This window comes from Paenibacillus sp. J22FR83, assembly GCF_059691955.1.
In genome coordinates, this window is the sequence record NZ_JCAUAM010000025.1 from 57,672 (window position 1) to 99,797 (window position 42,126).

Genomic DNA, 42,126 nt, shown 5'->3' on the forward strand with positions numbered 1-42,126 from the left:
AACACCGCAAATTACAGGTGTATCTGAAGATGTTAATGAAAGCTTTACACAGTTGTTCGTAGCGATGGCTGCTGCTATTTTCGTAGTCTACTTAATCATGGTGTTGGCGTTCGGGAATGCAAGTGCACCATTTGCGATTCTGTTCTCGCTTCCACTAGCCGTCATTGGCGGGCTCTTAGGTCTCGTCATTGCAAGAGAACCATTAACGGTAACTTCGATGATCGGGTTCCTCATGTTGATCGGTATCGTCGTCACGAATGCGATCGTATTGATCGACCGTGCACAACAACTGCGCGAAGAAGGCTATACCGTGCGTCATGCCCTGATTGAAGCAGGGAAAGTCAGACTTCGTCCGATTATTATGACAGCCGGGGCAACCATTATGGCGTTAGTGCCATTAGCACTGGGGATCTCTGCAGAAGGCGGATTGATCGGTAAAGGCCTAGGGGTTGTTGTTATTGGTGGATTGATTACTTCGACGCTATTGACGCTAGTCGTTGTACCTATTATTTACGAGTTGATCGAAAGTATGAAAAACCGCGTAAGCTCTATGTTTAATCGGAAAAAAGGCAAAGAAAAAATGACAACGAGTTCGTTAGAGGTATAAGGAGGCACATCGATGATTAACGAAGGTTCACGAAAAGGGCATAGCAAATATCGCTGGATGGGGGTCATCACGCTGTTAACCGCAGCGACAGTGTTGGCAACAGCCTGCTCTGCACCAGGAGGTAAGGATGCGGCAACGGTACAGTTAACGCCGAAACCGGTCAAAACGGAAGTAATTAAGCTTCAGAAAATAAGTAATCCGATTGAACAGGTGGCAGATGTTGTTGCCGGAACAACGCTTGATGTGATGGCGAAAGCGAGCGGTGAAGTTACCAATGTTCTGAAACAACGTGGCGAATATGTGACGAAAGGCGATGTGCTTTTCGTTATTGATAACAAAGATGCGCTATCGAATAAGCGCAAAAGCGAGCTGCAAGTGAAGAGTGCACAAGATTCCTTGCAACAAGCAAGAGATAATAAAGTGAATTCGCGGAAAGATTTGGCCGATAACGTGGCTCGCTCACAAACGGCTTTGAATAACGCGCAGCAAGATTACAACAAAATCAGAAATGATTTTGAAGCAGGCAGCGCGGTGCAACGCCAGGTGGATCAAGTTAAACAAGCATTGGATAATGCTCAAATGAGCTTGGATGCTGCACAAAGCAAGCTATCTGCTTTCGATAATACGGATTCCATCTCTTCAATTGAAACGCAAGCAGAGTCCGCACGTCTAAGCTTAGAGGATGCTACTCGTTCTTTGGAGTATTACGAAGTGAAAGCACCAGGCAACGGTATTCTAACTGATTTCAATGTCGTGGTTGGCCAAACAGCATCTGCTCAAGCAGGTAAAGTGGGTCAAATCCAGCAGATCGATCCGATCAAAATCAAAACAGAACTAGCAGAAACAAACTACCAACTTGTGAAAAACAAGAAGGAACTCGTGTACTATAACCCGAATACACCTGATAAGAAGGGCACAGCTAAGATCAGCTACCTAGCGCCAATTATGAGTGCTGCTACCAAAACGTATACGCTAGAATTGGAAGTTCCGAATCCAGATCGTACGATTCAACCTGGGGGCCGTTATCAAGTTCAATTGACAACGGAGACGGAAGAGAAAGTTGCTGTCGTGCCTACACTGAGTATCATCCGTGAAGAATCCGATACTTTCGTATTCGTGCAGCAGGGTGATCAATATACGAAACGCAAAGTGAAGCTTGGACGTATTAATGGCGAGTTCCAAGAAGTACTGGAAGGTGTTAAAGAAGGCGAGCAATTGGTCATCACTGGACAGAACACATTGAAAGACGGTCAAAAAGTGACAAGCCCATCCGCATCCGCTCAACCGACGGCATCACCAGCTGCCAAATAGCATCTTTGAAATTCATATTAAGGGAGAGTTATACATGAAAAAAAGACCATGGAAATCCAGTCTAACAGCCATTATGCTGGGAGCAATGATCGTTCAAGGAGGTACCGCAGCGTGGGCTGCGGAGCCTTCCACGCCAACTGTTGTCGCACCAACTGTGAATTATGGTTTAACGAAAGATATTCGTGCTGCTATCAAAAGCGTAGCTGAAACACCGACAGCGACGGGCTCACAGTTTGCTGTGACGGTTCGCTTGTACAATGGCGGCATAGCACAGAATCGCGTGCCGGAGCATGAGCTTCGCGTGCAGACATCTAGCGGAATCTCGTATACGCTGAAACCAAGTGCAAGCAATAAAGCCTCCTTGCAACCGAAGGAAATTGCAGAGCTTGTCTATTACGCATCCGTAGATTCCAAGGAAATCGGTAAGATTGAAGGGCTTTCGTTCGTGAATGTTGATTTATATGCGTATCCGAAGGTAGAGACTACGCTGCTTTCTATGCCAACGAATCAAGTATGGTATGGCGGTACGGGCAGTGCAGCATTGGAAAGCATCGCTAGTGCAGGGTGGGGGCAAGATTTCACGATTGCTGGTGTGAATTCAGGACTTACGTATAAGACGGTTGAATCTTCCATACAGAATACGGCTACAGGTCGTGTAGCGGTTGTGACAGTCCTTGTGAACAATCCAGGTGGGGGACGTGAAACGGTACCTGCTTTCCGCATTGATGCACAATCAGAGTCGAAGAATTATGAAGGTAAACGAACAGAAGTCGCGCCAGTTGCCTTGGCAGCTGGAGAAACAACGTATATCCACTACGCGATTCCCGTGGAAAGCGGTGTGACATTAACGAATTTGGTCGTGTTATCGACAGATACGTTTGTTCCGAAAGATGGCGGTCAACCAGCAGAATTGGCCACAGCTAAACTTGCGATCAATTGGCCAGTAGATGGGGCGAGTGCAGCCGCAGAATCCTATACGATCGGTACACCGATTTCGTTCAATGCACAAAGCAAAGTAATCGATAAGAGTACTGAAGTCTCCTTAATGGAACTGCATATGCATGAGAACCCAGGTGAAGGCTATAAGACGGCAGTTGCGAAATTCAAGTTAACGAACACAAGCACAACGCCAACGGCTACACCAGCATTCTTGACGGAGTTAACAAGCAAGCTAGGCGCTTCCTACCAAGGTGATCGTCAAACCAATGTGACTAGCATACTGAATCCTGGACTCAGTTATGTAGTCAGCTATTCCTACATTGTTCCACAATCCGAAGATAGTGAAAACTTTGCTCTTAAAATATTAGACGCACAGGCTGCTGCTCCGTATACGACGACGATTGCTGCGCTGCAAACGGATCTTCAGAAGGAAGAAGCAGACACACCACTTTCCTTATATCCGTTTGATTTGAAAATAAACGATATCTCAACTAGCATGCAAACGACTGCACAGTTGACCTACTCGTATAAGTTAAGAATGGATTTAAGCATTACACAGCAAGAGAATGTCGTTGTCGACAACAACTTCTCTAAATTAAGATTTGAAATTATTGATCCAGCAGGACGCCTCGTTGGTGCGAAGGATGCTTCTTTTGCAGGTCCTAACAAATTAGTGAGTGGTGTTCAAATGATGGATGTATCGAACTTCTCAACAGATCAATTCAGCTATCCGTTTACAATTCATGTGTACGAGATCATTGAAACACAGAACGGTACTGCTAAGCGGTTACTTAAAATTATTAAATAATCCTCCTCACAATAAAACAAGGGCAGTCTCTCAAGTAGAAGTTATTCTACAGAAGAGATTGCCCTTTTTTGCAAATGAAAAACCTATTTGTGCAGCCTTGCTTTCACAGATTTGGCATAATCCGATGGTGACATGCCGACGGTTTTCTTAAAATCTCTCGAAAAATAATGAATACTTGTATAGCCGAGTAAATTTGCAATTTCGGTTATGTTATAGGGACCTTCGCGCATGTAGGTTTTGGCTTGTTCGATTTTGAGGTATTTGAAGGTCTCCATAATGCCCATGCCCTGTTGGGATTGGAATAGCTCTTTCATTCGACTTTTACCAAGGTGAAAGGTTTGGCAGAGGTCATCGAGGGTAAAAGAATCGGCAAGATGATCACTCAGATATGTCATAATTTGAGCGACTAGCCCGACTGCAGCTTTTTCCTTTTGCAACGAGGATTGTTTCAATTTCTGAGCTTCCTGAACGTTTCCTCGAGCGTCTTGTTGACGGATAAGGGTGATCAGAAGGATTTCCAAATACGCTTTGATGAGTTGCTCGCTAGCAAATGATGCCGCTTCGTTTCTTTCTAGCAAATGAACGGAAGGTGAGTCAAATGGCGGGAGGAACGCGTGAAACCCCTCTTGCGTGATTAGCGAGAGTATATTGCGTTCGCGATCACCTAACGATACAACCTTATTAGCAAGCTGAGACATAGCCTCAGAATGGCAGGCGAAGGCAATGACAATGAGATTAGGCGGCTTATGATCATGTCTAACATGAACGGTATGGAATTCCTCAGGCTTGTGGAAGATCATATTCCCCTGCTGGAGGGTATGGATGACATCATCGGCGCGAACTTCGACTTCGCCCTTGTCCACGTAGAGAATTTCCCAGAAGTCGTGCTGTTCACCGTCAAATACAAAGCCTTTGGCATATTCAAAATAGTGAAAGGAAATGAGCGCTTCGATCGAAAGTGATTCCTGTAAATAAATCCTTGGGAAATCCATGATGTCCGTCCTCTCTTGGGGATTTTCTTCCCGAATATAGTCATTTTACCACAACCGATTTCGCTTAAGTGCAAATAATTCGGCTTTATAGATAAATCCAATGCGACACGACTCTTTTATAATAGAGGAAAGAAGCGGAGGAGATAACGATGAAAAAAGGGATTAATATTTGGTCATTTCCAGGCTCCATGAGCGTGAAAGATTGCATTACGACTGCGAAAAAAGCCGGATTCGACGGCATTGAGTTAGCTTTGAACGAAACAGGAGAACTTAGTCTGGAAAGCACGGAAAGTGAAGTTCGTGCGTATCGCCAGCATGCTGATGAAACAGGGATTGAGGTAAGCAGTTTAGCAACAGGCTTGTTCTGGTCCTATTCCTTGACAAGCAGCTCACCGCAAACGCGTCAAAAAGCGAAGGGCATTGTTAAGAAGCAGCTTGAGCATGCCGCGGCACTTGGTGTTGATACGATTCTAGTCGTACCTGGTGCGGTAGGTGTCGATTTCATCCCTGATTCTGAAGTGGTGCCATATGACCAAGCCTATGACTACTCCCTTGAAGCGATTCAGGAGCTCTCCAAGGTTGCTGAGTCGTTGAAAGTTTCGATTGGCATCGAAAATGTGTGGAACAAATTTTTATTATCACCGCTGGAAATGCGGGATTTCATTGATAAAGTCAATTCGCCGTATGTAGGCGCGTATTTCGATGTAGGGAATGTGATCTTCTCTGGCTATCCGGAGCACTGGATTTCAATTCTGAGCCATCGTATCAAAAAGGTACACTTCAAAGATTATCGCCGCGCAGCTGGCGGTTTACATGGGTTCGTTGACCTGCTTGCAGGCGATGTGAATTATCCAGAAGTGATGAAAGCGCTGCAAACCATCGGATATGAAGACTATGTGATCGCTGAGATGATCCCTGGCTATACGCATCACGGTGAGCAAATTGTTTACAACACTTCTGGTGCGATGGACGCTATTCTGGGGAGGAAATAATCATGTTAAGAATTGGACTTGTTGGGTTAGGTTTCATGGGAAGAACACATCTTGAGAATTATGTACGACTGGAAGCTGAAGGTGTTGAAATTAAAGTTGTCGCGTTATGTGATATTGATCCAGTCAAACTTGAAGGCAACGCAGTTGCTGGTAATATTGATACAGGTGATTCGGCCATCGATTTCAATCTCTATGCGAAGTATACAAGCGTGTCCGAGATGATTGAGAAAGAACAGTTGGATTACGTGGATCTCGCTCTTCCGACATACCTTCACCGTGATATTACGATAGAATGTCTTAATAAAGGTCTGCATGTTCTGTGTGAGAAGCCAATGGCATCTAACCCGCAAGAATGTGCTGACATGATTGAGGCTGCTGAAGCGAATGGTAAGCAGTTGATGATTGGTCAATGTTTGCGCTTTTGGCCGGCTTATGTGTACTTGAAAGAAGCTGTTGAGAAGGGAACTTACGGTAACGTAACCAGCGGCTATTTCTACCGCGGCGGCGCTACGCCGACTTGGGGACCGTGGCTTATCGATAAAGAGAAGAGCGGCGGCGCCTTACTCGACATGCATGTGCATGATATTGACATGGTGAATTGGCTGTTCGGTAAACCAGGATCCGTTTCCTGTTTAGCACGCAATGTCGTTCCAGGCAGCGGCTACGATGTCGTGTCTACGAATTATTTGTACGGGGATGGCAAAGTAATTAATGCACAGGCCGACTGGACGCTGGAAGGTGACTATGGCTTTGATATGCAGTACAGGGTTAATTTCGAGAAAGCGAACATCATTTTTAATGCGAACGGTTTGAAAGTTAACCTGAATGATGCGCCTGGATTCAGTCCAGAGCTATCGCCAGAAATGGGCTATTATCTAGAATTGAAATATTTCATTGAGACGCTTCTCGCAGGAGAATCGGTTACAACTGCAAGTCCAGCAAGTACTCGCGAAACGATTGAAATTGCTGTTGCGGAGATCGCATCTGCAGACCAAAACGGTGCTTGGGTAGAAGTGAAATAGTAAGCGAGATCTGCATGTAAACCTTGGGAATCGAATCTGATTTCTAAGGTTTTTTGCCATTGTATGAATTTGACGAAATCTCATTCGAAACGCTCCTCAAATCAGGCCCTTGTGATGGAACAAAAGCGGCGGATTAGGACTTATTTTTCCGCGTCCTAGTCCACCGCATCGATGCTATCCTAGCTGGTCTGCCTGCGCTTGAAGGGCATCCCACTTGTCGAGAAATTTCGAGGAGATTCGCCTTATTTTATGCTCCATCGAGAAGCGAATAGGCGAAAAGTCGCTGCGAGTTTGCTTAAACGATATTGACATGGATAGGGGCTGTTGTTCGACCCTTTTCCTTATTGCCGCAGCAATTTCCTTGCGCAGATGAGCATGTGCGTCCCCGATTTTGAACAATGCCATGAGGCTGAACGAAAAGTATTGAAAGTATAGCTCTTCATCGTCTGCGATAAATTCGGTAGAACCATTCATATTTCTTATTCCGGAAGAATCGGATAACAAGGCGATCAATTCAGGCACAATAACCGTATCCTTTAATTTACCAAGCAAATAGATCGCTGTATATCCTCTGGCATTATTATATTTGATGCTCGTTTTCGGCACGAAGGAATCGCGTTCCACGACCATAGCCCGCAGCACAGGAAGCGCTGCTTCATCCTGCATAAGGGCTAATGCAAAGGAACTGTGCTTGCGCAGATGTTCATTCTCCTGCTGATGCAGCCATTCGAGGAGCAGCGGCTTCATGGAGGAACCCTTTCTAATCGCGGACCAGATGGCTAGACCTGGCTTTTCACTGCTTAAGCCTTCCTGAATGTATACCGTTTCGTTCAACCAATGAATAATCGGATTCTTCTCATCCTCATAAGCGATTCGATCCTTCATTCCCACATGATTGCGCGGATTTAAGCATCCGGTAGATCTCAACAGATCCGCTAATTCATCATAAGGCACGTTCAAGAGATCTGTTCCATGCTGAATAGCCAGATAGGCAGCCATAGCCGCCGCTTCTCCGCATTTCTGCATATCCCGCTTCATCCGCACACAAGGGGCAAGATCATGGTCAAGCGCCAGGCACCGCCCTGCGACAATCAGGCCTTTCATCCCTTTGGGGATAAGTGCGCCGAGCGGGACCGGGACTGAGAAGTTTACGCCCCACATGCTGCCTGCCACGGTCCAATCCTGTTGAGTTTCGCTTTCGAACGCAACGTCCTTACTATGATTATCCAAATTAGCATAGGCGTAAAATAAGGGCTGATCGGTGAGGCGATTATGCAGGTAACCATCTAAGGTCAGATTGGACTCGCCTTCGATAAACCTTCCTTCGCGAATACCAAGCAGCGGTGCTAGGCGGAGAAACCGCTGCTGATCGTCGTATCGATCCTTCAAGTGCGTATGCAGAAGCGCAGAATCGACAATCGCCCGAGTTAAATCCTCTTCATCTGCCTGATCCACATAGCCGGAATCGGTATAAACAAAAGTAACTCTTTGCTTCTCCAAGGCGACGATGACATTAGAAAAAGGTTGGGATTGGCCGTCGCTCTCGCGTCCTTTGCGAGTCGGACAGCCGGCTATCGTGCATACCTCCGCATCGCCCGAGCTGTCGATAACGATACGGCTTCCAGCGGTATGAACGCCATCAGCGTCGATCCAGCGTATCCCTTTGACCGTCACCCCTTCCAGATAGACGCCAGTCACAGTCGCCTCATAGCATAATTCAATACCTGACTCCAGCGCCTTCTGTTCCATCACATATTTCTTCAATTCGCCGTTCACCGTCACCTGTGGTGTGTAAGAATCGCGTTCCAGTTCCAGAACTTGCTTATCAATTTCTTCGTAGAAGCCGCCCTTGGAACCGTAATAATAAGCAAGCACACCACCGGCCGTACCCACGCCCCCCATACAATTGAGTCGCTCGATACCCAGCACCTTCAACCCCATCTTCGCTGCTGTGATAGCAGCTATCGCCCCGGCAGTTCCAAGTCCTACAACAATAATGTCATATTCGTTATCAAATGAATGATTATGAGCAAGGGTTTCAATAACGGACCTATTTACAATCTCTGATAAGATCATTTGGGCTCACCTCCTACTTCGCATAGGATAGCCCTACTTCGAAGGCTTCCATGAAATTATCATAAGCGCAAGAGGGCAGCCAGCACGAGCCCATTGCCGCGACTTGAGCTCCCTTGTTTACCTTAATATCGAACGTATCGGCAACTGCCGCCAATTTCCATGGACGAAGCATCTTCGGCCTGTTCATCCAGAATTGATGTAATTTGTCACGAGCCACGATCCAATTGTCCTTGTTATCTACCTTGAATTGGAAATAAATCTCCGATGGAAATCCTCCTTGCACCATTTCGTAGCTTCGCCCGGAATCGCCTATCGATGCTGCCAGTGGAGGACCATCAAGAATAGCATTAATGCTTTTTGCAAGGATAGGGGGATTCCACAGATGAGATGAGCCGCAGGTTGAAGTCGTATCTATAATGTTTCGGACTTTCACCTTTTGCGAGCCTGAAGCGTTGTAAAGCATCACTTCATATCCGCCTTCTGTTGATCTTACTTCGGTGATTTCCGTCATCATGCGTATATTCAGATCATGCTTTCGAATGAATTGAAACAGAACCGGTGAAATACCGGGAAGGTGGACGGCGCCGTCCGCTTGCACAATATTGCGCCTGACAAGCTCGTCATATAACTCCTGTCCGATACCGGAAGTCGGTCTGTTGGCAAGCCCGTGTCCCGGACGATAGCTGTTAACATATTCATGACCAACCAGTGAGGATCTCTCAACAAGAATGGACTTTTTGCCTAAGCTGTATGCCATCCCTAGACCGGCAAAAGTGGCTCCATAAATCAATACAGGAGCATCAGAATGAAGGGCTGTCATGATTTCTCACTCCTAACTTGAAGAATTTCCCTCAGCTTTGCCGCCATTTGCTCACCCATGAGCATGTGGCCGTAATCGGAAGGGTGAAGCAAATCAAATGCAAGCGACGACATTTCCTTCATAATCTCGGAACCTTCAATTAGATAAAGCGAAGCGTGGTCCAATTCGGCGACGATTTCTCGCAGGATGTGGTTAAATTGTGATTCGTTCCTGCTAGCGGGATGATCCGTGAGCGAATAGGTCGCCGCATTTGGAAAGACGGTAATGACGACCACAGGCTTCTGAGGCTGCTTTTGAATCACGGTCTGGATTAAATAATATGCCCGTTCTTTGAAATGCTCAGGTGTAAAGAGCGTTCTCATATTGACTCCAAGCTCCAGCGTTGCAATATCCCAATCATTCCGATTTGCAATGTAATCCGCAGCTTCTTTCTCACATAGACACGAGCCACTCAAACCGAGATTAAGAACATCAACGCCAAGACGGCGTGCAGCCTGTTGGGCATAGCAGTTATAGTAATGGATTGCAGCACCTCCATGCGTGATCGACGAACCGTAGGCAAGCCATCTTAGCGCAGGCACTTCGTCCTGATGAGGAGGGCGGAAACTCCGCCCAAATGTATCCAACTCATGAAATACCGCTGTATAACGGCAGGTCATGATCCTCCATACTTGAGGCGAGAAGGATAAGGACGATTCTTCCGCCAACTTCCTGTTAGGGTTTTCTCTCTTCAACGACTCGGGCTCTTCTAATAAAAGCGTACGTCTGACGCCTGCCTGCAACCGGTGATTGGAGTGAAAGTAATCGCCTCTAAACACGATCAGATCGCCGTCTTCTTCCAGTGAGGAGATCGACAGCCTCACCGCCTCTGCTTCGGTGACGAAGCGAATTTCGCAACCGCTGGATTGTGTGGATACATGGGACCCTCTCGTGCTTAATCGATCTCGTACGTCTCTAGGATATCGATGTAGGCGCAGTCCAGGGGATAGTTCGTTTTCTTCCAATTCCACAACATTATGAAATTCAATTTGATTGTAGATCATCAAGTACTCCTTATGAGGGCTGCGTTATTTTTTTACGGAAAGCTCTTTGTAGATCTTATTGACTTCCTCAGTAATTTCTTTGCCACCCGATTTATTCCATGTGTCCACGAAACGGTCAAAACCTGCAGCTGTATCTACTTCTCCTGTAATAAACTTAATGAAATATTCCTGTTCGATATTGACCAAATCTGGATATTTGACAGCCGAAGGGATGATGAATTTCGCTTCATTGACGACGCGCTCTACACCTTGTGCCAACTGATCCCGCTGTGCAATCTCTTCTGCAGAGTAAGTAAACGGCTCGAATGCCTTCGATTTACGTGAAAGCAGGCCATAGTAATTGCCGAATCCCATATTGATCCGCTTCTTACTGTCCTTGAAATCTTCTTTAATGACAGGTTTTCCGTTCTCCATCGTGTATTGAACCCCATCTTCCCCAAATTGGGACATCAGGTAGCTATCTTTATCGGAGTAGAAGGAATTAAGAATTTCATAAATTTTTTCTTTCTTAGCAGCATTCTTGCCTGCATCAACGCTCATGCCTATATAATTGCCGGTTAAGCCCCACATGGCTAATTTGCCGGCTCCATATGGACCTTCAAGCGCTTTGCCGACCATAAGGTTAATCCCATTTTTTTTGGCTAATTGCCCGATTTTGCCGTTTTCTCTGAAGTTGCTCCAGTTTTCGGTTGAAATGCCCACGCGTTTGTTCTCAAAGTCATTTCGTTTGCCGTCATTCGTGATGAATTCCGGGTCGAGGACGCCATCTTTAAACCATTTATTTAACAGCTTGAACGATTCGCGGGCACCTTCTGTCGTTATCCCATAGACCAGATTGCCGGATTTATCTTTGGACCATGATTTGGGATGTACATGATGGGCGCCGAACACGTATTGAAAGGAGTCCGCAGCCCCAGTCTTCCCGTAACCAGTCAAGCCATAGGTATCTTTCTTACCATTGCCGTCAGGATCATTATTGCGGAATTTGTACAGGACATCTTCCAGTTCCTTCAATGTTTTGGGGGGCTGGCTATATCCAACGGCCTTGAGCCAATCCCCGTTATAGAACGGATGAAGGGGAAGTACACCCTCAAGGTTGGTAATCGGAATTCCGTAGCTTTTGCTGTTAATGAGGCCATCATTCCACGCACTCGGCTGATTCTTGTCGATAAACTCAGCAAGTGATGGCATTTTCTTCTTGATTTCATCGATGGGTAGTTCAGCCAATAGCCCTTGCTGGGAATATGTGCTTATATCAGCCGTCCCCCAAAGCAACCACATATCGGGAAGCTCGTTCGTGGCTAATCGCAAATTGAGCTGGTCTTTCCAGTTCTGCCGGTCAATACGCATATTTTTGATCTTGACATTGAATTTCTTTTCGATCCAGTTCTGTACTAAGGAACCGTCTTGCTCGGGAAAGTCAAAGCTAAGCCAGCTTATTTCCATAGGTTTCTGTACCTGGGGGGATGGATTTCCGCTTTGCCCCGGTGTTACTTCCGTCTTGCTGCAACCGCTCAATACAACAGATACGGCGAGTAAGGATGCGATTGTCATTTTCAATCCTAAATGTTTCATGGTGAAGCCTCCCTTTTAGTCGTTTATCGAATAACGCTATGAAGCCATGGCGTTCAATTTACCGCCTAAGTTGCAGAAGATGCGTTAGGCATCACTCCCTTCAATAATTAAGGGCATCATCCCTTCAATGAACCGATCATAATGCCTTTGACAAAATACTTCTGAATAAATGGATACACAATCAGTATGGGGATTGTGGCTATCATAAGTACGGCAGCCTTGACCGACTCGGAGACAACCTCGTCCTCGGAGGCCTGCGCCATCAATTCCCGCATTTGCATATCATCATTCTCCACAATGAGGCGGCGAAGCAGGATTTGCAGCACAATCTTGGATTGATCCTGGATATAGATAAGTGCATGGAACCATTCGTTCCAATGATATACAGCCATCCATAGCCCAATTGTAGCCAGAATCGGTTTGGAGATCGGCACAACAATTCGCCCTAGGATCTGAATATCGTTTGCACCGTCAATTTTGGCAGAATCCTCTAATTCCTGCGGCAGCTCCATAAAAAAATTGCGCATAATGATCATATAAAAGGTGTTGATGAGACCGGGAATAATCAGAGCCCAACGAGTATCGTAGAGTCCTATGCTCTTAATGAGCAAAAACGTTGGAATCAAACCTCCGCTGAAAAACATCGTCAATACAATCAACATCGTATAAAAGTAGCGGTGGGGCAGGTATTTCTTCGACAGTGCATACGCGCCAAGTGTCATAACGACTAAGGACAAGAAGGTCCCCACAACCGTTCGGAATAAGGTATTGAAATAACCGATCCAGATTCCGTTGGTTTGGAAGGATTGCTTATAGGCGGACATGCTGAAATGTTTAGGGAACAAATGAATACCTGGACGCAGCGCTTCTTGAGGTGTACTTAAAGAAACGGATAGTACGTGAACGAACGGATACAAAACACTAATGCATAGCCCAACAATGAAAGTCATCGCTGCAATCTGGAACAAGATTTCTCCTCGGCTCATTCTACTTAACATGCTCATAAAATCCCTTCCTGTCCTATTCGTTTGATGGCATAATTGGTCAGCATGACCAGGATAAACGCGACCACATTCTTGAACAGTCCCACGGCTGCGGTTAAGCTGTACTGCAGTTGTGTAAGACCAGCACGGTACACGTAAGTGTCCAGGATATCGGCAACACTGTAAGTGTTAGGACTATAAAGATTCAGAACCTGATCAAATCCCGCATTTAAGATGTTGCCGACCCGGAAGATGAACATGATGCAAATCACAGAAAGAATGCTTGGCAGCGTAATATGAAGCGTTTGCTTCCAACGTGAAGCACCGTCCATCACAGCGGCTTCATACATGGAGGGATCGATGCCTGAGAGTGCAGCCAGATAAATAATAGTGCCCCAGCCAATTTCCTTCCATATCGAGGAGACAACTAGCGTAAATCGAAAATAGGCAGGATCCCCAAGGAAATAAACAGGGTCAATTCCAAAAAATTGAAGCAACCCGCTCACAACGCCTGTACTCGGAGACAAAATCGTAATGAGTAAGCCACCTAATATGACCCACGATAGAAAATGGGGCAGATAGCTGATCGTTTGTGTAATTCGTTTGAAGGCATTGATGCGGATTTCATTAAATAGCAGAGCGAGCACAATCGGCGCCGGAAAACCAAACACGATATGATAGAAGCTGAGAATAACGGTATTTTTCATGACTCGCGGAAAGTCCTGCGATGCTGTGAATAAATAATGGAAATGCTTCAAACCGACCCATGAGCTTCCCCAAATGCCTTCTCGAATTCGGAAATCCTTAAATGCAATTTGCACCCCGTAGAGTGGTCCGTACTCAAAAATCAAATAATACACTAAAGCGGGTACAAGCATAAGAAACAAATACTTGCACTTAACATAGTCCTTCCAGATCGAAGAACGGAACGTAATCGTTTTCATAATGTTCTCTCCTTGTATTCGATGTGATAGCCACATCATAATTGCGATCTTGGCAGGCTTCAATGTTAACATCTGAAACGAGACTGAAAAATATGAAACAGTCAGAAAAAAAACGTTGTACTGCCGGCTTTTTACCGGAAACAACGTTTTAGTAACTTGTATGAATTTGTCCTTAACCTGAATGAACCACACTTTTGTTAATGGGGGGCATGCTGCGGTATTGCATCGGGGTTACACCGGTATACTGTTTGAACTTGGTTCCGAAATACCCGGGACTCCGATAACCCGATTGTTCGGCCACATCTGAAATCGACAAGCGATCGTCTGCCAGAAGCTCTTTGGCTTTCTCTATTCTGATCTTCGTTAAATAATCGGCAATGGTCTGCGAATACTGCTCTTTGAAAACCTTGCAAATAAATTGCTTGGAATAAGATGTGACATTTGCTAATTCGTCCAAGGAAATGTCGTGATGAAGATTTTCCTCGATATAGGACTTCAAGGTATGGGCCAATACGGAATGCAATGATTCAGGTCGGTACTGTAACCGAACCGCCAACTCCAGACTAAGCGCTTCCAGGGACTGAAGTGTAGCCGCAAATGTTTCTTTTTTATGACTGTTCATCAGTTCGTTCGGACTCTTGAAGGCGTAGTCACCGGTCATGGCTTCCAGCATGATCTTGGTCAAACACAACGTAAGCTGGTTCAGGTAGAGCTCAATTCCCTGGATCGAATAGCTTTCTGCTTGCATCCGAGTATGAATGTCGGCAAAGTAGTGTTGGATCTGCTCGCGAGTTCCTCCGTGGATCAGATTCTCGAATATCTCCCCAGGCATTAAATCCAATAGGACGGAGCTTCTTGTCCTGATTTCCTGATAGATTACGATACTCTGTTCGCCAAGTAGAAATTTATACTGTGCTGCTTCCTGAGCCTCCGTGAATGAGACGATTAATTGCTCAGCCTCCTCCACGATACAACCGATACCGGCAGAGAATTTGAGTTCCTCCCCGATCTTGAGGCGGAGGGTATTCAGCTCGTTACGGATCTCGGCCACCCGTGACACTTCATCGGTTTCTTCCGTATCATCTAACTGATACACGATCGCGATGTGTTCTTTGCCCCATGGGATTGAGATGAGAGACAATCTTTGCTGCTTCTGTTCCAGCTTCTCTTTCAGCTCATCCCTGCGATGAGGCTCGATAGGTGTGAGGAGAGCGGCAGCGAATGCACCCTTCTCAGGAAAGGGGAACTGCTTCTCATCAACGGATAACGTACCACTCAGCATATCCTGCAGATGCTTATCCCGGACATGTCGATGCAATTGATTGATGCGGTACGTCAGGAGCTGAATCGGCTTATCCAGTCTTAGGGACAGTAAGTAAGACAATAACAGACCAATGATCAGAATGCTTGCAATGACGAGCCATATTTCTTTTTTCAACGTTTGCGTCAATAACAAATAGGAGGTAACCGGACGAATGCTTGCGTAAGACCACCCCAATTGAGACCTTTCGGTGGGGAGTACGGATAGCATGGTGCCATTGCGATAAGGGACAGTAGTTACTTGACTTTGCAAGAGAGGCGCGATAATTTGGTTATCTTCGATAATCGGGCCTTTACCTGTCAGATCGGAGGTTAACATCCCCGTATCTGTAAACAGGTAGATTTGCTCCTCGGAGTGGCGCAGCATGTTCCGCACATTGTTCATCAGTTCTTCAGCATTAACATCCACAATCATATAGCCTTTGACATTGGAGCCAACAGATTTATAAGGCAAGGTATAGATATATGACAGAACCTTATGTTCTGATCCTTCGGCACTCACTTGATCGCGAACAAACCATTTATGGGGCTCAATCGTTTGTAAATGATCGATTAATGGACCGTTCGGAGAACGCTGCGGATCTGCATAAAAGTAATTCGTATCTACAATGAACCCCGATCTGTCAAACACAATCGTTACGTTGTCCAGTCCGGGTTGAGTAATTGACAGCGTTTTCAAATCATGAACTAAACGAGTTGCACGGAAATAATTCCCGTCGATAGGGTGATCCAGGAAGAAATGAACCTCCTCCATACTGGATTCTCGAATCGTTGTCATCGCTTTATCCAGTAATGCGTTATGATAACGCTCCAGGTAATTGTCTTCCACATAGGATTTAACGCGCTCAAGCTCATATAAGCTTTCCTTGGATATTTCCTTGGCAAGCAGGTCATTGGTACGTTTCGTAAAATAACCACCGAATAAACTGATAATAACGACAGTTAATGCAAGGTAAGATAGTATAAGTTTACGCAAATAACCACTAGGTTTTTTAAATAATATCCACATCTGCGTTCCCCCTTTCTGCTATGAGTTGCGATATTCCTGCATCATAACTAAATTTACTAGCAAAGTAAAGCGGTTCCACATAGCCTTCTTCACTGCCAATTCCGGTGTGGGGGCTGCGATGAGACGGGCATTCTCGTCATCATTCTGGGTTCTTTCAGTTTCGAAAGATTCATAATTTAAACATCAGATTCAAATAGTGAGATTGTTGCCCTGAAATAAAACGCTTACCCTTAAAGAGGATGAAGCCTTCTGGTATTGGGCAGATCCAAGCCAATTGCGAAAGGGTGCGAATATGATGAAGAGAAGAAGGATTAACAAGAATTTCATTACTATTCTGTTAGTGTGTATGTTGCTTACCATGAGTTCCTTACCAGCCCAGCTAGGAGGGATTCCCCATGCTTACGCGGACAGCCTTCCGTCGAATCTGGTTTCGAACAGTGGGTTTGAAGACGATTTAAACACAGACGGCCAGCCGGATAACTGGGTGCTCTCTAACGGAGGAATGGTTGGGGCAAGCGTTACACTTGATACTTATTATGCAGTTGAGGGAAATAAGAGCGCCAAAGTTACTTTTACAGCAAATTCACTGGCAGAAACTCACTATACACAATTGCTGAGTGACCCCATACTTGTTAAAAAATATACCGCTTATACGTTTTCCTTCCAAACAGGGTTCAGCGGAGCTTTATCTGCCGTTAATGCAAGGGTCGTCTGGTACGATGAAAGTGGAGCTTACATAGCCGGCAACGACTTGATCGTGTGGAATCAGACTGTGAATTACAACAGTTCCGCCTTCAGCGGCTGGAAGTATAAAGCGGCAGGCACGCCCAACTCCCCTGTTAATGCAACGACAGCACGCATTCAGCTGCGTTTTGAAAGTGCCGCATCCGATAGCGGAATCATCTATTTGGATGATGTTAATTTGGTCGAAGGCAATGAGGAGCGGCTCGGAAATATATTGCCGAATGCGGATTTCGAACGGGATGCATCCGGGGATACCGTGCCGGATAATTGGACCGTGACCAAAACCATCGGCAGCGCCACCGCCGCATTGTCTCAAGAACAGGTACTTGAAGGGAATAAGAGCTTGAAATTCAATATTCCGTCCGGGACAAAAGCTTTGAATTCCTACGTAAAGATTAAATCTGCTTATCTCAAATCAATACAAGAATCGGAGACCTACCTGTATCGGGCTTATTTTAACTACTTGGGCTCGAATATGAATAACGAAGTCGATATAAGGGTCCTTTGGTACAATCCGGCCGATCTGGTTAATCCGCTTCGGACAGACCATATTTATCAGTCGACCCTCGTATACAATGATCCTGTGAACTACGCTGGATGGAAGATGTTCGAGAGTAGTCTGACTCCGCCTGCTTCGGCTGATAGAGCCATTTTCGAGATAGCCGTCACTTCCAAAAGCACAACCGCCGCCGGAACGTTCTATGTGGATAACATGTACTTCGGTAAGAACAAACTCCTGAATCCGTCATTTGAATACGAGGATGTAGTTGATAATGCGACTATGGCCAATATGCCCGACGGCAAGATAGACGGTTGGGAGTATGCTGATCTGGATCAGAACTCGGCGTCGCTGACGGTTGATACAACTTATGCCAAGGATGGAAAATCCAGCGGGAAGCTGTCCATTCCGGCTGGCTCTCCGGCCACAGATCAGGCATATGCGGAGCTGAAAAGCGGCAAACGGCCGATCGATAGCTCCCAAACCATGTTGGCCAAGCTATCCTTTAATCTGAGAGGCAAACTTCATCGCATACAAAGTCAAATCCTTTTCTTTGACACTGCCGGCACGCAGATTGCAGCCAAGGACATATGGGACGAAACGATCCTTTACGACTCGGCGGTGTTGAGCGGCTGGTTCAATAAAAATCTGACGGTGTCCCCCCCTGCAAACGCAACAGCAGCGCAGATTGCCATTCGTGTTTATACGCCATCGAGCTTATCTAATGAGGGAGCGGTTTATGTAGATAATGCTTATTTAGGCAAAAATGAAACCTATTCTCTCATCGCCAACAACAGTGTGGAAGATATTCTGGATCCGATGTGGATCAGGACAATGAACAGCGAGCAATACTGGAAGCTGAAACATAATGTCAACAACACAGCTGGGAATTTCGGGATATCTCGGGAAACCAGTGAACTTATGGTTTGGTATAAACAGACGGCAGGGACATACAACGAAGTACTCTACCAGCGGGAATTCAATTTGGATGTGCAGGGTATTTACAATCGGGTCATTATCGACACCAGCGGCGCCGGCGGCAAGGAAATCATTATGAGGGTGAATTACATCGATACGAGTGGGATGCCGGAGACAGTCGAAAGCATAAGAGAAATTCCGGATGGCAAATATAAGGAAGTTCCGCTGGATTTGGTGAATCCGAAGATGCTGACGAGCATTGAACTGGGTATACGAGATCGAGCGGGAGCCGTGGAAATCCATGACGAAATTGCCGGCGCGAACTTTCATTGGATTATGCTTAAGAAACCGGGCACGGAGCCAAAACCGAACCATAGCCAAACCCCGATGAAGAATACCGTTGACGACCTATTGACGACAGGTATTCCTCATGGTCTTCTTTTCGCTCGATCAGATATTGCAAACCTAAGGAATAGAATTAAGACAGGTTCAGACAAAGATATATTCGATCAGGTGCAGAAGCAAGCCGACGCATATCTCAGCTATGTGCCGGAGAACGACATCGATGGGTATTTACCTCCGTCTGACACTGCCAAAGGCAATTATTCACGTGATGGCAACGATATACCGCTGGGTTGGCCGGATAAAATCACCAAGCTGTCCTACGCTTATGTGATGACAGGCAATCTGGCCTATGCCGATATGGCTCGCCGTATTCTGTTGACCATGGCCGATACGCCGGAGTGGACGCAAACCTTCATGTACCGCAGAACGGAAAAGCCGAACCCCGACGGGCGCTGGTCACCGTTCAATGAAGCGCAGGCGGTTGTCGCAGCTAGTCTTGGCTACGACTGGATTTATAATACACTGACAGATGAAGAAAGAACGCTCATTCGCAACGCTATCCGGGACAAAGGAGTCAAATATCTGGATGCGTTCGTGAACACGCAAACGTTCTGGCAAACCAATAATCAAGGGCTTGACTTCAACGGAGCTCTCGCCGTGGGCGCGATTGTCATTAACGACACCGCAAAGATTGCCAAAGCCAAGACCAACCTGGAGACTGTTATCAATAACTATTATAAGCCTGACGGGGATACCGATGAAGGTATGAACTATTGGATTTATTCTACTTCTTCTGCTGTATTTGGCGCTGAGGTGTTGTCCCGCTACAATCCAAGCTGGACCTCTGGTCTAAAGACGGACGGATTGAAGCGCTCGATCGAGTTCGTACTTCATAATACGTCCATTGGTTCCAGTAAGCCGCTGGAAATGTTGAATTTTAATGACGGCAATACCCTGAATATGAATGCCAATCACATAGCCGATTATTATGCATCGCAACAGTTTCAGAATCCTTACGACAAGTGGGTGTGGCAAACTGGTACGAATGAGAATGAATTATTCGTCTCCGTATCCGGCAATCCTGTATTCAACCTGATTTTCTCCAACCAAACCGAGGCCTCATACCCGCAGTTGCCTCTGTATGTTAACTTTGATGGCAATACAGCGAAGGCTGGAACAGGTTACATGTTCATGAGAAGCGGCTGGGAGCAAGGCGACGATATTATGCTCGGATTTGCCGGAGGGCAATGGCCGGCTGGTCATTATCATCTCGACAGGAATTCATTCATTCTGGAAGGCTACGGCGCCAAGTTTATTCAGGATCGCGGCAGAACGCTATTTTCCGACCCTTCCTATGCGGATTACATCAGAACGGCAAGTCACAATACGATTTCCCTGAATGGCGAGGATCAAATATGGAAGAAATCAGGATCTGCGGCACAGGTCGAAAGGGAGTTCGCATCACCGCTCTTTGATTTCTATTCGAGCGAAGCCAAAGATGCCTACAACAACGGAACTGTGCAGAAAATGAGTTCTTTCAAGCGCAATATCATATATGCGAGGCCGGACATCTTCTTTATCGTAGATGAAGTTACCCCGACCGCAGCATCGACCATTCAATATAATCTGCATACACGTCAACCTCGTTCAGTGAATGGGAACATGATTACTTTCACTGATCCTGCAACGAATTCAAGTCTTGAGATGGGGATTGTACTTCCGGCTTCCGGCAGCTACTCGCTCATGCCCGAGCAGCAGATCAAGGGAGACTCCGGCAATACGAATCTATACGATTTTCAGATGTACACACCCACAGCCAAAATGAATGAGAAGTTCTTCACAGTCTACCGACCAAAGCGATCCGGAGAGCAAGGGATGACCATTAATCAGATCGATGCAGACGTTCGCGAGATCAACGTGCCTGGCGGCGCTTTTACTACTGCATATGGCAATACGATCACCACCCATGTGAATACGGATGCCAAATTCGCCCTGATGTACAAGAAGGAGACTGATAACTATGTATCTTCTGTCGGTCTCATGAAAGGATCTAGACTTACTTATAAAGGCGTGCAGTTGATATCTGCTAACGTTGTCAGTGATATATCAGTCGAGTGGAAGCCGGATCATACTATGAGTGGTAAGATCAAGACGGATGGTGCGGGGATTGTAACCCTCATTTCACCTTATGACGGAACGACGCAATATCAGTTTACTTTCACGGAGGCTGGGGAGCAAATCATCTCCAATACACTGAGAACTGTGAACGCCGGCAAGAAAAGCGAAACGTTGAAGATCGGCTTCACACGGCAAATATCACTGCAAGGAAGACTCTATGATGGAACTCCGTCAGATCTGAGTACTGCCTCGAAAACATTCACGAGCAGCAATGTGAACATTGCTACCGTCAGCAGCAGCGGATTGGTGACAGGCTTATCGGAAGGAACGGCGGAAATCACCGCTGAAGTGACCTTATCAGGCGTTACGCGGGTAGTTAGTGTGAAAGTGACTGTAACTCCACTTGTGATAGGGAATCTGATCGTTAACGGCGGGCTTGACACGAATAGCAATAATTGGGACATAGCTAACTATAATGCCGCAGCGATCTCCATGGATAACGTGACCTATCATGGGGGAACTGGGAGCCTGAAGTTATCCATCGCCAATGCATCAGGCGGAGCTTTTATGAACACCCACGTCACCAGTACAAGGTTCGATAGTAAGGAAAACGGGCTTTATGAGGCGAAGTTTTGGTACAAGATCGCTGCTGCGACGGTTGCGACGGCAACGAATGTGAACAGGCTCACAGGCAAAGTATTCTGGTATGACAAATACGGATATCGGATTGGCGGCCAGAACGATATCCTTATAGATCGAAATGCCACCGCTCCACAATCGACCGGATGGCTCCAGGCCCAAGCTAAGGTTGTCGCCCCGGCGGGAGCAGTAAGCGGCAAATTAACCGTGTTTCTGTGGACAGACATGAAGAATGCCATAGACTTGTGGCTGGATGATATGGAAATCACCTTCGTAGGTCAAGGGTTACTGGCTACGCAAAGTTTCGAAATAGACACCGATCAGAATGGATTAGCTAACAATTGGAGCGGCTTGTATACCAATGGCGCATATTCTAACGTAAGCTTCTCCAGAGACGATGTTGCTAAGGCAGATGGAGATTATAGTCAGAAATATACGTTCAGTGGAACGAATCTCGATAACACCATCGTATATTTGAACAGCGATATTTTTGCGATTAACCCGAACTCCAGCTACCGTTTTAGAGGACAGGAGCAGCACAGCGGCAAGCTGTATAAACAAGCAGCCTATGTCATTTGGTACAACGCCGGCAATCAGGAAGTTGGAACGCGCGTATTATTATACGAGGACAATGTGAGCTACAACTCGTCTACTCCTTCAGGCTGGGTTCAGAAGGAAGCTAACGCAATTGCCCCGCCGCAAGGCGTTGGAGCGGTGAAAGCCAGAATTCAGCTCAGAACCCTGACGAAGACAGGAGATAGCGGATCAGCCTGGTATGATGACATTTATTTCGGTGAGTAACTTACGAGTTGTATTAGGTAAGCATAGTACCATGAAAAAAAGTTAATTATTTTCATTTGACTGCAATCGCTTTCGTATTCTATGCTAATTGCATTTGCAATTACTAGAGGTGAAGACGAATGAAAGACATAGATTCAACAGCATCGTGGCAAAAACTCCGTCTATTCGCAGTCACTTGGCCGATTTTTATTGACTCAGTTTTACGTATGATGTTAGGTACTGCGGATGTCTTCATGTTGAGCCGAATTTCGGATGAAGTAACAGGAGCCGTGGGTTTGGCGAATGAAATCATCGTGTTCTGTATTCTGATGTTTGGTTTCGTAGGTATAGGGACGAGTGTGGCTGTTGCTCAGCATCTGGGGGCAGGCAAGGTGAAGGAAGCAAGTCGAATTTCAGCATTAGCCATTACGATTAATCTGATTTTCGGGATTCTGGTAAGTATTGCATTAGTTGTATTTGGTGAGCCGTTAATGCATGTGATGCACTTAGATCCTCAGCAAATTGCGATTGCCAAGAAGTATTTAACGATTATCTCTGCCTTTATATGGATTGAAGCATTGTCGTATGCGATATCATCCGTATTGCGTTCCAATGGTCAGACCCGAGACGTGATGTTCGTTACGTTGGGGGTTAATGTGATTCACATTGTGGGTAACAGTCTCCTGATTTTCGGGAATCTAGGATTTCCTGAGTGGGGAGTAACTGGGGCGGCTGTTTCAACGGTTGTAAGTCGGCTGCTAGGACTTATAGTTCTAGTTATTATCTTGTACCGTCGATTGCAAGTTCCTATTCTTCTTAAGCATTATGTGACCTTCAAGTCGAAAATTGTGAAGCAGATCCTTAGTATTGGATTGCCTTCCGCAGGGGAACATATTTCATGGCAGTCCCAATATTTAATGATTTTCAGCTTTATCAATATCATCGGAGCAACCGCATTAAGTGCCCACGTGTACGTAATGAATGTGACCAATTACTTCATGGCACTGGGTATGGCCATTGGCATGGGGACAGAAATTATTATTGGGCACATGGTAGGTGCTGGGGCTTTCCAAGCGGCTTATCATAAATTGATCCGAAGCTTGAAAATTACGTTTGTTCTGACATTCGTCATCGTGGGCGTTACGTCGATCTTCCGTAAAGAACTGCTCGGACTATTTACCGATAATACCGATATCATTGCTATGGGATCGACAATTCTATTGCTTTCTATCATTCTAGAACCAGGTAGAACATTTAACTTAGTTGTTATCAATTCATTACGTGCTGCTGGTGATGCTAGATTCCCAGTGATGATGGGCGTTGTCTCCATGTGGGGGATTGCTGTTCCATTAGCCTACTATCTCGGCATTCATCTTGAGATGGGCTTGCTCGGTGTATGGATTGCTTTTACAGTCGATGAGTGGGTGAGGGGTTTGTTGATGTATCTGCGTTGGAGAAGCCGTGTATGGCAAAGTAAATCATTGGTTAAACCAAGCGGAAGCGGCGAGGCATTGGCTCATTCGGCTTAATGGATATGAAAAAGCCTAGAACTCTTGATGAGAGAGTTCTAGGCTTCTTCTCGTATTATGAGAAAGATGACATGAGGGTTGTGGCTGGCGGCTGGTAATCATACTATATTCAATTTCTTGTAAAAGAATTGGATGTTTGCATGAAATCATAGAAAACGTGCTAGTGTACCCCTGTATAGATGTGGATTGCGTCTCTTAGGAACTCTGCCGTACCTGGCTGATTCACATCGTAATAGGCTTTGAATCGTTCATCATCCACATACATTTGGGCAAGACCTGCATGCGCTTCTTTACTGTACTCACTCCAATAGGACATGAGCCATTGTTTGTGCAAATCAGCTGCTTTTTGTGCTAATTCACTTGCGGGATCTCCTTGCTTGAAAGCTTCTGCTAAGGTTTGCGCAACTTCTTCCGCCAAGCGTGTCACCTCTTCGTGCTGCGCTTGCGTCATATTTTGTAGTTTCTGATTACTCTTATTGACTTTATCATCGCCGTATTTCTCGCGAATTTCTTTCCCATAGGTTTGCTCGTTTTCATCAATTAGCTTTTTTTTGAAACCTTCAAACTTCTCTGTATTCGACATGGTTAGTCTCCCTTCATTGGAAGCAATGGTTTGTTCGACATTGGCAATGAGGATATCCAATTGTCTTCGCTTGTCGAGAAGCTGTTCGCGATGGTCCATCAGTGCACGGGTTCCGTCATACGCAGGGGAAGACATAATGTCTTTGATTTGCTCCAGCGGAATGCCAAGCTCCCGATAAAATAAAATCTGCTGCAATCGATCCACCTCATGCTGCCCATAAATGCGATATCCTGAAGAGTTGATTCTTGCCGGCGTAAGAAGTGCAATCTCATCATAATAGCGAAGTGTACGGGTGCTGATGCCTGCCAACTTTCCCAAGTGCTGTACTGTGTATTCCATCCCATCACCTCCTGACACCTTTACTTTAAGGGTTTACGTAACGTGAATGTCAATACTTTTGTCGCATGTTAAAATAGAGCTATGTCATGACGATTTGAGCGTACAGCATGCCTTCCCTATCTGTCACTTCAAAGCATTGAAGCTTCGCATTCGGTACATTATGACACCGCCCTGTATGCACCTCGAAAGTCCAACCATGCAGCGGGCATTCAAGCTCGCCGTTCTCAAGTTCAACCCCATAACCTGCATGAGGGCAACGACTAGAAAGCAGTGAGTAGACACCATCGGTCTCAGTTAGGAAAAATCGGAAGCCATTTAATTCAACTTCACACGGATTGGCCGTAAACTGATCCTTAGAACCTAGGAGAATTTCATTCATAGGAGACACCTCTGTATAATAATTTTCTTTTGACAACATAATCTCATTATAATTCAAATTACACCAAAGTTCTCTATTTCACTGGTATTTAAAAGGAGCACGATCCATATGACTACAGTATCTCCATTAGCAGCAGCTTTTCGCAAAACTTCGTATATAGTAGGTGGGCACGGCCGGAAGAACATTCAAATTTTAAAAGATGCCTTAGACGATTTAGATGGCAAGCTTGAGAATGATATGTATGGAACTGGCGAAAGTATAGAGAATTTTCAGGCAGAAATGGCCGCGTATCTCGGCAAAGAAAAGGCTGTATTCTTCCCCAGCGGGACGATGGCACAGCAGATTGCCTTACGCATTTGGTGTGATGAGAAGGGAATTCGGAAGGTCGCGTATCATCCCTTAAGCCACTTGGAAATCCATGAAGAGGATGGATTGAAAGAGCTGCATCAGATTGAAACGGTTCTACTTGGCAAGAAGAATCGCTTGATTCGATTGGATGAGATTCTTGAGCTGAAGGAAGGAATCGCATGTCTCTTAATTGAGTTGCCGCAGCGTGAAATTGGTGGTGAATTACCACCGTTTGAGGAACTCGTTGCGATTTCGGCGCATTGTCGGGCGCAGGGGATCAAGCTGCATCTGGACGGGGCAAGGTTGTACGAAGTGCTGCCGTACTATCAGAAGTCAGCGGCAGAGCTGTGTGCGCTGTTTGATAGTGTGTATACCTCCTTCTACAAAGGGATCGGCGGTGTTGCCGGTGCGATTCTAGCTGGTGATGAGACGTTTATGGCGAAATCGAAGGTATGGAAAAGGCGGCATGGCGGCGATTTGATCTCTCTATATCCGTACTACCTCAGCGCAAGCTACTATTTCAAGCGCCGTGAGCCGAAAATGGGCCAATACTATGAAGAAGCCGTGGAGCTTGCTTCGTTATATAATCGCTGTCCTCTCGTAACTACCTTGCCGCGGGTTCCAGTGACGAATATGTTCCATGTTTATATCGCAATGCCCAAGGAGAAGCTTGAGCCGATTCTAATTGGCTTATATGCGGAGACGGATGTGGGCTTAATTCATTATCTGCGCGAATCTAGCGAAGGGGGCTGCTCGTTCGAAGTAAGTATTGGTGATGCATTCGCGCAAATTCCGAAGGACAAGCTGAGGCTGACGTTTGAGCAGTTGGCGACGATGCTGGAGTGAATATGTATATGTAAAAAAAAGGATCCTCATGCCTGCATTCAGGCTGTGAGGATCCTTTGCATATCGTCTCGCGGTAATAGGATGCTACACGTTAATTATGAACCAAATCCTTAAGTTCCTGAACGACATAAGCTTGACGGCCGTTCAAAGCTTCCACAAGATTCTTAGCTGCAAGCTCAGCCATATCATTACGCGTTCTTGAAGTCGCTGAACCGATATGAGGTAAGGTAACCACATTCGGCATGGCTAACAATGGGTTATCGGCAGGCGTTGGCTCGACGTCGAAGACATCCAAACCAGCTCCTCGAATTTTCCCTTGCTGAAGCGCTCTAATCAACGCTTGCTCGTCTACCGTTGCTCCCCGGGAAGCATTGATGAAGATAGCCGATGACTTCATCCGATTAAACTGCTCCTCACCTATCAGATGCTTCGTCTCTGGAGTTAAAGGTGTCATCACAACAATGTAGTCGGCTTCACTTAGCAACTCATCCAGCTCGCAGTAGCGGGCATTGAATCGCTCATCTACTTCTGGCTTGGGACCGCGGCTATGATAGAGGAGTTTCATATCGAAGCCAAACACAGCTCGCTGGGCAATCGCTTCGCCAATCCGTCCCATCCCGATAATGCCGAGCGTCGAATGATGAACATCCACTCCGAACAATTCCGTACCGCTCGTTCCCTTCTCCCATTTCCCTTGTTTCACATAAGCGTCCAGTTCTGCGATTCTGCGCCCTGCACTCAGCATGAGAGCGAGAACCAGATCGGCTACAGTGCCGTCCAAGACATAAGGAGTATGTGTACCAATAACACCATGAGATCGCATGGCATCTATATCAAAATGGTTATACCCGACGGAAGAGGTACTTGCTACACGCAGCTTCGGTGCGCAGCTTAACAGTTCCTTGTCAATTGTACCTCCCAAGATTCCTTCCGCTTCAGAGACTTTGTCCAAGATGACACTCCGAGGCATACTGCCTTCCTGATTCCAAAATTTACAATCTCCATGGAGATTCAAATAATCTTGAACGGATTCCGGTAATTTGTGGGTTACGAGTATTTTAGGCTTGGTCGACATGCGTATTCCTCCTTGGGTTTCCTAATGGCATATGAAGTGATGGGATCCTGTGACTGGCAGTCAAAGTAAATTATAAGTAGTCTGTTACATTATAGCTAAACTTATCGGATTAATATATTTAAATCTACTAGAGTACGAGATTCATTGCCCATTTGGGGCATGTAGGGGGGATCGTAAAGCAAATAACTGGATTTCCTGCATCTAAATTGCTCGCAAATGGGCTCTGTTTCAGAATAACTGGATTTTCTCCAGCTAATTCCCTCACATTTTAAGAATTTGGCTACTTTCGAAGAGATTAGCTGTATATTTTCCATTTATACGCGAGTAATCACATTTTTTGCTTGAAATAGCTGTACATTTTACAGTTAACGGTGCTCGCTATGCAGCCAAGCCAACTTGAACCCGCCGCACCAAGCTAACCACGTCAATTCCCATAGGAGCATGGGATAATTTTAATTCGCTAAGGTACCTATGATAAAATGGACATATTAACCTAGAGGAGCTGAAATTTGTGAACATTATTTTCCATGGACAAAGCTGCGTCGAGATTCAACTGAAGGAGCACACCTTGATTATCGACCCATTCTTAACGGGTAATCCGCAAGCAACGGTCAAAGCGAAAGACATCAAGGCCGATTATATCCTTGTTACTCATGGCCATGGGGATCATGTTGGGGACACGTTATCCATCGCGGAGCGCAATAATGCCACTGTAATTGCTCCTAATGATTTGGCTCGATATTTAGGATTCGAAGGGGCTAAGACGCACGGGATGGGAATCGGCGGGGCATTTCAGTTTCCTTTTGGTAAAGTAAAATTGACCCTAGCGTTTCACGATTCCTCGTATAATCCACCGGGTACCAAAGAGAATATCTATACAGGCATGGCGAGTGGATTCTTGCTTATGGTAGAGGGGAAAACCATCTATCATGCTGGGGATACGGGGTTATTCAAAGATATGAAGTTGATTGGCAAAATGAACGAGATTGATCTGGCTTTTCTGCCAATTGGGGATAACTTTACGATGGGACCGGAAGATGCCGTAATCGCTGCGAAATATGTGAAAGCGGAAACCGTTGTCCCGATGCACTATAATACATTCCCATTGATTGCACAAGATCCGGATGCCTTTGTTGCAAAATTGGAAGAAGAAGGAATTAGAGGCATCGTAATGTCACCGGGGCAACAAATTAAGCTGTAATCGAGTAGGTCCCCTACATCATAGATTCAACTTTCGGACTCCTTATTCAATTGACGCTCTTTCCAGAATAAGACGGTGAGCATCCGCTCTACCCATTCTTTATCTTCTGGCGTTAAAAGAATGCCATCGAACATCAGCTCATTTTCGCGAAGGAAACGTCGCAGGTTTACAGGATTGCTTTCAAACTGTTGGTTCGTTTGTGAGGACTCGAGATAGCCCGCAATATCCATTAGCTCCGAGTAAGATGTGTTAAGTCCTTCAGATAATTTCATCAGGACGTCGGGAGAAGGAATTCCGCGATTGCCATTCTCCAGTTGTGAGATGTATGCCGCGGAAACGCCTGAGCGATCAGCTAACTCGCGGATGGTGAAGCCTTTCATTTTGCGCATATCTCGTAATTTATCGTAAAAGTACATGTCTGTTCATCCTCACTTCGTAAAGTAAACATTAGTAAACGTTATAATACTATCAGTTTACTATAGTAATTACAATCATGGAGTTTCGAAACTTTAAATATCGATGCTCGCTCACTTGATTACTAATGTAAACTTTTATTGTTGCATTAGTGAATAAATGAGGTATACTTTTAGATAGGACGAAGTGAGGATGGGGGATTGACATTCAACGCTGATGCATATTCAAATTAAAGCGAAGACAGATGCATTCATTAAGGCAAGAGTTCTGAAAGGTTATTCGCAACGAGATTTAGCAAGGCACTCAGGTGTGAGCCATGCGTACATAAGTTTACTTGAACGTTCGATTAAATCAGTAGGTCCATCAACCGCGAAGCGATTAAGCGAAGTGTTAGAGATGGAGATAGAGGAGCTTTTTCATATCCATATTGCTTGATAATTGAAAGACCGATGTCCTCTTAAGTGGGGAGCATCGGTTTTTTTGTTTATGATGCTTTCTCGCCCTATATGACATATGTCATGCCCACTACATGATGTTTATGACTGCAACGAATTGAAAGCGATATCTATAATGAAGATAGGAAACAACAACTGATATTCGCTTACATGTCCTGCGCATCATATCGAGGAGGAACTAGAAGATGACACAATCCACACTAACTAACTTAAAAAAACAGGTTGCCCCTTATGAAGTATCCAATACGAGGGTTAGTATTAAGCAGCTAATTAACACATTAGGACCACTCTTGGTACTATGGGTAGTTGCGTATCTAAGCCTATCGATTTCCTTCTGGATCACGCTGCCGATTACGATCATCGCATCCGGTTTCGTCATACGAACTTTTATCATATTCCATGATTGTTGTCATCAATCGTTCTTCAAGAGTCGTAGGGCTAACGAAATTATCGGTACGATTACGGGTATTCTTACACTCTTTCCCTATCAACAATGGAAGAATAGTCATTCTATCCATCATGCAACGAGCAGTAACCTCGAGAAACGAGGCATAGGTGATATGTGGGTGCTTACCGTCGAGGAATATGCGGCAGCTTCTAGATGGGTTCGTATGGCTTATCGATTATATCGGAATCCCTTTATTATGTTCGGACTGGGTCCCGTCTTCTTATTTCTAATTACGAACCGCTTTAATACGAAAGGTGCAAGACGTAAAGAAAGAATCAGTACGTATTTGACGAATGTCTCCATTCTTGCGCTGTATGGGGGACTGATTTGGTTAGTGGGCTGGCAGTCCTTCGTTCTGATCCAAGCGCCAATTATGTTCGTAGCGGGTTTGTTAGGAATCTGGCTTTTTTATGTGCAGCATCAGTTTGAAGACTCTTACTTCGAGAATGAAGATGAGTGGAGCTATGTCAAAGCCGCGGTAGATGGAAGCTCCTATTATAAATTGCCGAAACTTCTGCAATGGATTACTGGCAACATTGGATTTCATCATGTTCATCATTTGAGTCCGAAAGTGCCCAATTATAATTTGGAGAAGGCGCATGATGCAACACCTCCGCTTCAGAAAGCAACAACCATTACGATCAGCACTAGCTTGAAATCGCTGCGATTTCGTCTGTGGGATGAGCGTAACAAAACGTTCGTCGGTTATAAAAATAGTAAACAGTTGCACCATAAGGAAGATAAGCATGATCCTGTGGCTAGCCAATTAAAAGTCAAACTCAGTAAATCGAGCTTACAAGGGCAATAAACACATCGTTACTTGTTTGTGCTAAAATATAAGTAAATCTATGTTGAGGAAAAAGAGGATAAGCGGACTATGCAAAAGTGGTATCAAATTTTTCACAAAAACACCGGTCTTAGTCCGTATGTGTGGGTTGTCTTCTATATCCTCCCTTTTTATTTCATAATTCGTTCTTCAACGACCTACCACATTGTATTAGGCATAATCATGATTATGGTTTTCTTTAGTTGTTATGTGCTGTCCTTTGTTTCCAAAGGTTGGATTGTCTACTTCTGGACTAGCGTACAGATTATTATTTCGATTATCATGTCTGTCGTATTCAGCTATGTGTATTTCTCTCTGTTCTTAGCTTTTTTTATTGGCACCATGAAAAGTAAGGCAGGATTTATTACGTTGTACTGTATTCATCTAGTAACGACGATTGTCACGATTAACTATGGGTTGGTAGCCCAGAATCCTATTTATTTTGACCAGTTGCCTTTTATCATCATTAGTGTAATTGCCGTTATTCTCATTCCAGTCACCACATTCAACCGAAATCGGAGTGAGCAGCTGCAGGGGCAACTAGAGGATGCGAATAAACGGATTTCCGAGTTGGTCAAGCTTGAAGAGCGTCAAAGAATTGCTCGCGATTTACATGATACATTGGGTCAGAAGCTCTCATTAATCGGTTTGAAGAGCGATTTGGCTGGGAAGTTAATTAGCAAGAATCCGGCGCAAGCACAAATCGAAATCAATGATGTTCGGCAGACAGCTAGAATAGCGTTAAAAGAAGTTCGCGAAATCGTCACGCAAATGCGCGGAACGAGACTGGTGGAAGAGATTTTCCGGATCAAACAGATACTGAACGCGGCAGAGATTGACCTCGTTCTTGAGGGTGATCCGAAGTTAACCAACACATCGTTAATCAATGAAAATGTGCTGAGCATGTGTTTGAAGGAATCGGTTACGAATATTATCAAACATAGCTCGGCAACGACGTGTTCGATCTCCATTGAACCCTCGCCAAGTGATCTCATCATTAAGGTCGGGGATAACGGGATTGGCATGTCGAAAGAATGTCTTGTGTTACTTGGCAATGGATTACGGGGCATGAAAGAGCGACTTGAGTTTGTAAATGGTTGTATGGAAATCGTCTCAGACAATGGAACCATCATTGTTATCAAAGTGCCGAATGCCATCATACCACCAGAACGGGAGGTGCAGCAATGATTCGAATTGTGATTGCCGAAGACCAACGCATGCTGCTCGGCGCACTTGCATCCCTACTTGATTTGGAAGAGGATATGCAGGTCGTTGGTAAAGCAAGCAATGGTGAGGATGCTGTGAAGTTAGTTAAACAGCATAAGCCAGATATTTGCGTCATGGATATCGAGATGCCGATCATGGACGGTTTGGATGCAGCAGAGGAACTGAAGGGTTTGGGTTGCAAAGTCATTATATTGACCACATTTGCTCGTTATGGGTATTTTGAAAGAGCTGTGAAAGCAGGGGCCAACGGATATTTGCTAAAAGACAGTCCTAGCGAGGAATTGGCAACCTCGATTCGGAGTGTCATGGCCGGCAGGCGAATCTATGCCTCGGAGTTGGTCGATGAGACATACAAGGAAGAAAATCCGTTGACCGAGAGGGAAAAGGAAGTGTTAAACCTCATCGCCGACGGCAAAAATACGAAAGAAATCGCGGATCACATGTTCATAACAAGAGGTACTGTTCGCAACTACATCTCCGTTATTCTCGATAAGCTCAATGTCAGTAACCGTATTGAGGCTATTATGCGTTTCAAAGAGAAGGGCTGGTTCAAATGACAGGCTTCCGAAAGGTGAAAAAGATACCCATAAACGGGACACTTTGATGAAAGGTGTCCAGTCTATGGGTATTTTGCAGTTATTTCACAGTTTTGTTATAAGCGCCAATTTTCTCTGTAATACTCTTAGCTGCATTATCCAGCGCCTCTTTTGGTGCTTTTTTACCAGTAAGAGCTTCTTCAATGGCTGTTTCGACGATTTGACGAGCTTCTGGGAAGACACCCATTACTGCACCTTGTGTTGCTGTGTTGGCTTTCGTTTTGTGCAATTGATCAATGGCTGTTTGGAATTGCGGGTATTTCGCAAGGTTTTCTTTGATAATGGTTTCGTCATACGCTTTTTTCGTAATTGGGAAGTAGCCCGTATTCACGTTCCACCACGCTTGTGTTTGAGGTGTCGTAAGGAATTTAATGAACTCCCAAGCGCCCTGTTGTTCAGCTTCTGTCTTGTTATTCAAGATATAAAGACTCGCACCACCAACGACAACGCCGCCTTCTTTGGCATCGGATGGCTTAGGAAGCGGGCCTGTACCTACTTGGAATTTACCTTCAGCGCCGCTTACAATACCGCGAAGTGAAGCTGTCGAATCCAATGTCATCGCGATTTGGCCAGCTAAGAAAGCTTTTTTGGTATCATCAGTTTTACGGCCAAGGTTTGCAGACGTTTTGTTGTCGACCATGTCTTTCCACCACGAGAGTGTTTTGACACCAGCTTCATTGTTGACCTGGGACTCTGTTGCAGATGCGGTACGACCATTCCCATTATTGAGGTATTCCACGCCTTGGTTAGCAAAGAATTGTTCCATAAACCAGCCGTAGATGGCAAAGGAAGAACCTGATTTCCCATCTTTGCTGAGAGCTTGTGAAGCTTTCGTGATTTCCTCATACGTAGTTGGTGGTTTCTCTGGGTCAAGTCCGGCAGCTTTGAACATATCTTTGTTGTAATACAAGATAGGGTTAGATGTATTGAATGGCATGGAATTTAGTTTGCCATCTACTTTATAATAATTTAGAATGTTTTCTTCCAGCTGAGAAAGATCGAATTTATCCGCATCAACGAATTTCTGAACAGGTGTAATGGCTTTGGAATCGATCATGAAGCGGGAGCCGATTTCGTACACTTGAATGAGGGAAGGGCCGCTTTTGGTATCCATGGATGCTTTCATTTTATTGATACTTTCATCATAGGTACCTTGGAAGACGGCTTCGACTTGAACATTCTTCTGCGAGCTATTGAAATCTGCTACTAATTTATCGACGGCTTTGCCTAGCTCTCCGCTCATCGAATGCCACCAGATCACTTTAACGGGTTCAGTTGGTTTCTTGACATCTGCCGCTGCCGTACTTGTTGCTGGTTTGGTTTCTGTCGTATTTCCTGAAGTTGTTGTTTCAGCTTTCCCACAAGCGCTTGTTAACAACACCATACATGCAGTCATAGCAAGGATGGAACTTCTTGTTTTCAATGATTTCATTTTCTATTTCTCTCCCTTATCTCTATTCTAAAATATATGGAAATCTGTTTCAGCGTGATAACTGGACAGAGTGGCCATCAACCCTTACTAACCTTTTACCGCACCTGCGGTAAGTCCGCGAACAAGCTGTTTTAAACCTAGGACGAGCAACAAGAGGGATGGCAGTATAACGATGCTTACACCTGCTAGAACCAAGTTCCATACGGTCAATTCTTCGAATTGCAGCATGGCGATACCAATTTGCACGGTCCTCATGGCCTCGCTATTCGTGATGAGCAGCGGCCATAGATACATGTTCCATGCATTCAAGAAGGCATAAACAGCTAGCGTTGCCAAGGCTGGGCGTCCAAGTGGAAGCACGATTCGAAGGAACATCCGAAAGTGACCGCATCCATCGATGCGTGCCGCTTCAAACAGCTCTCTGGGCAGCTGTAAGAAAAATTGCCGCAAGAGGAAGGTACCGAAGGCGGTCGCCAGAAATGGAACGGTTAGCCCCTGCATGCTATCGAGCCAGTCCCATTTTTTAACCGTCAGATAGTTGGGAATAATGGTGACCTCCCAGGGAATCATCATGGTAGCCATGAAGAGCGCAAAGATGAAGGCTTTGCCCATGAAGCGAATATTCGTAAAGGCATAGGCGGCCATGCTTGATGTAATCAGCTGTCCTGCGGTAATGACAATAGATACGAGTAGACTGTTGGTAATAAATTTGGTTATAGGTACAAGCTTGAAGACGGCAAGAATGCTACCGAGATACAAGCCGCTAGGCAAGAAGTGAGGCGGATAAGCGGACGCTTCCTCTGGTGTCATCAAGGCAGATGAGAACGTATAGAAAATGGGATAAAGCACTAGTGCGGCGCAGACGATCAATAAGATGTAGACGAAAGTTTGTTGCAAACGACTGGTCATTGATAGTGCACCTTCCTTTCAAACACTTTAAACTGGATGACCGTGAAAATAAGGATGATGGTGAATAGGACAAGGGCTTGCGCACTGCCTGTTCCGAACCGGAAGTTAATAAAAGCATCTTGATACAGGGAGTAGACTAGTACATCTGTAGAGTTGACGGGTCCCCCTTTGGTCAGAATATGAATTTGTCCAAAAGACTGGAAAGCGCCGATGATGGACACGATCGTAACGAAGAATACGGTAGGTGAAAGTAAGGGCAGAACGATTTGCACGAAAGTACGAACGGGACCAGATCCATCGATTTTGGCGCTATCATAGATTTCATCTGGAATGCCTTGTAAACCGCTCAACAGAACAATATAGGTGAAGCCGAGGTTCATCCAGACCGTCATCATGGAAACAGAAAGCAGTGCCCACCTGGGATCGGTCAGCCATGCCACAGGCTCTAAACCTACTATGTGGAGCAAATAATTCAACATGCCGACACTTGGGTGAAACAGCATCATCCAGATTACAGCGGAAGTTCCGACAGAAAGAACAACCGGCAGTGAGAAAATGAACTGAAAGATTCGCATACCTTTGAGCGGATTGTGCGTAAATGCGGCGAGAAGGAGTGCAATTACGATCACAGTAGGTACGGTTAGTAGCGTGAAAAGGCCTGTAACACCTAAGCTCTGATAGAACCGTTCAGAGGTGAATATCGCAGTGAAATTATCGAGACCGACGAAGGATGCAACTCTTCCACGCGGATCCGTTTCGTGTAAACTGAGATAGAAAGTTTGGATCAAGGGATAGAACAAAAAGACAGCGAAAAGCGCAAGTGAGGGAGCTAAAAACACATATCCAAGGAGTGTCTCCGCCAACTTTGGACGGATTAATGCTTTGCGTGGGTTGGCTGCACGGGCATTCGTTTGTATGTTTCTTGCGTGTGGCAAGTCTCTTTCCATAACATTCATTTCAAACTCCTCCATGACTATTAGTAGGCAAGTACTACGCTAATTAGATTAACGTCTGTATATTTGACCTATGTTAAATTCAAGTGAAGAATTTGTATATATTTCTTGTTCTTTACAAATTAGAAAGATTTACAGAAAGGGTTAATGAGTCGGATTTGGTGGTTGTAACAATAACTATGTGTTATTTATCATCATTTATTTATTGCAAAACAATAAATAATGTGGTAAATTCAAATCAAATTCAAATGATAAGTGAGGGGCTTTTTTATGGAACGTGGATCAACACTCTTTCTGAAGGTAGCTGTCATTCTTATGGGAATCCCGGTGCTTGCATTGTGTATATTTGCAGTGCCTGAGATCGCGAGTTATGCAGTAGAATTATATCCAGATCATTCGTATTTGAAATATCTCTTTATGATTGATTTGTATGCCTCGGCGATACCCTTTTACATTGCTCTGTACCAGACTTTTAAACTGCTAGGCTACATTGATAAGAACAAAGCTTTCTCCGAATTATCTGTTAATGTCTTAAAGAAAATTAAACTTTGTGCAATTACGATCAGCGGGTTGTATGTGTTAGGGATGCCACTTTTTTATCTCTTTGCGGAGAGAGACGATGCCCCAGGTGTCATCGTGATTGGCATGGTCATGATTTTTGCATCTATGGTGATTGCTGTTTTTGCTGCTGTTCTCCAAAAGCTTTTACAAGAGGCAATTGATATAAAATCTGAAAATGATTTGACAGTCTGAGGTGATAACATGGCGATAATTATTAATGTTGATGTGATGTTGGCGAAGCGGAAAATGAGTGTAACCGAGCTTTCGGAGAGGGTAGGAATCACAATGGCTAATCTTTCAATCCTGAAGAATGGGAAGGCCAAAGCCATTCGTTTATCAACGTTGGAGGCGATTTGTAAAGCTTTAGATTGCCAACCTGGCGATATTTTGGAATACAGAGAGGAAAGTCAGCCTTAAAGGGGAGGTATAACCATGAACAGTAACAATCCCATTATTGATAATATCTCAAACCCCCATGAGCTGGAGAGAATGTATAGAGAAGAACCGGATGCATTTAGAAAGTCATTCACATACGCGTGGGAACAGAACTCGGATTCACCGGTGCTAGGCGTGTGGTATCACAGGTTGTATTTTCAGGATAAGATACGTACAGAGAAAGCCCCTTTGTTTCAAAAAGATTTCATAACCATGGGCATCTTAGCCATTCTAGCTGGGATCACTACAAGAATCCTTTTTCATTATGCCGATGATAACACCATAGCGCCAATTAATATTGTGTTTGTTATACTGCTCTTGATGGCTATCTTCTTTGTAACCAATCATGTGCCGAATAAAAAGGTTTTGTACACCCTTGCATCGTCCTTCCTTATTTCGGGGATATTCTTAAATCTCTTGCCTGTAGAGTGGACTGACAGTATCATTCTAGTATATATACACCTTCCGATATTCTTATGGGTCGTTGTTGGGCTTGCTTTTACAGGAAATGAGTATGGCAAAGGCAGTACACGACTAGCCTATCTTAAATTTAATGGTGAATTCGCTATACTCTACGCCTGCATGGCCATTAGCGGAATGTTGTTAACAGGCTTAACAATGCAGTTATTTAAATTTGTAGGCATGGATATATCGGAATTTTATTTTGAAAATGTCGTAATTTTCGGTGCTGCTGCGCTCTCACTCGTGGCTGTATACCTTGTATCTAGGAATCTTAAGCTAGCCAAGAATATAGCTCCTTATATTGCCAAAATTTTTAGCCCACTAGTTCTGGTAACGTTGTTGGTCTATCTTATTACGGTAATTGTGGTTGGAAAAAATCCATTCTTAGACCGCGATTTTCTCCTCTCTTTTAACGGAGTACTACTCGCTGTTTTGGCCGTCACCATATTCTCGATTACGGAAAGCGGCAAAGACGAGAAGAAGAACATTTCGGATTATATGAATGTTGCCCTCATCATCCTTGCTCTGATTATTGATAGTGTGGCGTTGTCTGCCATTGTGTTCAGACTTTCTTCGTATGGGATTTCTCCTAACAGGTTGGCAGTTCTAGGTATAAACATTCTGATTTGGGCTCATCTTGTTATGATTATGCTGTCCTACCTGCGGTTTCTACGAAACAAATCCGGACCTTTGGCGATCCAAGATGCCGTTACGAAGTATTTGCCAGTCTACGGACTATGGGCAGCTTTCGTCACATTTGCGTTTCCATTATTTTTTAAGTAATGTACTAGAAGAATTAGCTAAGAGGTGAACGGAAGTGCCATTCGTACCGACTGATCAAGATGCTTTGTACTATGAATTTCACCAAGAGAGCGGCCGCGATCAGCCGGTAGAAACGCTAGTTATGATTCACAGCTTGGGAACGAATCTAAGTATTTGGAATTGGATGATACCGTATCTCCAGTCCCGCTATGATATTCTCGTTTATGATGTAAGAGGTCACGGAAGAAGCCGACAGATGGGTGAGGAAGAGGTCACATGGCGATTGCTTTGCGAAGATTTGGCCGGCCTTCTTGCTTATCATCAAATTGATCGTTGTCATCTCGTCGGTCACGGAATGGGTGGTTACATTGGTCTGGAATTCGTTCGGGAATATCCGGCTAAGGTGTTATCGCTTTGTTTACTTTCCGTACCGCTCTATTATCCAGTTAAGGTTATGCCGATATTATCAGGCGATCGACAGCAAGTCATTCGAGAGCGCAACTCGATCATGCCCGTCGCTGAACGCTTGCTTAGTGCGGCTTGCCATCAGGTTACACCGAGCAAAGAAGCGTTATTATATGAAGCTTATAGCCAAGTTTCTTTCCACCACTACATTCAAATTCGAGATAAAATCACAGCCTATATCTCTGCCCAAGAGATTAGAGGTGTTGAACTTCCTGTGCTGTTTCTTGGCGGGGAATACGATAGGCTTTTCCCGCCGAGTGTGCTCGCGTTAGGGACCATATTGCTTCAGAATTATCGATTTTTGGTCGTATCCGATGCAGCTAACGCGGTTCAATTGGATCAGCCGGCTGTCGTGGCGAATTGGATTGATGAGCATATTCGGAAAGTTGGCGATTCTGCCGATGTTCGAGTCGTAGATAAGTTGTCAGCGCATATGCAAAATCAAATCAAAGATTTCGTGGAACAGGTTCGCCAGCAACATGAAACATCCACTGCATTGGAAGTCGAAGTCATGGGCACGTTTCGTGTATCTGTCAACCGACAGGTCGTCTTAGGAGAGTGGAATCAGCGATACGCCAAAAGATTGCTCGTCTATTTGCTGTTCCACCCTTCCGTCACACGTGAGCAGCTATGCGATGCTTTATGGCCCGGGGCGGATTTGACTAACGCGAAGAACAGGCTGCGCGTATCGCTCAGCTATTTGAAAAGCTTGCTAGACAAGTATGTGGACGAAGCTAGCCCTCTCCTTGTTGCGGATCGTGAGTACGTCTATTTGCGCGGCAACCTAAAGTGCGATTTGCTTGATCTGCTAGAGAAGCTGCAAACGACCATAGACGAGCCGGTTAGGGAGCGCAAAGCGCTGCTCAGTCGGGAAATATTAGAGAAAACGGTGTACCCATTCACCATGAGTATCTTCGACAATTGGTTGCTTACCTATGTTGAGAAGGTAGAACATAATCTGGAGGAGCTTGCCCGTTGGACAGCAGACTATTACCGACAAAATAACGATTTACGGCAAGCAGAGAGGTATATGAAATTCGTTGACCGTTTTATATAGGTGTATTCGCCAATATGCAATCCAGCAGCTCTCGATTTCAACTGAAATCGGGGGCTTTTCGTTGTTCGACCCTATTTCCTAGATTAATGATAGCGTAACGGTCGTTTTGATAGAATATTTGGAGCTATTAAGAAATAAGAAGATTGTTACGGTATGAGGGAGATGGGTTAGATCATGCAAAGAACAAGGTACAAACGGATCACAAAAGTAGTACATGGGATCTTTTTGAAAAGCGTATTGGTAATTGCTATAGTCGTACAGTTGTTTGGTTTGGCAGGCAATCAATCAGCGCAAGCGAGTAGTCAGTGGTCAAGTATGGGTACTGGAATTAGCAGCTTGTTTATACGTTCGATTGCAGTATCTGGTACAGACGTCTATGCTGGTGGAAATTTCACCACTGCTGGTGGAAATCCAGCAAATCATATAGCGAAATGGGATGGGAGTCAGTGGTCTAGCCTTGGCACGGGCCTTAATAGCTATGTCTTTGCTGTGGCGGCTTCGGGAAATGATGTTTATGCTGGTGGCATTTTTGGTTCAGCGGGCGGCAATCCAGTAGGCAGCATAGCGAAATGGAACGGGAGCAGTTGGTCCAACCTCGGTACAGGTACTAACGGTTCGGTCTATGCGATAGCTGTGTCGGGTATGGATGTTTATGTAGCTGGGAATTTCACAACAGCGGGCGGTGTTCCAGTTACCAATATAGCGAAATGGAATGGGACAAGCTGGTCAAGTTTGGGTACGGGCCTTAACAATACTGTGTATGCGTTAGCTGTATCTGGTTCGAATGTGTACGCAGCTGGAAGTTTCAGCACAGCAGGGGGGACATCAGCAGTTCGTATAGCCAAATGGGATGGCAGCAGTTGGTCTAGTCTTGGCGCAGGCTTGAATGGTGATGCGTATGCTCTAGCTGTATCGGGCAATAATGTGTACGCAGGTGGCACTTTCAGCACAGCGGGCGGCATTTCGGCAAATCGGATAGCGAAGTGGAATGGTAGCAGTTGGTCTAGTCTTGGCTCGGGTTTTGACAACTCAGTTAGTGCATTAACCATAATGGGAAGCACGCTATATGCAGGTGGAGGATTTACTACGGCAGGCGGCGCTTCTGCAAGTCGAATAGCCAAATGGGATGGCAGCAATTGGTCGAGTTTAGGGACGGGGGTTAACAATAGTGTTAGTGCATTAACTGCATCGGGCAGCACTCTGTATGCAGGTGGAACATTCACTACTGCAGGCGGTAATTCGGCTAACCTTATCGCCCAATGGAGTGATACTGTTTATTCTGATTCTACGATCACTTTTAACAGTAATGGTGGATCGCCTATTAGCAGCCAAAGTGTGGCTTATGGTGGTATAACGTCCGAGCCGACGTCTCCGCCAATGAAGGCAGGGTATACGTTTGCTGGTTGGTACAGCGACAGCGGATTGAACACGGTATACGATTTTGCTACTCCTGTTACAGCAGATATGACACTTTATGCGAAGTGGACGGCCATAACCGCATCACCCGTGGTAAGCGGCACGATACGTGCAGGAGACACGAGTGTATCAGGTACAGCAGCTGCAGAAGCAAGTATCTTGCTGAGCGTGAATGGAATACCAGCGACCCCAACAACCGCAACTGGCGGTAACTGGGTTGTGCCAGGTTTGACGTTGGCATCAGGCGATACGATCAGCGTAACGGCACAGTCGGCAGGAGAGATTGTAAGTGCAGCGGCAATATCAACTGTAGAGCCTGCCTTAATAAATATTACGGCATTCGATGCGATTAGAGATGTAGCTGCTGGGACGGCCGGGGCTGCAGCTTATGCGAATGCTGGAGAAGTGACGGCTGCATTGTTGGCAAGTCATGCGAGTGTAACGGCGAATGGTGGCACGATTGCAGTGCCAGTAACAGCGTGGGTAGACACGGATGGCTACAATGCATCTGTGGCTGGTAGTTATACATTTACGGCAACGTTGGGTAGTTTGCCGGTGAATACGACTAATACAAGCGGATTGACAGCGACAGTAGAAGTAGTTGTGTCGCCAGTGATTACAAATATCATTGCATTTGATGTGATTGGTGATGTAGCTGCTGGGACGGCGGGCTCGGCAAGCTATGCAAATGTGGGAGAAGTGACGGCGGCGTTATTGGCAAGTCATACGAGTGTAACCGCAAACGGCGGTACGATTGCGGTGCCGGTAACGGCGTGGGTAGATACGGATGGCTACAATGCATCGGTTGCGGGGAGTTATACATTTACGGCAACGTTGGGTAGTTTGCCGGCGAATACGACTAATACAAATGGCGTTATAGCGACAGTAGAAGTAGTTGTGTCGCCAGTGATTACAAACATCACC

Annotated in this window: 33 protein-coding genes (1 of these 33 cut by a window edge); 18 read left to right on the plus strand and 15 right to left on the minus strand. The window is 45.3% G+C overall.

Annotation, left to right across the window (positions count from 1 at the left end; translation table 11 throughout):
* The 3 genes in view from AC58PV_RS31440 to AC58PV_RS31450 are tightly spaced (at most 34 nt apart) and all read left to right on the plus strand, a layout consistent with a single transcriptional unit that may run on beyond the window.
* Positions 1-607: the 3' end of an efflux RND transporter permease subunit gene (locus tag AC58PV_RS31440; RefSeq protein ID WP_497436869.1), read on the plus strand. 2,507 nt of this gene lie to the left of the window's left edge; 607 of the gene's 3,114 nt are visible here — the last part of the coding sequence; its start codon lies off the left edge, out of view; the stop codon is at positions 605-607.
* Between the two features lie 12 nt (positions 608-619).
* Positions 620-1,918, plus strand: coding sequence for an efflux RND transporter periplasmic adaptor subunit (locus AC58PV_RS31445; protein WP_497436871.1), 1,299 nt, complete (start codon positions 620-622; stop codon positions 1,916-1,918).
* 34 nt (positions 1,919-1,952) lie between these two features.
* Entirely contained in the window at positions 1,953-3,665 is a 1,713-nt protein-coding gene (locus AC58PV_RS31450; protein ID WP_497436873.1) for a hypothetical protein, read from the plus strand.
* 83 nt (positions 3,666-3,748) lie between these two features.
* On the opposite strand, the gene AC58PV_RS31455 is transcribed toward AC58PV_RS31450, so the two are convergent.
* Positions 3,749-4,657 carry an AraC family transcriptional regulator gene (locus AC58PV_RS31455; RefSeq protein ID WP_497436875.1) on the minus strand — a complete coding sequence of 303 codons (909 nt, stop codon included), beginning with the start codon at positions 4,655-4,657 and terminating at the stop codon, positions 3,749-3,751.
* 149 nt (positions 4,658-4,806) lie between these two features.
* Here AC58PV_RS31455 and AC58PV_RS31460 point away from each other — a divergent pair, with 149 nt between their 5' ends.
* Both AC58PV_RS31460 and AC58PV_RS31465 read left to right on the plus strand, forming a co-directional pair.
* On the plus strand, positions 4,807-5,649 hold the full coding sequence (locus tag AC58PV_RS31460; RefSeq protein ID WP_497436876.1) for a sugar phosphate isomerase/epimerase family protein: 843 nt from the start codon (positions 4,807-4,809) through the stop codon (positions 5,647-5,649).
* 2 nt (positions 5,650-5,651) lie between these two features.
* Positions 5,652-6,671 carry a Gfo/Idh/MocA family protein gene (locus tag AC58PV_RS31465; RefSeq protein ID WP_497436878.1) on the plus strand — a complete coding sequence of 340 codons (1,020 nt, stop codon included), beginning with the start codon at positions 5,652-5,654 and terminating at the stop codon, positions 6,669-6,671.
* A 174-nt stretch (positions 6,672-6,845) separates the two neighbouring features.
* Here AC58PV_RS31465 and AC58PV_RS31470 read toward each other — a convergent pair whose 3' ends face one another.
* The 7 genes from AC58PV_RS31470 to AC58PV_RS31500 all read right to left on the minus strand — a co-directional run bounded on the left by AC58PV_RS31470 (position 6,846) and on the right by AC58PV_RS31500 (position 16,441).
* Positions 6,846-8,747 carry an FAD-dependent oxidoreductase gene (locus AC58PV_RS31470; RefSeq protein ID WP_497436879.1) on the minus strand — a complete coding sequence of 634 codons (1,902 nt, stop codon included), beginning with the start codon at positions 8,745-8,747 and terminating at the stop codon, positions 6,846-6,848.
* A 13-nt stretch (positions 8,748-8,760) separates the two neighbouring features.
* Positions 8,761-9,567, minus strand: coding sequence for a hypothetical protein (locus AC58PV_RS31475; RefSeq protein ID WP_497436880.1), 807 nt, complete (start codon positions 9,565-9,567; stop codon positions 8,761-8,763).
* Positions 9,564-10,610 carry an SGNH/GDSL hydrolase family protein gene (locus tag AC58PV_RS31480; protein WP_497436882.1) on the minus strand — a complete coding sequence of 349 codons (1,047 nt, stop codon included), beginning with the start codon at positions 10,608-10,610 and terminating at the stop codon, positions 9,564-9,566. The genes AC58PV_RS31475 and AC58PV_RS31480 overlap by 4 nt, the downstream gene beginning before the upstream one ends.
* Before the next feature lie 24 nt (positions 10,611-10,634).
* The gene (locus AC58PV_RS31485) at positions 10,635-12,185 is read right to left on the minus strand and encodes an extracellular solute-binding protein (protein WP_497436883.1); all 1,551 of its coding nucleotides are present in this window, start codon (positions 12,183-12,185) and stop codon (positions 10,635-10,637) included.
* Positions 12,186-12,301: 116 nt separating this feature from the next.
* Positions 12,302-13,189 carry a carbohydrate ABC transporter permease gene (locus AC58PV_RS31490; protein WP_497436885.1) on the minus strand — a complete coding sequence of 296 codons (888 nt, stop codon included), beginning with the start codon at positions 13,187-13,189 and terminating at the stop codon, positions 12,302-12,304.
* On the minus strand, positions 13,186-14,112 hold the full coding sequence (locus tag AC58PV_RS31495) for an ABC transporter permease (protein WP_497436886.1): 927 nt from the start codon (positions 14,110-14,112) through the stop codon (positions 13,186-13,188). The genes AC58PV_RS31490 and AC58PV_RS31495 overlap by 4 nt, the downstream gene beginning before the upstream one ends.
* 172 nt (positions 14,113-14,284) lie before the next feature.
* The gene (locus tag AC58PV_RS31500; RefSeq protein ID WP_497436888.1) at positions 14,285-16,441 is read right to left on the minus strand and encodes a helix-turn-helix domain-containing protein; all 2,157 of its coding nucleotides are present in this window, start codon (positions 16,439-16,441) and stop codon (positions 14,285-14,287) included.
* Positions 16,442-16,733: 292 nt separating this feature from the next.
* Here AC58PV_RS31500 and AC58PV_RS31505 point away from each other — a divergent pair, with 292 nt between their 5' ends.
* Together AC58PV_RS31505 and AC58PV_RS31510 are read left to right on the plus strand one after the other, a co-directional pair.
* Complete coding sequence (locus tag AC58PV_RS31505; RefSeq protein WP_497436889.1) at positions 16,734-22,505, plus strand: heparinase II/III domain-containing protein; 5,772 nt, start codon at positions 16,734-16,736, stop codon at positions 22,503-22,505.
* Positions 22,506-22,624: 119 nt separating this feature from the next.
* On the plus strand, positions 22,625-24,013 hold the full coding sequence (locus AC58PV_RS31510) for an MATE family efflux transporter (protein ID WP_497436890.1): 1,389 nt from the start codon (positions 22,625-22,627) through the stop codon (positions 24,011-24,013).
* A 160-nt stretch (positions 24,014-24,173) separates the two neighbouring features.
* Here AC58PV_RS31510 and AC58PV_RS31515 read toward each other — a convergent pair whose 3' ends face one another.
* Both AC58PV_RS31515 and AC58PV_RS31520 read right to left on the minus strand, forming a co-directional pair.
* Positions 24,174-24,935 carry a MerR family transcriptional regulator gene (locus AC58PV_RS31515; RefSeq protein ID WP_497436891.1) on the minus strand — a complete coding sequence of 254 codons (762 nt, stop codon included), beginning with the start codon at positions 24,933-24,935 and terminating at the stop codon, positions 24,174-24,176.
* 79 nt (positions 24,936-25,014) lie between these two features.
* On the minus strand, positions 25,015-25,314 hold the full coding sequence (locus AC58PV_RS31520; RefSeq protein ID WP_497436892.1) for a Rieske (2Fe-2S) protein: 300 nt from the start codon (positions 25,312-25,314) through the stop codon (positions 25,015-25,017).
* Between the two features lie 108 nt (positions 25,315-25,422).
* On the opposite strand from AC58PV_RS31520, the gene AC58PV_RS31525 reads away from it, so the two are divergent.
* Positions 25,423-26,508: a threonine aldolase family protein gene (locus tag AC58PV_RS31525; RefSeq protein ID WP_497436894.1), complete on the plus strand. Its 1,086-nt coding sequence runs from the start codon at positions 25,423-25,425 to the stop codon at positions 26,506-26,508.
* A 91-nt stretch (positions 26,509-26,599) separates the two neighbouring features.
* Here the strand turns inward: AC58PV_RS31525 and AC58PV_RS31530 are convergent, their stop codons facing one another.
* Positions 26,600-27,583, minus strand: coding sequence for a 2-hydroxyacid dehydrogenase (locus AC58PV_RS31530; protein WP_497436895.1), 984 nt, complete (start codon positions 27,581-27,583; stop codon positions 26,600-26,602).
* Between the two features lie 511 nt (positions 27,584-28,094).
* Between AC58PV_RS31530 and AC58PV_RS31535 the strand changes: the two genes are divergently transcribed.
* Positions 28,095-28,784: a metal-dependent hydrolase gene (locus AC58PV_RS31535; RefSeq protein WP_497436896.1), complete on the plus strand. Its 690-nt coding sequence runs from the start codon at positions 28,095-28,097 to the stop codon at positions 28,782-28,784.
* Positions 28,785-28,810: 26 nt separating this feature from the next.
* On the opposite strand, the gene AC58PV_RS31540 is transcribed toward AC58PV_RS31535, so the two are convergent.
* Positions 28,811-29,200, minus strand: a complete 390-nt coding sequence (locus AC58PV_RS31540) for a helix-turn-helix domain-containing protein (protein WP_497436897.1) — start codon at positions 29,198-29,200, stop codon at positions 28,811-28,813.
* A 214-nt stretch (positions 29,201-29,414) separates the two neighbouring features.
* On the opposite strand from AC58PV_RS31540, the gene AC58PV_RS31545 reads away from it, so the two are divergent.
* The 4 genes from AC58PV_RS31545 to AC58PV_RS31560 all read left to right on the plus strand — a co-directional run bounded on the left by AC58PV_RS31545 (position 29,415) and on the right by AC58PV_RS31560 (position 32,711).
* Positions 29,415-29,633, plus strand: a complete 219-nt coding sequence (locus tag AC58PV_RS31545) for a helix-turn-helix domain-containing protein (protein WP_497436899.1) — start codon at positions 29,415-29,417, stop codon at positions 29,631-29,633.
* 205 nt (positions 29,634-29,838) lie between these two features.
* Complete coding sequence (desA, locus tag AC58PV_RS31550) at positions 29,839-30,909, plus strand: Delta(5) desaturase DesA (protein WP_497436900.1); 1,071 nt, start codon at positions 29,839-29,841, stop codon at positions 30,907-30,909.
* 69 nt (positions 30,910-30,978) lie between these two features.
* Positions 30,979-32,115, plus strand: coding sequence for a sensor histidine kinase (locus AC58PV_RS31555; protein WP_497436901.1), 1,137 nt, complete (start codon positions 30,979-30,981; stop codon positions 32,113-32,115).
* Positions 32,112-32,711 (plus strand): response regulator, encoded by a 600-nt coding sequence (locus AC58PV_RS31560; RefSeq protein ID WP_497436903.1) that lies wholly within the window; start codon positions 32,112-32,114, stop codon positions 32,709-32,711. The genes AC58PV_RS31555 and AC58PV_RS31560 overlap by 4 nt, the downstream gene beginning before the upstream one ends.
* 79 nt (positions 32,712-32,790) lie before the next feature.
* Here AC58PV_RS31560 and AC58PV_RS31565 read toward each other — a convergent pair whose 3' ends face one another.
* The 3 genes from AC58PV_RS31565 to AC58PV_RS31575 form a co-directional block, all read right to left on the minus strand.
* Positions 32,791-34,182, minus strand: coding sequence for an ABC transporter substrate-binding protein (locus tag AC58PV_RS31565; RefSeq protein ID WP_497436904.1), 1,392 nt, complete (start codon positions 34,180-34,182; stop codon positions 32,791-32,793).
* Between the two features lie 87 nt (positions 34,183-34,269).
* Entirely contained in the window at positions 34,270-35,091 is an 822-nt protein-coding gene (locus AC58PV_RS31570; RefSeq protein ID WP_497436906.1) for a carbohydrate ABC transporter permease, read from the minus strand.
* Entirely contained in the window at positions 35,088-36,047 is a 960-nt protein-coding gene (locus AC58PV_RS31575) for a carbohydrate ABC transporter permease (RefSeq protein ID WP_497436907.1), read from the minus strand. Before AC58PV_RS31575 ends, AC58PV_RS31570 begins: the two co-directional genes overlap by 4 nt.
* A gap of 267 nt (positions 36,048-36,314) precedes the next feature.
* Between AC58PV_RS31575 and AC58PV_RS31580 the strand changes: the two genes are divergently transcribed.
* From AC58PV_RS31580 to AC58PV_RS31600, 5 genes are all read left to right on the plus strand, one after another.
* Positions 36,315-36,797, plus strand: coding sequence for a DUF2975 domain-containing protein (locus tag AC58PV_RS31580; RefSeq protein WP_497436908.1), 483 nt, complete (start codon positions 36,315-36,317; stop codon positions 36,795-36,797).
* Between the two features lie 9 nt (positions 36,798-36,806).
* Entirely contained in the window at positions 36,807-37,022 is a 216-nt protein-coding gene (locus AC58PV_RS31585) for a helix-turn-helix domain-containing protein (RefSeq protein ID WP_497436909.1), read from the plus strand.
* A gap of 15 nt (positions 37,023-37,037) precedes the next feature.
* The gene (locus tag AC58PV_RS31590) at positions 37,038-38,285 is read left to right on the plus strand and encodes a DUF4153 domain-containing protein (protein WP_497436911.1); all 1,248 of its coding nucleotides are present in this window, start codon (positions 37,038-37,040) and stop codon (positions 38,283-38,285) included.
* Positions 38,286-38,319: 34 nt separating this feature from the next.
* Positions 38,320-39,786 (plus strand): alpha/beta hydrolase, encoded by a 1,467-nt coding sequence (locus tag AC58PV_RS31595; protein WP_497436912.1) that lies wholly within the window; start codon positions 38,320-38,322, stop codon positions 39,784-39,786.
* 174 nt (positions 39,787-39,960) lie between these two features.
* Positions 39,961-42,126: InlB B-repeat-containing protein (locus tag AC58PV_RS31600; RefSeq protein ID WP_497436914.1), on the plus strand; the 2,166-nt coding region annotated here is incomplete at its 3' end.

Coding starts and splice junctions, on each gene's coding strand:
- AC58PV_RS31560 (WP_497436903.1), top strand. CDS start 32,112: ATGATTCGAATTGTGATTGCCGAAGACCAACGCATGCTGCTCGGCGCA.
- AC58PV_RS31460 (WP_497436876.1), top strand. CDS start 4,807: ATGAAAAAAGGGATTAATATTTGGTCATTTCCAGGCTCCATGAGCGTG.
- AC58PV_RS31465 (WP_497436878.1), top strand. CDS start 5,652: ATGTTAAGAATTGGACTTGTTGGGTTAGGTTTCATGGGAAGAACACAT.
- AC58PV_RS31475 (WP_497436880.1), bottom strand. CDS start 9,567: ATGACAGCCCTTCATTCTGATGCTCCTGTATTGATTTATGGAGCCACT.
- AC58PV_RS31510 (WP_497436890.1), top strand. CDS start 22,625: ATGAAAGACATAGATTCAACAGCATCGTGGCAAAAACTCCGTCTATTC.
- AC58PV_RS31445 (WP_497436871.1), top strand. CDS start 620: ATGATTAACGAAGGTTCACGAAAAGGGCATAGCAAATATCGCTGGATG.
- AC58PV_RS31495 (WP_497436886.1), bottom strand. CDS start 14,112: ATGAAAACGATTACGTTCCGTTCTTCGATCTGGAAGGACTATGTTAAG.
- AC58PV_RS31565 (WP_497436904.1), bottom strand. CDS start 34,182: ATGAAATCATTGAAAACAAGAAGTTCCATCCTTGCTATGACTGCATGT.
- AC58PV_RS31580 (WP_497436908.1), top strand. CDS start 36,315: ATGGAACGTGGATCAACACTCTTTCTGAAGGTAGCTGTCATTCTTATG.
- AC58PV_RS31575 (WP_497436907.1), bottom strand. CDS start 36,047: ATGAATGTTATGGAAAGAGACTTGCCACACGCAAGAAACATACAAACG.
- AC58PV_RS31570 (WP_497436906.1), bottom strand. CDS start 35,091: ATGACCAGTCGTTTGCAACAAACTTTCGTCTACATCTTATTGATCGTC.
- AC58PV_RS31585 (WP_497436909.1), top strand. CDS start 36,807: ATGGCGATAATTATTAATGTTGATGTGATGTTGGCGAAGCGGAAAATG.
- AC58PV_RS31490 (WP_497436885.1), bottom strand. CDS start 13,189: ATGAGCATGTTAAGTAGAATGAGCCGAGGAGAAATCTTGTTCCAGATT.
- AC58PV_RS31485 (WP_497436883.1), bottom strand. CDS start 12,185: ATGAAACATTTAGGATTGAAAATGACAATCGCATCCTTACTCGCCGTA.
- AC58PV_RS31515 (WP_497436891.1), bottom strand. CDS start 24,935: ATGGAATACACAGTACAGCACTTGGGAAAGTTGGCAGGCATCAGCACC.
- AC58PV_RS31450 (WP_497436873.1), top strand. CDS start 1,953: ATGAAAAAAAGACCATGGAAATCCAGTCTAACAGCCATTATGCTGGGA.
- AC58PV_RS31505 (WP_497436889.1), top strand. CDS start 16,734: ATGATGAAGAGAAGAAGGATTAACAAGAATTTCATTACTATTCTGTTA.
- AC58PV_RS31555 (WP_497436901.1), top strand. CDS start 30,979: ATGCAAAAGTGGTATCAAATTTTTCACAAAAACACCGGTCTTAGTCCG.
- AC58PV_RS31470 (WP_497436879.1), bottom strand. CDS start 8,747: ATGATCTTATCAGAGATTGTAAATAGGTCCGTTATTGAAACCCTTGCT.
- AC58PV_RS31520 (WP_497436892.1), bottom strand. CDS start 25,314: ATGAATGAAATTCTCCTAGGTTCTAAGGATCAGTTTACGGCCAATCCG.
- AC58PV_RS31455 (WP_497436875.1), bottom strand. CDS start 4,657: ATGGATTTCCCAAGGATTTATTTACAGGAATCACTTTCGATCGAAGCG.
- AC58PV_RS31545 (WP_497436899.1), top strand. CDS start 29,415: ATGCATATTCAAATTAAAGCGAAGACAGATGCATTCATTAAGGCAAGA.
- desA (WP_497436900.1), top strand. CDS start 29,839: ATGACACAATCCACACTAACTAACTTAAAAAAACAGGTTGCCCCTTAT.
- AC58PV_RS31530 (WP_497436895.1), bottom strand. CDS start 27,583: ATGTCGACCAAGCCTAAAATACTCGTAACCCACAAATTACCGGAATCC.
- AC58PV_RS31525 (WP_497436894.1), top strand. CDS start 25,423: ATGACTACAGTATCTCCATTAGCAGCAGCTTTTCGCAAAACTTCGTAT.
- AC58PV_RS31590 (WP_497436911.1), top strand. CDS start 37,038: ATGAACAGTAACAATCCCATTATTGATAATATCTCAAACCCCCATGAG.
- AC58PV_RS31500 (WP_497436888.1), bottom strand. CDS start 16,441: ATGTGGATATTATTTAAAAAACCTAGTGGTTATTTGCGTAAACTTATA.
- AC58PV_RS31540 (WP_497436897.1), bottom strand. CDS start 29,200: ATGTACTTTTACGATAAATTACGAGATATGCGCAAAATGAAAGGCTTC.
- AC58PV_RS31480 (WP_497436882.1), bottom strand. CDS start 10,610: ATGATCTACAATCAAATTGAATTTCATAATGTTGTGGAATTGGAAGAA.